General features: G+C 34.9%; 34 protein-coding genes. 12 read left to right on the forward strand and 22 right to left on the reverse strand.

The features are described 5' to 3' along the window. The 4 genes from M0P98_03325 to M0P98_03340 all read right to left on the reverse strand — a co-directional run. The coding region (locus tag M0P98_03325; protein MCK9265900.1) for a filamentous hemagglutinin N-terminal domain-containing protein at window positions 1-8180 on the reverse strand (8180 nt) is incomplete at its 3' end. A 63-nt stretch (window positions 8181-8243) separates the two neighbouring features. After that, the gene (locus M0P98_03330; GenBank protein MCK9265901.1) at window positions 8244-9914 is read right to left on the reverse strand and encodes a BamA/TamA family outer membrane protein; all 1671 of its coding nucleotides are present in this window, start codon (window positions 9912-9914) and stop codon (window positions 8244-8246) included. A 30-nt stretch (window positions 9915-9944) separates the two neighbouring features. Further along, entirely contained in the window at window positions 9945-10463 is a 519-nt protein-coding gene (locus tag M0P98_03335; GenBank protein ID MCK9265902.1) for an OmpH family outer membrane protein, read from the reverse strand. A 477-nt stretch (window positions 10464-10940) separates the two neighbouring features. Then, window positions 10941-12899 (reverse strand): polysaccharide biosynthesis protein, encoded by a 1959-nt coding sequence (locus M0P98_03340; GenBank protein MCK9265903.1) that lies wholly within the window; start codon window positions 12897-12899, stop codon window positions 10941-10943. Between the two features lie 425 nt (window positions 12900-13324). On the opposite strand from M0P98_03340, the gene M0P98_03345 reads away from it, so the two are divergent. From M0P98_03345 to M0P98_03385, 9 genes are read left to right on the forward strand one after another with little or no spacing between them, the layout of a single operon-like run. Further along, on the forward strand, window positions 13325-14170 hold the full coding sequence (locus M0P98_03345) for a glycosyltransferase (protein MCK9265904.1): 846 nt from the start codon (window positions 13325-13327) through the stop codon (window positions 14168-14170). A gap of 1 nt (window position 14171) precedes the next feature. Beyond that, on the forward strand, window positions 14172-15275 hold the full coding sequence (locus M0P98_03350; GenBank protein MCK9265905.1) for an EpsG family protein: 1104 nt from the start codon (window positions 14172-14174) through the stop codon (window positions 15273-15275). Window positions 15276-15286: 11 nt separating this feature from the next. Continuing rightward, window positions 15287-16249 carry a glycosyltransferase gene (locus M0P98_03355; GenBank protein MCK9265906.1) on the forward strand — a complete coding sequence of 321 codons (963 nt, stop codon included), beginning with the start codon at window positions 15287-15289 and terminating at the stop codon, window positions 16247-16249. 2 nt (window positions 16250-16251) lie between these two features. Next, window positions 16252-17379: a glycosyltransferase gene (locus tag M0P98_03360; GenBank protein MCK9265907.1), complete on the forward strand. Its 1128-nt coding sequence runs from the start codon at window positions 16252-16254 to the stop codon at window positions 17377-17379. Further along, complete coding sequence (locus M0P98_03365; protein MCK9265908.1) at window positions 17379-18398, forward strand: glycosyltransferase; 1020 nt, start codon at window positions 17379-17381, stop codon at window positions 18396-18398. The genes M0P98_03360 and M0P98_03365 overlap by 1 nt, the downstream gene beginning before the upstream one ends. After that, entirely contained in the window at window positions 18379-19479 is a 1101-nt protein-coding gene (locus M0P98_03370) for a polysaccharide pyruvyl transferase family protein (GenBank protein MCK9265909.1), read from the forward strand. The genes M0P98_03365 and M0P98_03370 overlap by 20 nt, the downstream gene beginning before the upstream one ends. Continuing rightward, window positions 19479-20663, forward strand: coding sequence for a hypothetical protein (locus M0P98_03375; GenBank protein ID MCK9265910.1), 1185 nt, complete (start codon window positions 19479-19481; stop codon window positions 20661-20663). The genes M0P98_03370 and M0P98_03375 overlap by 1 nt, the downstream gene beginning before the upstream one ends. Continuing rightward, on the forward strand, window positions 20660-21721 hold the full coding sequence (locus M0P98_03380; GenBank protein ID MCK9265911.1) for a glycosyltransferase: 1062 nt from the start codon (window positions 20660-20662) through the stop codon (window positions 21719-21721). The genes M0P98_03375 and M0P98_03380 overlap by 4 nt, the downstream gene beginning before the upstream one ends. Before the next feature lies 1 nt (window position 21722). Next, window positions 21723-22751, forward strand: coding sequence for a glycosyltransferase (locus M0P98_03385; GenBank protein ID MCK9265912.1), 1029 nt, complete (start codon window positions 21723-21725; stop codon window positions 22749-22751). Between the two features lie 277 nt (window positions 22752-23028). Here the strand turns inward: M0P98_03385 and M0P98_03390 are convergent, their stop codons facing one another. The 16 genes from M0P98_03390 to M0P98_03465 all read right to left on the reverse strand — a co-directional run bounded on the left by M0P98_03390 (window position 23029) and on the right by M0P98_03465 (window position 43091). After that, window positions 23029-24063, reverse strand: coding sequence for a glycosyltransferase (locus M0P98_03390; GenBank protein MCK9265913.1), 1035 nt, complete (start codon window positions 24061-24063; stop codon window positions 23029-23031). Beyond that, window positions 24039-25310 (reverse strand): ABC transporter ATP-binding protein, encoded by a 1272-nt coding sequence (locus M0P98_03395; GenBank protein ID MCK9265914.1) that lies wholly within the window; start codon window positions 25308-25310, stop codon window positions 24039-24041. Before M0P98_03395 ends, M0P98_03390 begins: the two co-directional genes overlap by 25 nt. A gap of 174 nt (window positions 25311-25484) precedes the next feature. Next, on the reverse strand, window positions 25485-26333 hold the full coding sequence (locus M0P98_03400; protein MCK9265915.1) for an ABC transporter permease: 849 nt from the start codon (window positions 26331-26333) through the stop codon (window positions 25485-25487). 224 nt (window positions 26334-26557) lie between these two features. Next, complete coding sequence (locus M0P98_03405) at window positions 26558-27682, reverse strand: glycosyltransferase family 4 protein (GenBank protein ID MCK9265916.1); 1125 nt, start codon at window positions 27680-27682, stop codon at window positions 26558-26560. Window position 27683: 1 nt separating this feature from the next. After that, window positions 27684-28790, reverse strand: coding sequence for a glycosyltransferase family 4 protein (locus M0P98_03410; protein ID MCK9265917.1), 1107 nt, complete (start codon window positions 28788-28790; stop codon window positions 27684-27686). Window position 28791: 1 nt separating this feature from the next. Continuing rightward, window positions 28792-29697 (reverse strand): hypothetical protein, encoded by a 906-nt coding sequence (locus tag M0P98_03415; protein MCK9265918.1) that lies wholly within the window; start codon window positions 29695-29697, stop codon window positions 28792-28794. Between the two features lie 93 nt (window positions 29698-29790). Then, entirely contained in the window at window positions 29791-30783 is a 993-nt protein-coding gene (locus M0P98_03420; GenBank protein MCK9265919.1) for a hypothetical protein, read from the reverse strand. Next, window positions 30780-32381: an asparagine synthase-related protein gene (locus M0P98_03425; GenBank protein ID MCK9265920.1), complete on the reverse strand. Its 1602-nt coding sequence runs from the start codon at window positions 32379-32381 to the stop codon at window positions 30780-30782. Before M0P98_03425 ends, M0P98_03420 begins: the two co-directional genes overlap by 4 nt. 294 nt (window positions 32382-32675) lie before the next feature. Next, window positions 32676-33614: a hypothetical protein gene (locus M0P98_03430; protein ID MCK9265921.1), complete on the reverse strand. Its 939-nt coding sequence runs from the start codon at window positions 33612-33614 to the stop codon at window positions 32676-32678. 222 nt (window positions 33615-33836) lie between these two features. Beyond that, a complete protein-coding gene (locus tag M0P98_03435; GenBank protein MCK9265922.1) occupies window positions 33837-34655 on the reverse strand; it encodes an HpcH/HpaI aldolase/citrate lyase family protein in 819 nt (272 codons plus the stop codon). Further along, on the reverse strand, window positions 34648-35259 hold the full coding sequence (locus M0P98_03440) for a sugar transferase (GenBank protein MCK9265923.1): 612 nt from the start codon (window positions 35257-35259) through the stop codon (window positions 34648-34650). The genes M0P98_03435 and M0P98_03440 overlap by 8 nt, the downstream gene beginning before the upstream one ends. 250 nt (window positions 35260-35509) lie before the next feature. Then, the gene (locus tag M0P98_03445) at window positions 35510-36532 is read right to left on the reverse strand and encodes a Wzz/FepE/Etk N-terminal domain-containing protein (protein ID MCK9265924.1); all 1023 of its coding nucleotides are present in this window, start codon (window positions 36530-36532) and stop codon (window positions 35510-35512) included. Between the two features lie 144 nt (window positions 36533-36676). Next, the gene (locus tag M0P98_03450) at window positions 36677-39085 is read right to left on the reverse strand and encodes an SLBB domain-containing protein (GenBank protein ID MCK9265925.1); all 2409 of its coding nucleotides are present in this window, start codon (window positions 39083-39085) and stop codon (window positions 36677-36679) included. A gap of 396 nt (window positions 39086-39481) precedes the next feature. Further along, window positions 39482-41497, reverse strand: a complete 2016-nt coding sequence (locus M0P98_03455) for a YjbH domain-containing protein (protein ID MCK9265926.1) — start codon at window positions 41495-41497, stop codon at window positions 39482-39484. Window positions 41498-41592: 95 nt separating this feature from the next. Next, complete coding sequence (locus M0P98_03460; protein MCK9265927.1) at window positions 41593-42393, reverse strand: hypothetical protein; 801 nt, start codon at window positions 42391-42393, stop codon at window positions 41593-41595. Window positions 42394-42485: 92 nt separating this feature from the next. Beyond that, the gene (locus M0P98_03465) at window positions 42486-43091 is read right to left on the reverse strand and encodes a sugar transferase (protein MCK9265928.1); all 606 of its coding nucleotides are present in this window, start codon (window positions 43089-43091) and stop codon (window positions 42486-42488) included. A gap of 349 nt (window positions 43092-43440) precedes the next feature. Here M0P98_03465 and M0P98_03470 point away from each other — a divergent pair, with 349 nt between their 5' ends. Next, complete coding sequence (locus tag M0P98_03470; protein MCK9265929.1) at window positions 43441-43755, forward strand: PqqD family protein; 315 nt, start codon at window positions 43441-43443, stop codon at window positions 43753-43755. A 16-nt stretch (window positions 43756-43771) separates the two neighbouring features. Further along, a complete protein-coding gene (locus tag M0P98_03475; GenBank protein ID MCK9265930.1) occupies window positions 43772-44293 on the forward strand; it encodes a S26 family signal peptidase in 522 nt (173 codons plus the stop codon). Here the strand turns inward: M0P98_03475 and M0P98_03480 are convergent. Beyond that, window positions 44274-45161 (reverse strand): SAM-dependent methyltransferase, encoded by an 888-nt coding sequence (locus M0P98_03480; protein ID MCK9265931.1) that lies wholly within the window; start codon window positions 45159-45161, stop codon window positions 44274-44276. The genes M0P98_03475 and M0P98_03480 overlap by 20 nt on opposite strands. Before the next feature lie 256 nt (window positions 45162-45417). Here M0P98_03480 and M0P98_03485 point away from each other — a divergent pair, with 256 nt between their 5' ends. Continuing rightward, on the forward strand, window positions 45418-46533 hold the full coding sequence (locus M0P98_03485; protein MCK9265932.1) for a radical SAM protein: 1116 nt from the start codon (window positions 45418-45420) through the stop codon (window positions 46531-46533). Between the two features lie 70 nt (window positions 46534-46603). On the opposite strand, the gene M0P98_03490 is transcribed toward M0P98_03485, so the two are convergent. Continuing rightward, the gene (locus M0P98_03490) at window positions 46604-46798 is read right to left on the reverse strand and encodes a hypothetical protein (GenBank protein MCK9265933.1); all 195 of its coding nucleotides are present in this window, start codon (window positions 46796-46798) and stop codon (window positions 46604-46606) included. Window positions 46799-47022 lie beyond the last annotated feature (224 nt).

Here is a 47022-nt window from a genome sequence, read left to right on the forward strand (position 1 = left end):
ACATTTCCACCAGCGGATGCGACTACGTCAGAGATAATAACATCATAATCAGCAGAAAGGGTTATATCGCCACCTACTGATAGGTTCTCAGAAAGCCCCATCATCTGTCTAAAAATCTCTGTACCTGTAATAGTAAGATACCCCCCACCGAAAACAGCATCCTCTGTGGCAGTTACTGATATATTACCACCAACATCTATAAACACATCTTCCAGAGTAACAACCGCTGCTTCAAGAGTTGCTGAGCCGCCAGATGCTATCTTTATCGTAGAAAGAGTGGCGTAAAGGAATGAATCATCAGTGATGATTTTAATATTACCATTGTCGCCTGCAGCTTCCAAGGAAGAACTGGAAATAAGAATCATTCCTTTCTGAGCTGAAGAGGAAATTTTAGTTTCAAGTGTGATATTACCAACACCTGTATCATCAGTATCTCTATCTGTCGTTATATATGTTCTATCGAGGAATATTCCACCACTATTATTAGAGGTTATATTTACATTTCCGTCATAAACATAAATAGCATTATTTGTAATCTCCACATCATTCTGTGAATCAATAGTTAGGTTTCCGTAGGCATCAATGTAACCATTGTTTAAAAGGATTTCTCCGCCTGTTCCCGTTGTAGTTAAAGTTACATTTGCTCCACCAATATAAGTTGCTGTACCAGATTCACCTGCAAATGCTTCTGTGAATATGTTTTTGACTGCTGTAATTTCTACATCCCCGAAATCATCATAATTATCTGTTGCAACAACCCTAGCACCAATAAGGGATATATATCCATTCGCATCAAGAGTTATTGTACCTGTGGTTGAATAAATACCTGATCTTTCACTGTAATTTCTTGTTTGAACGGTTATATCGTTACCTGCTTTTAAAGTAACAGAGCCTTCCTCTCCTACCACGTGAGAAAAATAGTCAACAACTATATCTTTTGCGGAATCAAGAAGAATAGAGTTAGCATCATAAGCATAAACATCAAGCCATCCGGATTCGTTGCCGAGAACGATATTACCACTATTTGTATAAGTTGTTTTTAAGGTTACATTACCGCCAGTCGACTCAATATCTGATTTTCCACCGCCTGTAATGCTACCCAAATTCGCAGTAAGTTCAATATCGTCATCCGCAAAAAGCCAACTTTCCATATCAATCTTAATACTTCCTGCTTCTACCTTAAAGTCGTCAACAGAGGTAAGAAAACTGCCCAGAATATTCACTTCTTGAGATGCAGTTATTTCAAGTTCAGCACCTGAAGAAATTATAGAACGATCTACAAAAATACTTTCATAAAAGGACTCAATAGATATTCCCTTATCTACAGTTTGAATGGTAGAATTATCTGCAATTGTTATAATAGACGATGCCTCAATATCAATTCTTCCATTACCAGTAGTTTCTACTGTTCCATTATTTACATTAATTGCATTAGCAGAATTAAAGTAAATATTTCCATCTACTGAGACTATATCATTGTTGATATTGATATTACTGTCTTGACCTGTATGAGAGATAAGAGATATGGCACCTGTGCCTTCTGTTGTTATTCCGTCACCAGACGCCAATACGTTTATTGTACCTTGTTGTGTTTCAAGTTTTATGTCTCCAGTATTATTGGTATCCTCCTGAGCAATCTTTACTACATCTATATCCCCAGAAAGTTGGTACACCCATATATCCCCGTCTGCAGTATTAACTGCTTCAAGTGTATCTACTTTTGTTTCTATAGCATCAAGAGCTCCAATACCGTTAGCAGCACTCATTCTAAGGTTCTTAGCAATAATATTAATATCAAAATCATTATTATCAGTTATTGAGTCACCTGCTGTAAGGGTAACCGTGTCTCCCAAAATTAGATCAAGTGATATATTTCCAACTGTTGTAATCCCAACATCTCCGGTACCCGCGTTGATGCTACTACTGAGATTTTGTGTAAGAGAATCTGCGTTTATTGTAATATTCCCATCGTTAGACACAATATCGTTGGCGCTTGTCTGTATAAGCCCTCCACCAACAATAAGGTTTATGTCACCTGTATTTGTTATACCAGAGAGGGTATTTGCACCAATAGTTACAGTTGCTACATTAAGGTCACTAGTTTCATCTAAAAGAACATCGCCAGTTGTATTTAAGATTGCTACATTGGTAACATCAGTTTCTATATAGTCGCTTGTTGCTGCGCCTGTGAGAACACCTATACCTTCTGCCGCTTCAAGTATCAGGTTACCTGCACCTGTAGTAAGTTCGCGTATGTCAGGGTCTGTATCGTTTGTATCAAGGATAGCACCTGTTTTTGCAGCAAGACGTATATTGTCCCCTAAAATAGATGAAGCAATAATAAGATCAGAATTGACAGAAATATCTATATAACCAGTACCTACATTTCGGACTGCATAACCCCATCCGTCAAGGTCAGCAAGGGTTAAGTCATCGATATTATCAATTATAAGGTTATCGTTTTCAGTTCTTGCTGAAAGTTGATTAACTTTTGTCTTTAGGTTAATTTCATTTAATGCTGTTGCAGAAAGAGTATCTGCGGTTATAAGTGCTGTTCCAGTAATACCACCTTGCACAGCAGAGAGGGTCGTCGCATTAGTAACTTCTACTGGAGCAGATATATTAATACTGCCAGCGGTCTCTGTTAAGGTAAGGGTATCGGCTGTTATTCCGTCCATTCCAAGAACAGAACCAACATTAAGGGTTCCACTTGACGCAGTAGTAGTAATATCTACTGTTGCAAAAAACGCATCAACTGTCAGAGTATCTATTTGGACATCCCCAAGAGTAACCTCAGTTCCAAAAGAGTAAATCCCAAGAGATTCAGCCCCAATCATTGCACTATTAGCATCTGTTATATTTCCAGATGCACCAAGTGCCACAATTGAGAAAGGAGCAACTATATCACCACTAACAAGAAGAGCTCCGTCTGTTTGAATAGCAGTCAAAAGACCGGTATTTGTAACGCTAGTCAGTTCCAAATCACCAACATTACCAATTTGTATAAATCCGCCACCTGCCAACGCCAAACTGCTAACACTTGTACCTACCATAATATTACCGTCAGCAGTCAAGAGAGCTTCACCGGCTGTTAGTGTGCCTGCCATATCTCCAATACTACCAGTTGTAGCAGTTATTGTTGCGGTGCCTGTGCCTGCGTTGACACCAACAATAGTTATATCGCCAGTAGCGGTAGTAAGAATTATGTTGTTATCATTTCCTGTAAAAACAGAAGTTGCGGTTATTCCTGTGCCTGACTCTACTTGTATAACCCCGTCTGTTGTTGAAACGTCAACAAGATTTACTGTGTTAAGTTCGTTTAGATAAATATCTCCATCTGGAGTACCTGTTGCTGTTGCGGTAAGGTCTCCTGCATCAATTTGAAGTGGGGTACCTGATGTGCCTATTGCAACACCTGAAAGAACCATAGTAGGTGCAGTTGCTCTACCGTTTGCTCCCTGCACAATAGAACCAGTAGAGGTTAATGTTAAAGTATCATTAGCCAGTATATTAGCACCCATATTTATATCATTACCTGCTTCAAGGGTTACGTTTCCACTGGTAGAAGTAATATCAGCAAGGTTTGATATATTAGCAGAAGCATCAGTTGCAAAGAGAGATATATCGCCAGACGCTGTTACTGAGTTATTTATACTTATATCACCGTTTGTTTCTGTTAGATTTATACCTCCACCTGTATTTTGAATACCTATACCGGGTGCGGCTGCTATTATGGTAAGACCTGCTAATCCGGGAGCGGTGTTTTCGATATCTATATTACCGCTACCGGTATTTATTGCACCAAAATCATTGATATTTGTCAGTAAAACGTCAGTATTACCTATTCCTGTTGCCCCATAAAGTAATAATTGGTTAGCAACAAGTTCGTAAGTGGCAGTATTCCCAGATGCTTTTTCAATAGCCCCACCTGATGTAGAAAGGGTTATTGCGCCATCTGTGGTATCAGCAAGAATTTGAGAAATTGTTATATCTCCGCCTACTCCAGCTGTTGATTGTATAGTTACAATACCTGTTGTTACGCTTGCATCAGTAACATCTATTAATGTACCGTCAACCATTGTATAAGAACCAGTAAGTAACGGGTCTTGGTTAAATAGGGCTGTATAACTACCGCCTTGAGTTGTTATATCACCAACTGCGGTATGAGTAATATCTTCAGTAGCGGTAAGGTAAAGATCGCCGCCATAAGTTTCTATTGGAGCGTTGATATCTATACTTGAATGAGCAGAGATTCTAACATCCCCGCCTGATATGTTTTTGATACCATTAACATCAATAACTGGGTCTGGAACGTATGCAGAACCATCAAAAATTGTTATATCACCAACATTATCAACGAATATCTCGCCACCTGCATTATATGCTGCAAGATTATATTCGCCCTCAGTTTGTACCAAAACACCTTCACTTGCTATAAGTATTAAGTTGTCAACTGTATTAAGATTTATTCTCCCGCTACTTGTAAGTTTTCCAGAACCGTCTTGGTCAAAGTCAGCCCAAAGAATAAGAGTACCATCAGAGTTGTTAAAGATTACACTATTTCCTAAATTCAAGTCGCCACCTGATGCAAGCTGAACCAAATCAGAATTAGTTGTGATAAGAGTATTTATTATTAACCCACCTGTTGAAAGAAGGTTGAGTTCATAATGTATATCAGTAAAAATATCACTATTAAGGATAAGGTCTTTTCCGTCAGAAACGCCTATTGTTAAAGAGTTTATTGAAACTCCACCATCGTTCGGGTTAATTTGACTAATATAATTTGACCGGAAATCTCCGTTAAGAAAATTTAGGTAGAAATCGCTACCATCAACACCTGTAAGGGAAATCCCCCCAGTCACAAGATTTGTTGTATCTATATCAAGGAAGCCAGGTCTTATACCAGCATCACCATCAGTTGCTCCTATATCTCCAGCACCAGTACTTAAATAAAAAGTAGAAGCAGAAAGATAAGTGGTATCAACTTCGTCATCAAGAATATTGCCTGATACAGTTTCTACATTAATAGCGCCACCAGTAACACTTGAAAGAATAATATCATAAATACCCTTAATATACACTTCTCCTATCCCTGCTGTTATAACTGCGTCAGTATGAGAACCACCCATTGTCATATCTATGCTTCTATCAGAACTATCCTTTCCATCAGCTTGAAGAAGTATATTTCCGTTTGTAGTACCTGTAGAATCAATGGTTACACCAGAACCCATCCAAATATACCCGTCATTATTATTGGCTTCAAGTTGAATATGACCACCACCAGAAATAATATCAGAGTTGACAAGTATGGGAGAGCTTGCAGTTAAAGAGATATTACCATTGTTAGATTGTATCTCATCAGTTACTGTAATAGAACCTGTGTTGGTTAGATTTATAGCACCGTTTTCTGCTCTGTTTTCTATTGAATGAGTAGCTCCTGCTCTAAGTCCAACCAATTCCAAAACACCAGTATTTTCAACATAAATACCACCAATGTTTGTATTTAAAGCATCGAGTTGACTAACTGATGTGGCTATAGGGTTGGCTGAAGTACCAATACCTGCATAAGCCTTTAAAATAAGGTCGGAAGCAGTTATATCTGTTGTTGCTGTCCCGGCAGATGTAATTGCACCCTGAGTTGCTTCTATATTCGCACTACCTGTAACATCTATATCTTTATCAATATTTATACCGCCTGAGGTCTCTGTTAAAGCAAGGGATGCACCACTTATTCCGCTGGTTGCTCCAACTGTGCCTACCGTTAGACCACCTAACTTGGCGTTGCTAATAGTTACATCTCCATCTGTGTCAACTGCTAATGTGCTGACAACAGAGGTCTTGATATCTACATCACCGCTAGCTGTTAACTCTAGACCTAACGCGTAGATAGAACCACCTGCTTGTTGCTCTATTTTTCCTACACCGCTTCCATCGTAATCAGCCGAAAGAGAGAGATTGCCTGTTGTGCTTATCTCTCCTGTTGTCTGAATAATATTAGCACCAGCATTTAAACTTATCAGCCCACCGTCAGTACTTTTAACGTTGGCAGAAATAGTTAAATGGTCGGCATCAGCACCATTGTCATTTGCTTGAAGTGTGATATTGCCGGGTCCGGAAACTTCAGAGATAACTGTCATTGGGCTGGTAGTGCTTATGTCAATATCACCGACAGCTCCCGTTATGGTAGCACCTGCAAGAGTAAGGGCACCAAGATTTTCGATAGTGATATCACCACCACTGGAAATGGCTCCAAGACGTTCAACAGCAGTTAACACATCTATATCCCCACCCGCTATAAAATGAATATAATCATCTGTTATTCTACCACCTTGGCTTAAAATGCTACCTTGAGTTTCAAGATATGTAGGATTTGCCCAAGATTGGTATCTATCCGCTCCAATATGAACATCTCCTGTAATATGAATATCACCAGTGTGTTTATTATCACCAATATAAAAACTTCTTAAATTGCCTGTCCAAACACTATCAAAGAAATCTTGAGAAAGATCCAAAGAACCGTTTGGAATTGAACCAGTTGAACCCAAAACAATATCTCTACCAGGCGTTAAAGGATTTATATGTATGTTATAAGCACCAAATGTTTTTCCTTCAGGTTCAACAACAGTTAAATTTAATGTGTTGGTATATATATAAAGATGCCCAGTATCTGAGTAAGATAACACTGGCATATCAGGCCAAGGAGATGAGTAAGGATCTCGTGAAGGTACATTTATGGTATCTGCCTTTAGGGTAATATCATCACCTACTACATAATAAATACTACCACCATTAAATGTTATGGCATTTGCGGCTTCAAGAGTAAGAGAAAAAGCGTTAACACTCCCTCCTGGGGCAATCCGACTTTCTATTGAAATGTTTCCAGCATCTCCACCGGGAGAACCAGCCAGACCAGTAGAAATGATTACATCAGTAGTAGCAAGAAGATCATTTATTGTTGTATTTGAAATTGTGTTTCCAGAATCTGTTGGCTCATAAATTCCACCTGTCCAATCTCCACCTGCATTTTCAGTGCCAATAGTAATATTATATGGGTCAAGTAGAAAAGTACCAGGGTTGCCATCGGTTACTGTAAGGTCTATATTTGAATCATCTAAATAGAACCTGTTAGCTGAAAGTTCTATAAACCCGCCATCGCCTGAGATGTCTCCACCTTTTGCTTCGACTGTTGTGTTTTCTGCAAGGAGTGCTGTCCCTCTTTCCATATCAGAAAGTATAAGGATTTCGCCACCTGAAGAGTTTTCGCCTACACCAGAAGCGCTCAATACTGCTCCCGGAACTATGGCTGATACAAGGTTAGAATCTATTATAATGCTGCCGGCATCTTGACCTGAAATGCCGTCTGCTCTAATTTCTCCTGAACTGATAACTGTGCCAGAGGCGTTACCAAGATAGGTCATACCGTTCTCTTCTACTACTGAACCGGCTTCAACCAACGCTGGAGAACTAACAACCCCTTTAACTATATCGCTTACTTGCCCTGTGGGTATAAGAACTGTGCCTGGTTCGCCTGCTGCTGGTGCACCTATTGCAAAGTTGACAAGCCCTCTCCCGTCAAAGTTGACAGTAAAACTCTCAGCGCCACCCAGAGCCACTTTCCCCATATTCGCAACAATTAGCCCTTCATTTGAGACCAGAGGAGCGACCAAAACAAGGTAACCATTGTCTTGGACAATAATCGTGCCTTTATTTACGACGTAAGCCAGAGATGCTTGCTGGTCTTGGGTAAAGGAGTAGTTGCCGGAGAGAAAATCTTGGTCAGAAAGTTGTAATGTGGTTGCAAGGAGACCAGATACGTTAACCTGTGAGTTTGCACCAAAAAGAATACCTGAAGGGTTAATAAGGAAGATTTGTCCGTTAGCAAGGAGTTGCCCTAAAATTTCTGAAGGGTTACCACCTGTAACCCTGTTCAGCGAGATAGAGCTCTCGCCAGGCTGTATATATTTAACCGTTTCGCCGGAGCCGATTGAGTACCCTCCCCAGTTGATAATAGAGCGATCTGTTGTCTGCTCAATAGTCATCTGGTCAGAGGTTTGAGAAAATGACGAACTGCCAGCTACCACTGACGGATCTGTCGGTAATGACAAAGCTTGCATCGGGAATAGAAGTCCTCCTGCCGCTAACAATAATAAAAACTTTGCCGCAATTTTGCTCCGGTTCATATAGTTCCTCCTGTAAAGGGGTTTAATGTGTAAATATTTTTTATTTTCATAGTATTATGGCTATTAAAAGTTAAGTCCAGCTTGTAACCAGTATCTTCTATCGTTTCCGTCTGAAGCGTTATCTGTTTTTGGCCAGGCAGCATCAAACCTTAAATGGAAATGGCAAGGGATATAAACTCTTACCCCTAATCCCATACCGGTCAAAGAACTCTCTTTTTCTTCACCTGGCAATATTTTTTTATAATAGGTTGTTCCGTGGTCAACAAAGAACGCCCAGTTGACATACTTATTAAGCATATTGTTACCGGGTAAGAAAGGTGTCCTTAATTCTGCTGAAACAAAATACCCGTGGTCACCAAGAAATTCTCCCGAAGGGTACCCTCTAACAGAGTCAGGACCACCTATAACAAACTGTTCACCTGTAAGAAGACAGTCGGTAGAGACCTGCCCTGAACCTTTTGTTATAAGTTGACAATTACCAAATTTTGTTATATTTGTTAAATCAAGATTAAATTTCATCCAACTGCTATCTGTAATACCTGGTCTACTTCCGCTTGTATAGTCAATATCAGACATACCTCCAAACATTTTACCTAAACTTGTAGTAGTGTTAAATGTCATATAGGTATGGTTTCTTCCTACAACCCTATCTCCTTTTAATCCAGCTTCTAATACTGCGTACTCGTCAGTTGAAGTATTGTAAAGTTTTTCAAATAAAAAGTTTTCAAATGTTTTCTTTTTCAAATCTACGTACCACTGTAAATTCTTTTCTCTTGCTCTAATTAAAGGATGACTAACCCCAAAACCAAATATCTCTGATTTTCCTTCTATACCCAAAATAGAAAGCTCTTTACCTATCTCATAGTCCATCCTTGAATAAGCAAAATCAAGTTTTGTTCCGTTATAACCTATAGGCACAGAATATCCAAGTTTCCAATATAACAACTGGTCTATATCTCCAGGGTTGGTCAACATCATTAATGAAAGTATATCCCCGTGTTTTGTTAGGTTAGCCCAATCCCAAGAAAATCCTGCCCTGTTTTGACCTGTATATCTTGAACCGAAATTATTAAAAAATAAACCGAAGTTCATTGGGTAGCAGGGTTCGTATGTATCAAGAAGTATATCTGTAGTTCCAGGTAGGTCGCCTTTGGTAAGGGTGGCCTTTACGTTTAGTTTAGGATAATCGTTAAGGAGTAAAAGACCTCTTTCAAGATCTCTGCTATCAAGAAGTTCTGTATCTAATATATAGGAAAGATGGTTACCAATAAATTTTGTAGTGTAATATCGGTTATTTTGAACATAGATTTTACCGGGTCTACCTTCAACAACTTCTATTTCAAGAATACCCCTCTCCATTTTCTGGACAGGTATATATGCAAAAGAAGTTACATACCCTTTCTCCCAATATTTCCTTGTAAGAATATCTGCAAGTTCAAGAAGTTGAGGGACTGATAATTCTTTTCCTTTATATTTGTTAATGGAAGCAAGCAACTCGTCTGTGCTTATATTGACATTACCGCTTATAAGAAATTTATCAACTTTTACCTTTTTGCTCGCCTCAAGTTTTAACTCAGGCCTTTCAGGTTTTATTATTTCTGGCATAGGCGTTACTTCAAGTTGTGGTTGGTCAGTCAATCCAGTATAAACCTTCTCTGAATTAGCTAAAAGAAAAGTTGATGAAACAAAAAAAGTAAAAGCAATAAAGCCAATTAGCTTGCTTTTCGCTCCCATTGATTACCTCCTGTTATTCGGTTTATGGGTCTATCTATTTAATGTTTTTATAATATCGGCTGTTAGGTTTAACGCATCAGAAAAAAATGGTAGAGATTTTTTGTCAACTATCATATCAAACCCATTCTTCTTTGCGTAATCTTGTATAGCCGCTGCTATCTCGTTAAGGTGTTTCTGTATAAGTTGTCTGTTTTCAGTTGTAAGCACTTCGTTAGACAACCTTGTAAATGTAATTATTTCTGTTCTTAAATCTCTTACTCTCTTTTCATAATCTTGTTTTTCTGCTTCTTTCATTTTATCTTTCTTCTTATTATATTCATCGAGCAAGACCTGGAGGTCTGTCTGTTTTTTTGCAAGTTCTATCTGTTTTGCTTCTTTTTTTGTCTGTATTTCGCCACTGGATGCTTTTGCTTTTCCGTAAGAAGAGTATATCTGTTCTACATCAACCACGCCAACTTTAAGTTCTTTTGCGTGAGAAACAAAAGCAAACATAAATAGTACTGATAATCCACAAACAAACATACAAACACGCCTACTGACTTTACTCATCTTAGTTCTCCTTAGTTTTAAAAGTTCAAATTTTATTATGGATGTAATTATACAATATTACATTATTTTGTCAAGAAAATTTTTGTGAGTATAAACACTAAATTGCAATTGTGTTACCTTTTCTGATGAGTTAAATTGAATTTTGCCTAATAACTTTATCATACATCAAAATATTTTGTCAAATTTATTTTTTCTTACAATTCTACCTCGATCTTTTTTCGCCGCAACTTGTCATCATGAACTTGTTTCAGGATCTCTTCTTTTAACTGCCGTTTTTTGGCATTGCGAGCCGTCTTGTGGCGTGGCAACCTTCGTCTTTATCATTACTATTGTTCCTCCATTCCTTTTTCGCCTTCGGCGAGATTGCCGCAGTCGTAAAACTCACTCCTTCGCAAAAACGGAATGGGGGGGGTAATAAAAACGAGATTCCGGATCAAGTCCGGAATGACATACAAGGGCAAAGGCAAAATGATGAATTCAATTTAAGGTTTTCACATACTCACAAATAATCTCTTTAATATCAAGGTCAGAAAGAGAATCATCCTTAAGAGCAACACCTAAACCTTTAAGAATCTCTTCTATTTCTATTAAAGAACACTTTCCGCTGTTACCTGCAACAAAAATCTTTTTATGCCTTGTAGCAACCTCATTAGAAGTAAGAATCTCTTCAAAAAAATTCTCTCCCGACCTAATTCCTGTAAACTCTATCTTAATATCTTCATAAGGTTTTAACCCGTGAAGATTTATCAACTCTTCAGCCAATGTAACAATTTTTACTGGTTCTCCCATATCAAGAACCATCACCTCGCCCCCTTTACCTATAACAGACGCTTGTAGAACCAGAGCTACTGCTTCTGGAATAGTCATAAAGTATCTCTTCATATCTTTATGGGTAACAGTTATAGGACCTCCTTGCTTAAGTTGTTCAAGAAAGATAGGCAAAATACTTCCTCTGCTACCAAGCACATTTCCAAATCGTACAGATATAAAAGCGGTTCGTTTACTCTTTGTTTCGTCTGTTTCACCACCATTAAATGCCATACAGATACCTTCAGCCATTCTTTTTGTCAACCCCATAACACTGGTTGGTCTAACTACTTTATCGGTAGAAATCATTATAAATTTCTCAACACCGTAATTTGCAGAAACGTTTGCAAGATTATATGTTCCAAATATGTTGACCTTAACTGCTTCTTCAGGGTTATATTCCATCATAGGAACGTGTTTATAAGCAGCCGAATGAAAAACTATCTGTGGCGAAAACTTCTTAAAAATCTTTTCCAGCCGTTCTCTATCCCTAACATCTCCTACAACAAAAGAAACCTTATTCAATATATCTACAAAAGAGATTCCTTCAATAGATTGTTTCTCTGTTTTATATTTTCTACTTATCTTCATCTCCAAACTATGTAACTCTGTTTCATCAATATCAAAAAGAATGATTTTTTTAGGACATAAAGAACATACTTGCATAATTATCTCTGAACCGATAGAACCGCCCGCGCCTGTCACAAGAACCGTCTTTCCTTTTATAAATTCCCCTATCTGTTCATAATCAACTTTTACGTCTTGACGCCCTATAAGGTCTTCTATACTAATATCTCTAAACTCTCTTATACTAATTTGAGGAGCGTGCTGGACATACATACTTGGAACAACTTTTATTGTTTTTACGCCACTATGCCTTGCCATATCATAAATTGTTCTTAATTTTTTATAGTTAAGAGATGGAATAGCTATTATAACAGCTTCCGCTTTAAGTTTTTTTACCATCTCTTTTAATTTATCTATCTCTCCAATAACTTGAACTCCGTGGATATAAGAGCCCGCCTTTTCTTTATCATCATCAAGAAAGGCAACAGGGTAGTAGTCAACAAACTTTTTTCTTATCATATCTCTAACCAGTGTTTCTCCTATATTGCCAGCTCCTATAATTATAGTTGTTAACCCTTTCTTGTACCCACCTTTGCCAAGAACCTCCAGAAAGACTCTTTTTGATATTCTAACTCCTGCCAGTAGAACAAAAGAAACAAACCCATCAATAATAAATATACTTCGAGGAAAACCAATAAAACAAGTAGAACGTATAAGACAAAACGGTTTTACGCCAACCATTATTAGAATAATAAACATTAAGATTAATTGTGCAACTAAAACTGCTCTGGCTAAATTCACAAGGTCACGTACTCCCACATACCGCCAAGTAATTCTATATAAATGGAATAGGCCAAAAATTGATAATTTTATAATAAGAAAAATTGGAAGAGCGTAATTAATCATTATTATGTAACGTCTTGCACTAAAATATTCAGTGCGAAGTTGGTAGGAAAAACGTATAAAAAAAGAAGAGTATAACGAAAGGATTATTATAAGAATATCCAGAAAGAAGAAGAATATAAATCTTTTATTGCTTGAGGGATTATATAAATTTTTCATATTATGTTCAGTCCTGTTATTTAATATCTTAATATTGTATAACCATTTTAGTAAAACGGCAATTTTATTATTAGGTCTTTTGTTTGTCATTGCGAAGGAATATCTGCCATTTTTTTACTTCCATCCGCCCACTTTACTATCCTGAACGCCCCTCTTTGTCATCTATGAAGCGGGAGTAAAAACGAGATTCCGGATCAAGTCCGGAATGACACGCAGGGAAATCTCTCATCTTTTCCCCCATTCCGTCTTTGCGAACGACTGAAGGGAGCGTGGCAATCTCGCCGAAGGCGGAAAAGAAATGGGGGTAGATAAAAGAATATAATAATTTCGCCTATTTTTTTATACTACAATTCGTATAATTGACCTATAAAAATATAAAATGTAGAATAATTGAAATATCAACACTTTTAAAAAACAAAAACTATATGATAAACGAACCGAAAGTATCTATTATAATGGGGGTACGAAACAGCCAAAATACCCTCAATGAATGTATAGAATCTATCCTAAACCAGACCTATACCAACTGGGAGTTTGTTATTTGTAATGATGCTTCAACAGATAACACTTGGCAAATCCTTGAATCCTACAAGAAAAAACATCCAGACAAATTTATACTCTTAAAGAACGATACAAACAAAAAACTTGCTTACTCTTTAAACAGGTGTCTTGAGGTTGCAACAGGAACTTTTATAGCCAGAATGGATGGAGATGATATTTCTCTTCCTGAACGACTCAAAAAACAGGTTGATTTTTTAAATTCAAACCCCGGGTATTCTTTAGTAGGTACAGGTATGATACCTTTTGATGAGGATGGAAAAAGGACTCCCAGAATAGTCAAGCCAATACCAAACAAGTATGATTTAAGGTTTGGCTCTTTTTTTTACCACGCAACAATTATGATAAGAAAAGAGGTATTTGACACCTTAAAAGGATACACTGTTTTACCAAGAACCCAAAGAGGACAGGATTACGACTTATGGTTTAGGTTTTTTGCCAAGGGGTATAAAGGATACAATCTACAAGAACCGCTATATTTAGTACGGGAGAGTATTTCAGACCATAAAAAAAGAACATTGATATCAAGAATTTACGAAGTGCAAACAAGATTCTACGGTTATAAACTATTAAATTACCCGCTAAAATATTACCTTTTTGCCTTTAAGCCAATACTTGCAGGTTTAACACCGGGCAAACTTATGTATTTTTATCATAACAGAAAGTATAACAGAAGGTTTAATAAAAAGAATACGGAAAAAAAAGGCAAGTAGGATGAGAGTTTATTATCTAACGATCTTATGGGTAGCAATAACTGCCCTATTTTCTCAGGAAGCAAAAAGAGTTGAAGTTAAGGACAAAACTTTATCTCCCAACCTTTTTGATAAAATTCCCCTTAGCTCTTTTTTTATATTCTTATCTTTTCTTGGGCTTTTCCTTGTTGCAGGTCTAAGGTGGAGAGTTGGAACTGATTATTGGCAATATGCCAGCTTATACTGGTCATACTCAAGGGTTCCAATAAATGAACTCTTTAGATTGAAATTATCAAACATTGGCTCTTTTGGAATTAGAACTATTTCTATCATATCAAGATATACATACGACGACTCTGCTACAATGTTTTTTCTGGTATCTCTGGTTACTATTGGGCTTTGCGTTTTTCATATTGCCCGAACAAGCAAAACATTTTTATATAGTATTCTTCTCTTTATATTTATAGGTTCCTGGCACGGCTCTTTTAACGGCATAAGACAATATATGGCTATGGCAGTAATATTTGCCGGAAGTGGCTTTATAATTGAAAGAAAGTTCTGGAAGTACGCAATAGTTGTCTTCCTTGCCTCTTTGTGCCACACGAGCGCTCTGGTTATGTTACCTGTATATTTTATTGTCAGGCGAAAGGTTGATTACAAACAATGGTTTCTTCTTGTTGCTATTGGGATAATTATGATTTCTTCTTATGATATTCTATTCAAAGTTTCAGCAATTATACTTGATAAACAGATGATTTCAACTAACCCATATATGACAAAAAGGGTAAATATCTTAAGAGTGGCTATATCCTGGGCGCCTTTGGCTATATACTATATGGTAAGAAGGGTTTATGGGAAAGATACTGAATCAAATTTTTATATTAATATGCTTCTCATTAATGCTATTCTGCGGGTAGGAACAATGAATAGTGCTTACCTTATGAGAATAGCCAGTTATACAGGAATTTTCTCTTCTCTGGCTATTCCAAGGTTACTTGAGTGTTTTGATAAAAAATCAGCAATATTACTGAAAATTTTAATACTTGGTTTATATATTATATTCTGGTATATTGAGGTGAGTAAAACACCCAATTTATACCATTTTAAATGGATATTTTCAAGATAGGAGTTTGATTTATGGTTAAAAAAAGTGTTTCTTTAATAAAAAAATGGAGAGATAAGGGACAATTTTTAAAGAAGAACCCTTATACATCCTTTTTAATTAATGAGAAAAAGAGAATCATCTTTTCACAAAAGATGAATAGATATACCGATAAGGAATATGTAAGCATTATATATAAAAATTCTTTTAGCAGGGAGCTCAACCTTGAAAACCCACGGCTCTTTAACGAAAAACTCCAATGGCTAAAAATCTATTACAGAGACGAAAGAATGGTTATATGTGCTGATAAGTATGCAGTAAGAGAATATGTTAAAGAAAAAGGTTATGGGGGGTTATTAAACACTTTATATGGCGTTTACGAAAACCCTTCAGATATTGATTTTAAGAAACTGCCTGATAAGTTTGTCCTCAAAGCAACCCACGGCTCAGGGTGGAATATAATATGTAAGGACAAAAATACTTACGACTGGCTTGGGTGGAAACTTGTTATGAAAAGTTGGCTCAAACAAAATCTTTATTATTATGGAAGAGAATGGGTTTATAAAGATATTAAACCTCAAATAATATGCGAGAAATATATTGAAGGAATCGAAAATCAAAACCTTATGGACTACAAGTTCTTCTGTTTTAATGGCAAACCAAAATTGATTCAAATTGATATAGATAGGTTTATCAAGCATAAAAGAGATATGTATGATACGGAGTGGAAACGATTACCTTTTATGTATAATTTCCAAAATTCAGCAAATAAAGCCATAGAATCGCCTGCTAACCTCCCAAAAATGTTGAAAATAGCAGAAGCGTTATCTATTGGCTATCCTTTTGCCAGAGTGGATTTGTATAATGTTGGTACAACGATAATATTTGGTGAAATAACCTTTTTTCCTGAGAGTGGATTTGGCAAATTCAAACCAGCAGAATACGACTTTAAATTAGGTAATTTTTTACAATTACCAGAAAAGAATTTTAATATATAAGAATGGATATAAAGAAAAAAGTTTTATTTTTACTACATTCTCTTGGTGGTGGTGGAGCAGAGAGAGTTCTTGTTAATCTTGTAAATAATATGAACTTAAAGAAGTATGATATTCATATCCAGACAATCTTCAAGGCAGGCGTAAATAAGGAGTTTTTAAATAAAAATATAAAACTTATAGAGTCAGGTTGGAAATCCTTCAAAGGTATCTCTCTTTTATTTAAACTGATACCTTCAAAAATACTATTTAAACTCTTAATAAAAGATACTGGTTATGACTTAATGGTTGCCTATCTGCACGGAGCTCCTACAAAAATAATTGCAGGATGCCCAAATAAAAATGTAAAAAAGATTGCCTGGTTACATACAGATATGAGACGTTCAAGTATAAGACGTTTCTTTTTCTCAAAAGAAGAGGTTATAAAAACCTTTAACTTATATGACAGAATAGTTGGGGTATCAAACACAGTTAGTAATTCCTTCATTGATATATATGGGTTAAAAGATAAGGTGGTTGTTAAGTATAATACCAACAATACCAGAGAGATTAACAGATTATCTAAGGAATCAATAGAAGAAGGACTCTTTTCTAAAAATATCTTAAATATTATCTCAATAGGTAGTTTAACAAGAGTAAAAGGGTACTCACGACTCTTAAGTATATGTAAAAAACTTTTTGATGAAGGGTTTGAGTTTAAACTCTATATACTCGGCAAAGGAAGTGAGGAGAAAAAACTACAAGATTTTATAAATGAAAATAACCTTTCGGAAAAGATAACCCTTTTGGGATTTAAGGTAAACCCCTATCCATATCTTAAAAAGGCAGACCTTTTTGTCTGCTCTTCTTTTTCTGAAGGGTTAAGTACTGTTATATCCGAAGCAATTATTCTTGGAGTGCCTGTTATATCTACAAGGGTATCGGGAGCGGAAGAGGTGCTTGGAAGTAATAACGAATACGGAATGATAGTAGAAAATAGTCAGGAAGCATTATATCAGGGTTTAAAAGAACTTATTAAATCACCAAAAAAAGTAGAAGGTTACAAGAAGAAAGCATCTGAGAGAGCAACCTTCTTTGATACAGACAAGAGTGTTAAAGAGGTAGAAGATATGTTTGATGAGGTGTTAAGATAATGAGACCCTTAATCTCGGTAATTGTACCAATATATAATTCTGAGAAATATCTAAAAAAATGCGTTACAAGTATTATTAATCAAACATACCGTAATCTTGAGATACTCCTTATAAATGATGGTTCAACAGACAACTCGAAAAATATATGTAACTTGTTTGCTAAGCAAGATAACAGAGTAAGAGTAATCAACAAAAATAGTGGAGGAGTATCTGACTCAAGGAATCGTGGGATAAAAGAATCTACAGGAGAGTATATAACCTTTCTTGACAGCGACGACTACTGGGAGATTGAAACACTTGAAATAGCCCTCTCTGTTATAATAAAAGAAGAAGCAGATATTCTTATTTGGGGTTACTATGCTGACTTTCTTGATTACAATGAAAAACTCTTATTTACAAAGATAGTTGCTGATAATACTGGTGTATATACAAAAAAAGATGTATTGCCTTTACATACAAATGAGAATTTCTGGCAAATTTTTGGGTATATTTGGAACAAATTATATAAGTCAGAAATAATAAAAAAAGGGAGTTTTAAATTTGATAAAAATATTTCATTAGGAGAAGACCTTTTGTTTAACGCTTCTCTTCTCTCTACATTAGAAAGTATTGCTATTATAGAAACTCCTCTTACACATTATATTCAAAGACCTAAAACAACTCTTGGAACAAAGTTTTACCATAATGTTTTTGAGTTAAAGGTTAAAAGTTCTGAGGCAAAGAAAAACTTTCTTGAAGAATGGGGATTTGATAAAAAAAATATAGATAAGTTTTACAGCCGTTCGGTATTTACCAGTATGAAGTCAAGTTTAAAATCGATTATCAATACAGATGAGTTGAGTAAGAGAGAAAAAAACAAGTATATAGATAATATTTTGCAGGATTCAAAAACTATTAATATGTTGACCTGTTTTAAACCTAAGAATATTAAAGAATCTCTCTTTTTCTTTATATTAAAGTATAAAATTTTTAGGCCCTTTTTACACAAATATTTTAAAAATGTTAAGCAAACTTATTAAAAAAATAAAAAAGTTTATACCAAATAAAATTAAGGCAGAGATACTTGCTCTCATCCAGCCCTTATATTTGGAAGAATACGGAAAGTATAAGAATAGGAAAAAAATCTTTGTATTCCTTGCTGGTTACTACCAGAACCTTGGAGATATGGCAATAACTTATTCTCAGGAACGTTTTCTTAAAGACAATTTCTCAGAATATGAGATTATTACTATCCCAAGCACTAAAACGTATTCTCTGATGAAAACAATGAAATATATTAGCACTAAAGAAGATATTATCACTATATTAGGTGGTGGTAATATGGACGATATATATACCTCGCTTGAAGATGCAAGACAGTTTGTAATAAGAAACTTTCCGCTAAACAGAATTGTTTCTTTTCCTCAAACAATGGCTTTTTCAGAAACACCTTTTGGAAGAGGAAGGTTGAAGAAGACCTCAAAAATTTATAACAGACATAAAAATCTTCATATCTTTACAAGGGAAAGAAAATCCCTTGATAAAATGAAGAGAACCTTCAAAAACAGTTATGTTGATATAGTTCCTGATATAGTGCTTTATCTTAACAAAGTTGCTCCTGAGTTGGAAAGAAAGGGCGTTTTATGCTGTTTAAGAAACGATAAAGAAAAGAAAATCTCAAGCAAACAGGAAGAAGAGATAGGGAATATTATTATAAAAAAATATAAAGACGTTACTTTTACAGATACCGTTAATATAACCCTTGAGGATTGCAAACCAGAAAACACAGAAGAAACCCTATCTAAATTTTGGGACCTTTTAAAAAGTAAAAAGGTTGTTCTTACGGACCGTCTCCACTGTATGATATTCTGTGCAATAACAAATACTCCCTGTGTGGTAATAGATAATACCAACGGAAAGATTTCCGGGGTTCATAAAGAATGGCTTAAAAATTTTCATCATATCAAAATGGTGGAAAAGTTTGAAATTGACAGAATAACAGAATATATAGACACTCTCTTAAAGATAGATACAAGAAAAATCCCGGTAAGATATTTTAATGATTGTTTTAAGCCACTTCTTATAGCCTGCACGCCAGAGCATATAAAGGAAAAAGTATAATGGCTATCAAAATAGATACTATTAAAAAAGAGGTAATCAATGGCAGAGTTCGTATAAGTTCAAATATATATATTAACAATACCCCTGACAAGATGTTTTTTGAAACAGAAGAAAAAGACGGCAAATACCTCTGCGAAGAAAACGGAGACGCCTTCTTAATGGGAATACTCCTTTGGGCTATGAAAAACCATTCTGATATATATATTAAACCACCAATATCCGAAAGATTCCTTTATGGGATAACCAAAATTTTAATGCCTGAATTAATAAAGATGAACCCGGAATTAGGCAACATCGTAATTTATCCTGAAAAAACAGTTAATAAAGACCATAAAATTATAAATGGAGTGGTTACCCCTATCTCCTGTGGAGTTGACTCTTTTTATACAGTTTTATCAAATAATGGTAACGATATACCAGAAACTATGAGGTTAACCCACTTAGTTCTCTTTAATGCCGGTGCTTATGGTGACGATACAAAGATATCAGAAAAAGAGTTTTTTCAATATATGAAATATGTTCAACCGGTATGTAAAAAACTTGAATTGCCTCTAATATGGGTAAATTCAAACCTTATGAAGTTTTTTCCTTTTTACTATGTTCAGATACATACTTTTTATAATATCTCCTGCGCCCTTGCATTACAGAAACTTATAAAATTTTTTTATTACTCATCTACATTTATGACAAGTGATTTTGAGATGAAATTCCTTAATTCATCGTATTACGAACTACTCATTGGAAGCGCTCTAAAAACAGAAGGTTTTGAAATGATCTCTTTTGGAGGAGAGATTTCAAGATTTCAAAAAGTTGAAAAACTCCATAAAAAAAAGATTTTTCAAAAACACCTTAATGTTTGTGTTAAACCAGAAGAGGAGAAGAGTGGTAAAGTTAATTGTTCTTTATGTCATAAATGTATTAGAACTATGGCAGCGTTAGATATAATTGGATGTCTTCCGGGTTACAAAGATGTGTTTGATATAGATATCTTTTATAAAAATAAAACTTTTTTTTGGGGAAGAATAAGAAACAAGGGGTGGAGAACAAATTTAGTAATTACAACTGAATTACTAGAAGCAGCAAAAAAATATAAGTACAGAGTTCCTATACTCTCTTTCTTTTGGATGTATATTATCTCTATTAAAAACCTCACCAGAAGACAATTTAAAAGAATTAAAAAATGACAAACCCTATAATTAGTATAATTGTGCCAATCTACAATACTGAAGCATATCTAAGAAAATGCCTTGATTCTCTTGTGGAACAGACATTAAAAGAGATTGAGATTATTCTTGTCAACGACGGCTCAACCGATAATAGCGGTAAAATATGTGATGAATATGCTAAAAAAGATAAAAGAATAAAAGTTATATATCATGAAAACAAAGGGGTTGCGGGGGCAAGAAACAGTGGAATGAAAGTAGCGAAAGGGGAATTTTTAACTTTTGTTGATAGCGATGACTATGTTTCAAAAGAGTATATTGGAAAAATGCTTGAATACTACAAAAAATACCCAGTAGCAGATGTAGTTATCTTCGGTCAAGTTCGAATAGTAGGCAAACGTACTACAATCTATATTCCAGAGGAAGAAGCCCTAATGGATAGAAAGAAGTTTTCGGAAAACTTTTTTGAATTTCGTAAGAAAAATTTGCTTGATGTTACAACAAATAAGTTATACAGAACATCTTTAGCTAAAACCTTAAAATTTACACCTGATATACAACCAGGAGAGGACTCTCTATTTAACTTCCAGTACTATACCCTTTGTAAAAAGATTGTCTTATCAAAAGAGTATGGATATTTTGTGATACGGAGAAACAGTTCTATAATGGGACAATTATATAGCAGATATTACCCATCTTTTGAGTTACAAAAATCCCTTGAGATGCATAAATCTTTCCGAAAAGCCTTTGCTGAGATAGGAATATTGCCTACAATTATAGAAGAAAGGTATATAAACTTATACCCAAGGTGGTTCTACTCGGTTCTATCCAATGTCATCAAAAAAGAAACCCCTTACACTACTATCGAACAGATAAAAAAAATAAGAAAAATAATGGATTACCACAAAAAAGAGGGCATTAAGAAGGAAAATTTAAAAAAAGGAAGTTTAAGCAGGTTTCTTCAGTTATGTTATCTTTTGAAACACCCATTACTTATATGGATATTCTTAAAAGTATTCTCCTTTTACTCAAAATTGAAAAGCAAACTTAAAAAAGCAATTAAACTTATAATAAATTAAAATGGACACAAAACAGACAAGTCCTTATGTTAGTATTATAGTGCCAGTATATAATAATGAAAAATATATTAGCGAGTGCCTTAATTCCCTTATAAACCAAGAATTAAAAGAGATAGAGATTATTTTAATTAACGATGGTTCTACTGATAGAAGCCCTAATATCATTAAGGAATATGCGTTTAAAGACCCTCGTATAAAAATAATCAATCAGGATAATAGAGGACCCAATACTGCAAGGAATAAAGGCATTAAGGTCTCAAAAGGAGAATATATAGGATTTGTTGATTCTGACGATGCTATTTCAAAAGATATGTATAAGAAAATGTACAATACAGCAAAGGAACATAATGCAGATATTGTAACAAGCGGATACCATACTTGTGATGAAAATTTAAATATTATTTCAACCCATTACCCGCTTTTCAGATATAATGTTATCTTTTCAAAAGAAGATAAGATCAAAATGATAGAGGGAATATATAAGAATAAGTTCTCTTTCTTTGCTGTACGAAACCTATATAAGAATGATATGATATTGAAACAAAATTATTTTTTTGATGAGGATATACGGATAGGGACAGAAATACTCTTTAATTTTTTCTATTTTTATAACGCAAACCGTATTATTGCCTTAAAAGAGGCCTTCTATTTTTACAGGGCTTCCCCTACAAGTATCACAAGAAGCAGATATAAACCGCACCTTGAAAAGAGTTTACAATTACAACACGAGAAGATGGTTCAATTCTATAAAGAGTATGGTATCTTTGAAAATTACTCAATAGGATTCTATAAAAGGATAGCAGAGACTTTTCTCCCTATGTTATTAACAAATATGTTTGCGAAAGATAATGTAAAAAGCGCTTCTTTCAAAGAAATAAGAAGAATATTAAACCTTCCTATGATTAAAGAATCCTTAAAGCATACTCCTCTTATAAATAAGGGGTTACCAACAGGGAAACAGATTATTATAATACTCTCGAAATTAAAACTCTACAGGTTGCTCTGGTTATATTATAAAGTTAAAAGGTAATATCCCCTTGTAAGCAATTAAATATGTCCCTGTCTTATCATTCCGGCCTTGATCCGAAATCTCGTTTTTACTACTCCCCCATTCCGTCTTTGCGAAGGAATGGGTTTTACGACTGCGGCAATCCCGCCGTAGGCGAAAAAGGAATGGGGGTGAGCATAATAATGATAACAACGAGGGTTGCCACGCCACAATACGGCTCGCAATGCCAAAAAACGGCAGTTAAAAGAAGAGAGCCTGAAACAAGTTCAGGATAACAGCATGGAGGGGGTAGAAAGAATTAAGGCAGAATACTCTTAATAAAAAACTTTACTTTCTGTTTTGGGGATATTCTTATACTCTTTGAGATCTTATTTGAAAAATAAATGGTAAAAATAAGGGGCACTCTACGGCTAGACCTATAACATAAGGAGAACCACCTTTTAGCAAGAAGAATAGATAAAGCGGATTCTGAACAAAGTTTAGAATTCTTATTTGCTTCTACAAGTTTATTTAGCCAAAGAGAAACATCCTTAACCTCACTTCTACTAACAGCAATTCCTTTTTTTAATAAGGAGTGCAATCTTAACTCCTCGGTGGTAGGTTCAACTCCAAGTTTCTTTAACAAAATAATTAAAGAGTTTTGAGCATTCTCTTTCTGAAGGTTTCTCTTTGTGGTACTAATATTTGCACTATGAAATCTATAATTTAATAATACTTCTTGAATATTGGCAAATCTTACACAGCATATCCCAAGGCGTACCCAGAAATTATAGTCCCCCGCTGCCCTATGCTCTTCACTGTAAAGTGCTTTTAAATCCAACAGAACAGATTTACGCATAATAACAGTCGGATGTCCGAACATACTTCCAAAGAGTAGTCCAACAAATATATCGTTATGCTGAGGTATTGTTTTCCATACATAAATTTTATTTCCAAAAAACTCAAGCCAACTTCCACAAACACCTATTTCTGGATGAGAATCCATAAAAGAGACCTGTTTTTCAAGGCGTTGAGGCAAACTAATATCGTCACTATCCATTATTGCTACGTACTCTCCTTTTGCCTCTCTTAAACCTCTATTTAAAGAAAAACAAACACCCTTATTTGTTTCGTTTTGAAGTAACTTTACCCTTGCATCTTCTTTAAGATATTTTTTTAATATTTCTCCGGTCTTGTCAGTTGAGCAGTCATTAATTACAATATATTCAAAATCACTAAATGTTTGGTTTAATATACTCTGGATAGCTTCATCAAGGTATTTCTCTCCGTTATATACGGGAGTTATTACTGTAACTTTAGGCATTTTTATTATTTCAGTTCTCTTTTGTGCCATTCTGGAGTTAAGAAAACAATCCCTTGTCCTTTAGGTAACCGCCTTGAGGTCATAACCCCGCCGTCAACAATATCAAAACTCAAACAATCAGCCACATTGTCATACTGCCTAACCGTAGAGCGATCCTGTATTTTAAGGGAGATATAATAGGTGTCAGGGTAGAACCTTATATCTTTAAGAGAAACAGCAAAAGTTGTCTTTCCATTTACAACTCCTGTTTCATATTTTGAATCAGTATTTATCATATTGGTTACAGGAGTTCCTTCTGAGGTTCGTATGGAAATAGTTATTCTAACAGGCCGTTCAATCCCCTTTTTAGGAGTTATAGAAAAAACTATAGAAAAATCGTCCCCAAGTGAAAACTTGGAGTTTGGTTCACCAGTAGAATCTTCTATTTGAGCATATTCAAAACGAAATTCGCCCGACCCGCTTCGGGGATAATCGGTCAGATCTACGTAACAATGCTGAGCGTCTACTTCTGAAAGATATTTATTTATAACCTCACCTGTTTCCCCTATTGCTTTAATATTACCTTTTTCTATAAGAACTGTTTTTGCACATAATTGACGTATAGCCGCAAGGTTATGACTTACAAACATAATAGTTCGTCCCTCTTCTTTGCTAACTGAATCCATCTTACCCAGGCATTTTTTTTGAAATTCAGCATCCCCAACTGCAAGAACTTCGTCAACAAGAAGTATTTCTGGCTCAAGATGAGCCGCTACTGCAAAAGCCAGTCGAACGTTCATGCCGCTCGAGTACCGTTTAACAGGAGTATCAAGAAACTTTTCTACACCAGAAAAGTCAACTATCTCATCAAATTTTTTATCTATCTCGACTTTTTTCATACCCAAGATAGCCCCGTTCATATAAATGTTTTCTCTTCCTGTAAGTTCAAGATGAAACCCAGTTCCCACCTCCAACAAACTTGAGATCCTCCCTTTTATTCTTGCAGAACCTTCTGTAGGTTCAGTTATACGGCTAAGAATTTTAAAGAGAGTTGTTTTTCCAGAACCATTTTTACCTATTATTCCAATTTTTTCACCCTGCTTTACATCAAAGGTAACATTTCTCAAAGCCCAAATCTCCTCTTTTTTCTGAAGAGAAGCAGACATTGAAGAACGTCTAAAAAGAGTTTTCACTTTCTCAGTCACAGTTTCGCGAAAATTTGTATAATTTCTAAATTTCCCCAAACCGTGAGTAATATAATATCTTTTTCCTAAATCAAAAATCTGTATAATTTCCATTTTTTATAGTGTTAAAAAAATCCTTATGTAATTTTGGACTCCGATTTGGAATCTCGTTTTTTTCTCCTACGTTTGTTCAAATACGAGATCCTGAATCAAGTTCTGCCTCTCTCCTATCCCCTAAGGGTAGAAGGCAAAAGCAGGGGCGCTCAGGATAACAGGGAAAAACACCTGTTAAATAAAATCAGCAAAGGTCTTTTCTGTCTTCCTAAAATAGAATAACCCGCCAACAAACATTGCTCCTATTAATATAATAGATGCAATAAACCCTGGCATATAAAGTTTTACCTCACCACCAAGTATCGCCCACCTAAAACCATCTATTACACCCACCATAGGATTTAATGAGTATATAAACCGTAAATGGGGCCATTTTTTGGCTATAACACTACTTGAAAACCCTACCGGTGAGATATATAGCCCCAATTGAACCACAAAAGGGATAGCGTGCCTAAAATCCCTATACTTTACGTTTAAGGCAGCAAAAAACAAACTAAACCCGTAAGCAGCTACAAATGCAATAAAGAGAAATACTGGTAATAAGAATATTCTTGCCGAAGGAGTAAACCTGTAAAAAAGCATTAACACCAACAGAATAACAAAAGAGACAAGAAAGTCTACAAAACCAACAACAACTTTACTTGCAGGTATAATTAAACGAGGCATATATATTTTTGATATCAAACTAACATTGCCTACAACAGAGTTACTGGCAGCACTTAATGATTGAGAAAAAAACTGCCAGGGTAAAAGGGCTGCATATACCATTATAGGGTAGGGAACACCTGTTTCGGAAGGTAAGTTTGCAATTTTTCCAAAAATAACAGAAAATATAACCATTGAAAGCAAAGGTTGTATAATAACCCAAGCAATACCAATAACGGTCTGTTTATACCTTACTTTTATATCTCTCAAAGCAAGGAAATAGAAGAGTTCTCTATAATTCCAAATATCTATCCAATATTGTTTATCAAGCCACCCCGGCTTAATTACTGTTTCATTTTGAGTTAAATTGTTATCCATAATAGAGAGTATTATAACATAAATATAATATTAGTGGTGCTAATTATATTCTCTTGCATCTTTGTTCTTCACGCTTTCTTTTTACCTGCTTTCCCTCCCCTCCTTCCTTTTCCGCCTTGTTTGTCATTGCGAGCCGTGTTTTGGCGTGGCAATTCCCCTCACAAATACTATGGGACAAGACCCCAAGGGTAGAGGGCAAAGACGGAATGGGAGGGGCTCTTTCTTTATTTAAAGTTGTATATTAACTCAAGTTCTCTTTTTACATTATCAAAAACATATAACTCAACAGATTTTTCACCTAATTCTCCCATTTTTTTGGCAAGATCAGCATCTTTTTTTAAAGTAAGTATTCTATCTGCAAAACCCAAAATATCCTTTGTAAAGAGTAGAAAACCTGTCTTACCCTCTTTTACAAGTTCTTTATGTCCTCTATTTATGGAAGAAACAACAGGCTTACCACAAAGCATTGCTTCTATAATATTCAAGCCAAGTCCTTCACGAAAACTTGCAGAGACCACTATATCAGATATTTTAACGTATTTATCAAGATCTGTTCTGTATCCAAGAAATTCTACATTTTTATCAATTCCAAGTTCTTTAACTAATTCTTTTAACTCTTTTTCCATAGGACCATTGCCAGCAAGTAACAACTTAACATCAAAGTTGGTCTTTATAACTTCTGCAACCGCTTTTATTACTGTTGATTGGTTTTTGTTTTTATTAAGTTCTCCTGTGCAAAGAATAATAAAATATTTTTGTGAGTATCCCCTATCCTGCCTCATCATCTCTTTATCTTCTTCAGAGACAGGAAAATATCTTAACGGGTCAACACCTACCCCGTGTATACGAAAAATTTTGGTATTTAGTTTTCTGGAAGCCATTAAATAATCTTCCTCTGTTATAGTAATTATTTTATCAGTATGTCGAGCAAGGTACTTCTCTACTGGATAATATAGAAGCCAATTTATAATAGGTGCACCTTTATAAAAATGGAACCCGTGGGCTGTATAAAACACTTTAACGCCTTTTTTCCTGACCACTCTTGCCGCAAGACGTGTAAGGACTCCGCCCATAGGGGTATTGCAGTGAATTATATCATATCTATTTTCAGCAATTATCTTTTTAAGTTGTTTATAGGCGTCTATATTTTTTTTGCTAAATGGGGAACGGTCAAACGGAATATTGTAAATCTTATCAGGAGAATCAAGTTTTAAGCCGTTCTTTTCTCCCAGATTATCCCTCGCTGCTACGTGAACTTCATATCCGTGTTTATGTAGAATATCTATCAAAGGCTTATGAAACTGAGCTATATGGCTTTGAACTGTTGCTGTTATGAGTACTTTTTTCATTTTAGATTAGGTTAAGGAGTTTCAACATTTCTTTGTTTACTTTTTCTACATCATATTTTTCTTTACATATATTATAACTTGCCTCTCCCATCTCTTTTATTTTTTCAGAGTTGTTGATAAACCATTCCATCTTTTCTGCAAGCGCATTAATATCTTTTACAGGTACAAGAAAACCATTGATACCATTAACTACCGTCTGACGGCAACCGGGAACATTTGTCGTAATTACTGGTCTTCCGCAAGCCATTGCTTCAAGAACTGTTCTTGGAGTACCTTCTCTGTAAGATGGTAAAACAAAAACAGAAGATTGTGCAAGATAGGGTCTTACATCTCTTGTTTCTTTGTAATATTCTATACTTGTATCATCTATGTATGGTCTTATATCATCATATTTTAACGAATCCTGTAATTTTTCAATAGCACCAAGTAGAACAAATTTTATATCTGGATATTTATTTTTTAGTTTTCTTGCAGCTTCAAGGTATTCCACCACTCCTTTATTTCTCAACACTCTGGCTATCATTAAAAATGTAAGTGTTTTAGGTAAAGGTGTCGGTGTGAACTTGTTCATATTGACCCCCGAACCGTTCACAAGTGAGGTCTTATTTTTTGAAACATATCCTGCCTGTAAAAAATCATTCATATCATCTTCATTTTGAAAAATAACCTTATGAGAGCAGGCAAAACCTAATCTATAAAGAAGACCTACTATAAGCGTTAAAATCTTTGTTTTAAAGTTTTTTGTAGTAAAAACATACCCTAACCCTGTAATCATAGAATACCTTTCTTTTACACTTGCAAGTTTTGCAGAAATGGAACCGTATATAACCGGTTTTATAGCATAACTAAATAAAACATCTGGTTTTTCTATTTTAAAAATTTTTAATAAATTTTTCATATAAGTTAAGTCATGCAAAATACCAACGCTGGTTTTCTGCATAGGAAGGTGTATAAAACGAGCACCAAAACTTTTTATTTCTTCTTCAAATCCTTTCTCTGGTCCAATAGCAACAACCTGATGACCTCTCGATGTCATCTCCTTAATCAAATCACCTCTAAAATTTACTATAGTATGGGTGGTAGGACCAATAATCAAGATTTTTTTCATTTTATATTTTATTTTTCCTTTCACTTTTTAAGATTTTATAGATTGGTTCGTAAAGTCCTTTTTGATTAGTCATTTGAAACGAAATACCGCTTTTCCAATTGACTTCTACCAATTCAACTCCTTCGTCAAGAATTGCAATATCCCAACCCAAATACCTGTAATTAGGCATTAATAAATGAGCTTTTTTTACTGTCTTTATAACATTCTCCCAATTAGGAATCTTAAATCCTATTATCTGAACTCCTGTTAAGGGGTGTATAAGATGCTCCTCAATTCTTTTGGTTACTCCTGGTGTATATACTACTCCCGTTTTTATATCTACAGTAGCTACCATTCCTCCGAGTGATATATTATCAACCGGCAGGTTAGATATGCCCACTCTCACATAACAACCGATTATTTCAACCTCTTCTTTACTCAAAAAAGCAACTACTCGGATAGTGTTAACAGAAGAAGGGTTAAGTGACTCCATTGCCCTATTCTGCTTTATAACCTCTTCAATAAGAAATCCTTTCATCTGAGCATATATGCCTTCTAAATCGTCTCCTTCTTTGTAAGAATATTTAGAAATATCTACTCCTTCTGCGCCAATTGAAGGTTTAAAAATAACCTCTTTCTCCTGAATAATAAATCTGCGGAATTCTTCATAATAAGATTTTTTTGTATCAAGCCATTTACGGCTGATAAATTCTGAAAATATTTTATATATTTCTCCTTTATCAAAAGGTCCATCAGTATAATTTTTAGCATTAAATCTCTTTACTATTCCATTCCATCTTCTTCTGGTTAAAAACTTATTTTTTTCCCAGTTACTCTTTTTATAAAACTCAAAGCGTAAATATTCACCAGGCCTGCAACCAAAACGGATAATACTCCATATTAAATCACACCAAAAATAGAGATACATACCCTTTCTAAATGTCTTTATTTCTTGGTTAAATTTAGAGAGAGACTTATAACTATTCCTGCATGCTCGTATTACCTTTTTCATCTTAGTATTTTAATTTTTCCTTTCATTTTTTAAGATTTTACAAATTGGTTCATAAAGCCCTCGTTGATTAGTCATTTGAAACGAAATACCACTTCTCCAATTAACTTCTACCAATTCAACTCCTTCGCCAAGAATTGCAATATCCCAACCCAAATATCTGCAATTAGACATTAATAAATGAGCTTTTTTTACTGTCTTTATAACATTCTCCCAATTAGGGATTTTAAATCCTATTATCTGAACTCCTGTTAAGGGATGTATTAGATATTTTTCAAGATTTTTTGTAATCCCTGGTGTATATACTACCCCAGTTTTTATATCTACAGCAGCTACCATTCCTCCGAGTGATATGTTATCAACCGACAGGTTAGATATGCCCATTCTCACATAACAACCGATTATTTCGACCTCTCCTTTACTCAAAAAAGCAACTACTCGGATAGTGTTAACAGAAGAAGGGTGAAGTAACTCCATCACCTTATTCTGTTTTATAACCTCTTCAATAAGAAATCCTTTAATCTGTGTATATATGCCTTTTAAATCATCTCCTTCTTTATAAGAATATTTAGAAATATTTACTCCTTCTGCGCCAATTGAAGGTTTAAAAAAAACCTCTTTCTCCTGAATAATAAATCTGCGGAATTCTTCATAACCAGATTTTCTTGTATCAAGCCATTTACGGCTGATAAATTCTGAAAATATTTTATATATTTCTCCTTTATCAAAATACTCACCAGTATGATTTTTGGTATTAAAATTTTTTACTATTCCATCTACCCTTCTGGCTGTAAGAAACTTGTCCCTCTCCGAATGACTCTTTTTATAAAACTCAAAACGCAAATATTCGTCTGGTGTACAGCCAAAACGGGAAATACTCCATATCAGATCATACCAAAAGTAAAAGCATAGACCCTTCCCAAATACTTTTTCCTTCTTATTAAATTTATAGAGAGTCTTATAACTATTTCTACATATTCTATAAATTCGTATTATCTTTTTCATTTTTTTCTGTAAAATAAAAAGGTGTATTTATAATAGAGTTTTTCCAGTAAAATACGCTTATTGCTCAAATATGGGCTACGTATGTTTATCTCAAGTGTACTTATTAAACTATTTGCACGTTTGGTAATTTCTTTATGTAACATATCACTTTTCCTATATTCTTTCGGGAACCAGAGGAACATATCTATCAATTTTCTGTTGTTAAATGGCATCGTAACTGTACGTCTGAAGATATTCTGTCCGACTATTACAGTAGAACCCCAGAAAGTTGAGTAGATTTCCCAAAAATGAAGATCTATATGTTTATAATTATATAAAGGCATATCAAGATTTATCTCTTTGAGGTAATTTGCATAACAATTGTCTGCTTTGCGCATCAAGAAAGGTGAAAAAACGTATTTTGCCTGAAGAACGCTGAAATGTCGGGGGGTCAAAATATCAGGAAAAATAACACCACCCCTCTGTTCCCGGGACACTCTCCCTATTTCCGATACATTAGATTTAAGTTCTACATCAAAATCCTCTTTTCTGTAAAAATATATATATTTTCTAACTTCATTTTCTTTAAGTATGCTACTATATGACAAATTATGAGTGATTACTTGCTTTAATAAAGAATAATCTTTTACCTCTAAATTGTTATTCTGAATAGGATATATTTTGTGGTCAATACCGAGTTCTTTACATATTATGTAGGCAGCATTTGCATCTATAACTTCTGATGGTTTGCTATGAAAAGTAAAGCATTTTAATTTATCATAAAGCCCGTTAGCACAGGCAAGTGTTGTTTTACTATCCACTCCACCTGTTAAGGAAATGGCTGTTTTTTTCCATCTCTGTACACACAATTGTATATTCTTATTTAGCAAGGATATTATTGAGTCAACAGTCTTTTCATATTCTTCAGGTTTAAGTTCAGGATGTGGTTTTACAGGGAAAAACCTGTTAATATTAAATGATTCTTTATATTCAAGATAAATATTTGGACCAAGATTTTTTAATTCTTTGTAAGGAGTTAAGTTCCCAGGCAGATGGTTATTACTGTATTTGTAGAACCATTTACCTGTTAGTTTTTTAATAAAAGGGTCCATATCTAAGTTGCATATATCAGCAACCAATTGAGGATGTGAAGTAATATAAACATCTTTTTTAAGTAAACCATAACAGCACGCCTGCCTACCTGAACAATCTTGAACAGCAATTAATTTTCCGTTATCATTCAAGATAATTAGATGAATGCCGGTTAGCTCGCTTATCTTGTCAAAAAATGCTTCCAAACTCTGAGTATAAGCCATTAAACAATCTTTAAGGATTTCTTCTTCTTTATGCTTCATATCAAAAGGGTTGTAAGCGTGCCCTATGAGAGAGATTTTTAATCCGTTTTTTTCGTATATATAGCAGTTTTGCCATTTATGGCAGAATATATTTAATTCAAAATCATTATTTAAACTACCAAAGGGACACTTCTTCCATTGGTCATAAAAAGGATATGAGGATAGGTTAACTTTGCTATTAGTTATAAGATAACCTCTACAGAATAATGTTTCTCTGTAATGTGGGTGATTATCCAGGATTTCTTTTATTTTATTTTTTTTCATTTATTATCCTTTTATTATACTTGACCAAGACGAAGGTCGGCCCTACACAAAAACGCCGAGGTAACAACCTTCATCACTCGCAAACAGACAAAAGACCCCGATGAGAGATTCCGGATCAAGTCCGGAATGACTGGCAAGGGGAGTATCCTGTTTTATCGTTACGTTTTACTTTTTCCCTCAACCTGCTAACTCCCCCTCACCCTTTTCCGCCTTCGGCGAGAGTGCCACGTTACGAAACACTCGCAAAGTCGGAATGGGGGACCAAAATATAAATCTCTACCTTTTTCTCTTTATTCACCTATTTTTGCCATAACCGTGTTTTATAATCTCTCTTTTAAGATTTAAATATATTAGTTCAAACAACCTTTTGTTTATCATATCAGAAACAAAAGAGTTGTGAGGGGTTATTATAACATTTTTCATATTCCAAAGGGGACTTTCTTGAGGTAATGGTTCTTTTTGAAATACATCAAGAGCAGCCCCATATATAATGCCAGCATCAAGTGCTTCTAAAAGGGCTTTTTCGTCAAGAAGTTTTCCTCTTGCGGGGTTTACTATTATACTGCCTTTTTTCATATCAAAAATTCGGTCTCTATTTATAATGTTTCGAGTTTCTGCTGTGAAAGGAAGAGTTAAAATAAGAATATCTATTGATTTAAGAATATTATCTATTTCAACAGGCGTGCAAACTTTGTCAACAAGATTTTCTTCTTCTGGCTTAAGTTTTCTCTTATCCATAGCAACTATATAAACTCCAAAAGGTTTAAGCCGTCTGGCTATCTCTTGTCCGATATTTCCGAAACCTGCTATAAGAACCTTTTTATCAGTTAGTTCCAGAAGTGTTCTATCTTTCTCCCATATTTTACTATTCTGTTGTTCAAAAAACTTTCTGCTTGACTTGTAAATCTCCAAAATTTTAAGAATTACCCATTCAGAAATAGGTATAGCATAGGTTTTTCCAGCATTTAACACAAGTATATTATGTTTTTTTGTATATTCAAGAGGCACTCTTTCCAAGCCAACGCTTGTAAGTTGTATAAATTTGAGGTTCTTGAATTTGGAGATGTCATTGTATAGAAAAAGTTGGTTACAGACTACAATATCTATTAAGGATACATCTATTTTAAGCGGAATACGCTCGTCTGAAACAGAAGTTATATTAAAACCGAGGGAGTTAATTTTGTTTAGTTGTTCTTCTGTATATTTAAAAGCGCTTGTAAGTAGTATGTTCATAGTATTGTTTTTTTATGTTGTAATTAAAAACATAAATACCCCCCTCACCCCAACCCTCTCCCCATAGGGTAGAGGGAGAAATCGGAGGGAGTGTTTCCCTTTTCGCCTTCGGCGAGAGATACCTCGCAAAGATAAAACACCCCCCTGATGAGAGATGCCAGATCAAGTCCCTCGGGAGTACTCGGGATAAATCCGGAATGACAAACAGGGGCAAAAGTACTGTTATTTTATGTTAGAAATTATTTCTTCCACTTTTTTAACCAACTCTATACGGTTCTTTTCAAAAAACTTATCATCTCTTTTTTGTATCTCTGCCTCATATTCTCTGAAACGTTTGAGTTCTATTTTAAATAAATTTTCAATCTCATTTAAATCAGTTATCACACCTGTATTACAAAAACTTCTTGACAATATCACCATACTTGAACCGAGCCGATAATGTTCAGGTATTATCTTTTCTGCTGGCAAAAATCCTTTACCAAGGGAGGCTACTCCCCCAAACCCATAAGGAATTCCTTTTGATTTAAATTTGCTACATAATTTTTCTACTGTTCCGTTAGCAAGAGGTTCAAATAAAAATTTCATTCTATAACTTAAATGTAGATCATTTAACCCAATATAGATTGAGTCTATACCTTCTAATTCAACTATTTCGTCTATCTTTTCTACTGCAGAAGCAGTTTCAACAAGAAGACAGGTTTTAATTCTTTTATCTACATATTCAAGGAAAGTTTCTACTTCTTCAACTGTTTTAAAGTAAGGTAGCATAATAATATCTGCCCCATTATTTATAACTTTATCAATTTCTCTCTTTGAAGATATGTTTATAGGATTAACTCTAACAATCAACTTGGAACTGGTAAGAACTTTCTTGATTTTTATTATATCCTCAAAATGGTGTTTTGAAATAACTGTATCTCTACCCTTCTGTCTTTTCTCTTTACCTTTTATTTCAAGGTCAATAAAAATTAAATCAACACCATTGTTTTCTGCTATTATTGCAATCTCTTCTTGGTTTGTTATATATATAAGTTTAAGCATTTGTTTTTTTGGTTACCGTCTCTTTAATATTCAAATTATCTTTCATAGCTGCTACTTTTAAAACAGATTTTAACAGAATCTTTATATCAAACTGGAGTGATATTTTATCTGCATACTCAATATCGTACTCTATTCTTTTATGCCATTCTACATCTTTCCTACCATTGACCTGTGCCCATCCGGTAACACCAGGTCTTACATTAAAACGTTTACGTTGTTCAATAGAATACTCCTCAAAAGGCCAGGGGTGGTAGGTTAAGACAGGGCGAGGACCTATCATAGACATATCACCTTTAATAATATTTATAAATTGAGGAAGTTCATCAAGGCCTGTTTTTCTTATAATTTTACCTGTACTTGTGACCCTTTTATCTCCCTTTGTCTCATAGACACCTTTCTGTTCTGAACCAAGATACATTGAACGGAATTTATACATATTAAAGACCTTTCCGTTTAACCCAAGGCGCTCTTGTTTATATATTACAGGTCCTTCTGATTCTAATTTTACCGCAACACCTATAAGAATCATAACAGGTGACATAATTACCAGCCCCATTGATGAAACAAAGATATCTATGCTTCTTTTGATTTCAGAGTATTTCATTAGGTTTTCCTTTAAAAGCCCCTCTCGATGAGAGATTCCGGATCAAGTCCGGAATGACATATAAGGGGGAGTCTCATCTTTTATCGTTACGCCTTTCATTTTTCCTTAGCCTGCTAACTGCACCCCTCATCCTACGCCAAGGTATACCTACCGAAGCTTGTATTTTAGCGTAGGTTGGCTTCGGCAGACAAGCCTTCGCAATGACAAACAGAGGCAAAGGTTGAATAGGGGGTGGAGGGAGAAAAAAATGTTATGCTTTTTTTTCATATAAAACTTTTCTCTGTGTAGCAACGTAATCAAGCAGAAAAGCAAGGAATATCCCTAAAAAGAACGATAAAAAAGTAGCAATAAATATATTTCTTTTGATGTTTGGTCCATCTTTCACCTTTGGAACGACAGCCCAGTCCAGCACTTGCACAGTTGGAAGGTCTCTTACTTCCTCTACTTTAATCTGTTCAAACTGCTCAGTTAAAACCCTGTACAAGTTTTCCTGTTGCCTTAAATCTCTCATAAGTTCTGCCTTTTCAGTTTCCATAGACGGTATTTTAGCAACAGTTTTTTCTAACTCAGATATCTCTCTTTTTAACCTTATTACTTCCGGATTATTTGATGTTGTATATTGTAGTTTTGAATCCAATTCAAATTTTTTGGCTATAAGCTGGCTCTCCAAACTACTTGCTGATGCCATAGTGGAAGAGTCTCTGCTTCCAGAAAGTCCGTGCCTTACATTATAAGATTCAAGACGCATCTCTGCTGTTCTGAGGGATTTTTCTACCTCTTCAAGACGTTTTTCAATAAACTGCCTTTTATGGCCTGCATCCTTTTTGCTAAATGTAGCATAAAATTTGTCAAGATTAGTAACATATAGGTTGGCTATCACGGCTGCTCTTTCTGGGTTAGCGTCTGTAATACTTATTTTTATGATATTTTCGTCAGAAAGACCTATCTCTGGAACTGGTACAAAAACTTCTTTATCTGTTTCTGAGATTTGTATCAGTTCTTTCCTAACTTCCTCTCTTAATGTTCTACTCTTTAAGAAAGATGTAAATATATCGCTACTGCTCATACCCCCGTAATATGCCATTGAACGATAGGAGTAGCCTTCGCCTGCACCGGTAGAAGGAAGTATGCTTGCGGTTGCTCTATAAACATCGGGCTTCCTTGAGGTATAAATAAAAGCTGCTATTACCAGAACGACCATAATACCTATAATAAGCAATTTGTATTTCCAGATTGTTCGCCAGTAATCCAGAAGGGTTACTTCTTCTTTCATTTTTTTGCTCCCTCAATTTGTTAAATTTAAGTGAACTTTTTTTGTTTCCTTCCATTCCTTTCCGCTTACAACAAGATTGCCGCAGTCGTAAAAAACATTCCTTCGCAAAGACGGAATAAGGGTAGAGGACAAAAAAACACAAAATTAGAAAATTTTTGTAGTAACTGCCACTACCATAGCCGCTTTATACATAATATCTATTATATCTCTCATTTCTCGACGGACAGAAACTATCTCTATCTTCTCAGGAGCAACTATAGCATCTCCCGGTTCAAGTATATAACCCATACCTGGCTTAACAATAGTTCCATCAACTTTAATTATATATAATTCTCTTTTATTTGCAGCAGGAGTAAAACCACCAGCCATTTTTAAATACTTGCTATAAGGCATTTTCTCTCCATAAACAAATGTTGTAGGATTATAAACAGCTCCCATTATACTAACTACGCCAGGATTTTTTGGTATGGTTAAAGAATCCCCATCTTCCAACTCCATATCATACATCTTTTCACCAGGTTTGGTAGCAAGAGAGATGACAATCCTGCCGTCTGGTTCAATTGTTTTAAGTTTTTCTACAAGTGCCTGTTTTTTTATTAGTTCGTCTTCCTGTTTGGATATATCAGTAGAAGTCAAAGTTCCAAGTGTGCTAATCGGAGAAAGAAGTTCCAACTCAAGTTGGTTAATCATCTTATCCATCTGCTTTCGCTGAGTCTGACGTATCTCTTCTCTGGTAAAAACAGCTCCTCTTATATAAGCGTCCTCAGTCAACCCACCTGCTCTTGCAATAATAGAAGTTATCGTCTCACCTTTCTTTATAGTGTAACTGCCGGGAAATCTCACTTCTCCACCTATAGATACTGTTTGGTATAATTGCCAGTCAGGAATCGACCTTATAAAGAGATAGTCGTCATAAAGAAGGGTAAGGTTGTGGGCAGGATCGTTCTCCATTACTTTATCAAGGTTTATGTAGTACCTAAAGTTTTCTACTCCAGTTGAGTTTGGCACAGCTCTTGCAAGTTCGGCTTCTTGTTTGTAGGCATATTTTCTTAATCCACCAGCAAGTTTTATTAAATCAGATACTTTCATTTCTTCTCTGTAAATATAATCTCCAGGTGAAGGGACAGCCCCAACAATTTTTACTTTAGGTTGTTCTTCGTACTGCCACTTTGAATATATTTCTATTGTATCATAAGGTTTTAGAAGTTTGTCTTCTTCTTTATCTTTATTTAAAATAGCATTTTTCGGATTAAAAAATATAAGTTCTCTCTCATAAGATGGGATTCTTACTCTTTCTATCATACCATAATCAAGGTTTGTCTCAGGAAGAAGGTCTTTCTCTACGTCAACAAGAATATCACTTACTCTAATACCTTCACGCCATTGATAAATACCTGGTCTAACAACATTACCTTTTAAAGTAATAGCGTTGGTCAACCTTTCTGAAATAGAATATATTATTACTACATCTCCATTGATAAGTTTTATGTTATCTTTGCTGCTATCCAGATCTGATAGATTACTATCAACAACAATTTTTGATTCGTTCTGTGATATTCTTTCTACTTGCACCCTTTTAATATACCCTGTAGCACTAACCCCGCCAGCCATTGATACAAGGTCAGAGATAGTGGAGTCTTCGCGTATTTCGTATATTGCCGGGTTAACAACATTTCCAATAATAGCAACAAGTGGACCAACAGAAGGGACAAATATAACATCTTCAGGTTGAAGTTTTATATCTTTTGATTTGTCTCCTTTGAGAAGAAATTCATACATATCAAAACTTGTTATGGTTTTACCCTCTCTTTTAAGATGAATATCCCTCATAGTGCCGGTAATAGAAGGGCCTCCAGAGACAAAAAGAGCGTTGACTAAGGTTGATAGAGAAGAGACCGTATAATTACCAGGTTTTTTAACGTTCCCAACAAGATAAACAGGTATACTTCTAAGTTGCCCCAAACTAACATTTAATTGAAACTCTCTATAAAATTTTGAGATTTCTTTCTTTAAAAACGATTCTAAGTTTCCATAGGTAAGCCCTACCACGCTAACAGTACCTATTGAAGGCATTGTTATATTACCATCTCTATCAACCTCAAGGTTCCAGACCCCTTCTACCATACCCCATATATTAATCCTTATTTCATCACCGGGACCAATTACATAAGCGTTATTAACCGGCACAGATTGTACTGGTGTAAATGTCTCTGGGGGAACAGTAAAAAAGTTGTAACCAAAATGTTCAACCTCTCGAGATATAGAGGTACTTGTTTTATCAAGAAGGTATTTTTGGAACGCAGAATACTCTTTTACTTCTTCTGCGAGTGGTAGAGAAATATCCTCAGATAGAGGTGATTTGAGTAATACTTCTTCTCCTTTAGTTGGGAGAGCATTAGATACAGGAGCAATAGGCACAGTATTACGAATACCTGTAGAAGGAGCAAGTTTTTGAGGCAATATATTTGGAACTGTTGTCTGCCCAAAAACTTCATAAGCAAAAATAATAGAAAGAAGAATTGTAAAATTAAAAATTACTCTTTTAAAATTCATTATACCTCCATATAAAGTATTAAATTATCAAAAAATTGTATATCTTATAATACGCCAATCCTCATTCCTTTTCACCAAAATTGTTAACCTGAACTTGTTTCATAATCTCTAACCTAACCCGTGTAACGGGAGTCGTAAAAGCGAGATTCCGGATCAAGTCCGGAATGACATACTAGGAGTACCTCATTCTTTATCATTACGTCTTTCGTTTTTGGTTAAGTTTCTAACTGCCTCCCTCGGAGGTGCTCGGGATAAACCTCGCAAAGACGGAATGGGGGGCTGTTAACAAAAGGTTCAAGCCTTTTGTTCCCCTACTCTGAGCCTGTTAAGCCCCTCGGGGGTACTCGGGATAGATCCAGAATGACAAACAGGGGCGACAACCAATTGACGATTAAACTATTCTGCCAATTGGTTCAAATAATTACGTATATATATAGGTGTATACTCTCTTATAAAATTATACAAACTAAGTTGTTTCACAGGTTGTCCTGTATCTCTTGACCAAGGAGCAATTGAAGTAGAGTAGTAACCTCTCGAATCCGAAGACCAGAGGGCTCTTACAGGCAAGGCAAACCCTACACCTTTATCAGAATAATTTCTGTTGGGACCAGTAAATCCTTTAGTATCAGTTTTTGAGTACCACATAAATACCTTGCCGCCTCTTACATCTCTTGAAATATCTAACCTTACACCTTTATCACCACCAAGAAACTTGCCAACTTTTGCACTAACAGTTGTTTCAAGTTTAGGAAAATATGAGTACAAATTAATAAATTTAGTAGTTGCAGAATCGTCTCCAAGTCCAAAAAGAGAATCTGGTTCTCTTTTATTTGCCCAGGTTATTTCATTTCCCAAAGCAACTCTTCCTTGAAGGAAAGTTCTTAAATATTCCACACCAATGCCTGCGTATTGTAGTTCAAGGTATCCTGCCGTTAACCTAAAATAATTATTTTCACTAACTTTCAAAAACTGGTTAACATAAAGATTATCAACAGATAGACCTGTACTATCAAGATATTTAGATATATCGCTTCTAACTGGTTTATTTGATGATGGCTTATTTCTTGTAGAAACATTGCTATATAACGGCATTTTCAGAGAACTCACTACACTTAATCCATTATTAATATCTTTGGCAAGAGAAAGGGCAGGTCCAACTCTATACTTAAAAAATCCGGAAGGATCATTCCAATAACTTTCCAGTTTTATCGGTTCAAAATGGTAGTATATAGGATTATGTTTATCAATCATATTGACATATTCCTCGTTCCACCATACTGATTTTTCTGATATTTTATTGCTAACCTTTATCTTTTGAGAAAGCTCTTTTTCGCTAATTTTTTGGTTAAGATAATCTATATAGTCAGCCCTTGAGACAGCAACCTCTACCATTGGTACATCAATCTGTTTTAACACTATACAGAGTGTTTCAATATCAGAAGGCATCATAACCGAAGCTACTCTTAAAGCACGCCCTATTGCTTTGGTATGAAAAAGGTACTTTCGGTTCTCAATCTCTATATAAAAGGTTTTCATATCTGAAGATAAAGCCACCTGCACATTTTTAAGGTCTTCATCAGAGAGCATATTTTGTATTGAAAGAAGTTTTTGAGGGAGGGTTTGAGCTACAAGTTGTTCTGGTAAAGGAGCCCAATCAACAGGTCCATAAAAAGGTGGATCGTCTCTTTGAGGTACTATTGTTGAGCCAAAAGGATATGTTAAAGCAACAAAAACACTATGTTTATCTCCCCTCTGATATGAATATCCACAAGATAACCAATCTTTAGGGTACCAACGGACTCCATAATTGTAAGGTGAAGAAATAGTACCTCTACCAAGAGCAAGTTTTTCCGTAGGGTCATACTCAAAGATTAAAGATATATTATCTCTTGCTTTCCATTCCACCCCGCCAAAAAGACCGTCAAGTTCCCTCTTTTTTTTATTATTCTTATTAAAAATAGTACCAAAAAAATCGTCCCCGTATCCAAGAGTAAAGTCAAAATCACCAATCTGTTTACTTGCAGCAATATATTCAGTAAAAAAAAGTTGGGTTCCGTGAAAATCATTCACACCAACAGAGATAGATGGTAGAAAGGCGTTCTCTTCAAAAAGTTGAACTTTAAAATCAGCAATTTTATCCTTATAATACCCATACCCAGACCAGCCGCCCCCTGTAAATTTTTTATCTCTTAACTCCATTATCCTTCCGTTTACTTCAAGGAAGGGGAAAAAACCAAAAGTTACAGAATAATTTCTGTAAGGGTAGCAATCAGAAAAGGTGAACCTAACGTCTCCATCATTTATAACTCGACCGTTAGGAACTCTTAAAAGTCCTGTGCCACCCCAATCAGTTGTTCCACTATAAAGAAGAGTTGGTAGAAGTAAAAAAAGAATGAATTTAAGTTTTGACATTATTTACAAAGTTCCTTTTCTCATATAAAAGCAAAGGGGATAACTCAAATTAAATGAGTTAGCCCCTATTATCATAACTATTCACCTTTATTAAACTAATGATGGTCCGCTGCATGGTGGTCAGTTGCTGAATGACCTTGGGTCGGATGAAAATTTTTACTCGCCTCAAAAAGTTTCTTCTTGGGCGTACTGCTTGTTGCTGTCACAGTAGGAGTACCAGAGGTATGGTGTTCTGCAGCATGATGATCAGTTGTTGAGTGGACATTGGTCGGATGAAAGTTTTTGCTCTCCTCAAGCATCTTCTTCTTGGGTGCATTTTTTGCTACAGAAGGAGAATCAGGGGTATGGTGTTCTGCAGCATGGTGATCAGTTGTTGAATGGACATTGGTCGGATAAAAACCTTTGCTCTCCTCAAAAAATTTTTTCTTGGCTCTGTTTTTATTCTCATCATTAGCAGAGGTGCGATCATACATCTGCGAAGTTAAAGGTTTTGATGTTCCTGTTGCCGCAGATATTATTAGCCCTAATATTATAGGGGCTGCACCTATTGCCATTTTTGAGGCATAACCAGAAACTGCTGATTCTGTTAATCCTACTGAAACACCAGCAGAATTAAATGCTTCTGCTATTTCTTTTGGCGTACCAACAAAGTATCCCCCCCCAAGTTGTTGAGGAACAAGAACACCAATCTGTTCTTTAGATAGATTTTCTGGCAGTTCTTGGTAGAAAACAATATTTGGTTGCTCATTTAAAAGTTTCAATTGTCCTTCAGTAATACTATAGGGTTTGATACTTCTAACTTTTGTAGGTGCCAGTTTTCCTGCTGAATGCAGGTTTACAGGTACTGTTGAAATAAGTAGCCCTACAATCATAGTAAAACTCAAAATTCTTTTCATTGTGCCCCCTTTATGAATTTATAGTTTGATACTACTATTTTACATATACTTTTAATTCTGTCAAGCATAATATATTTAAACCATTGTTTTGCTTATCTGCCTTGCATATTGAAAATACTTTTTATTGTTTTAATCACAATTATTAAGTCACTTAAAAAAGAAGATTTTTTTAGATAAATTAAGTCGTAGTAAAGTTTAATTTTGTTGTCTTGCATATTAGATGCATACTTATGGTTTACCTGTGCCCAACCAGTAATACCGGGTTTTAAAATAAACCTTGAATTGTATAAAGGAATTTGTTTTTCAAGTAGATTAACAAAATACTCTCTTTCAGGTCTTGGTCCCACTATACTCATTTCACCTTTAAGAACATTTATAAATTGTGGCCACTCGTCTATTCTCGTTTTCCTCAAAAATAGACCTATGTTAGTTATTCTTGTGTCATTTTCCTCTGCCCATAAAGGTTTGTCTGTTTCTGCTTCTGATACCATTGTTCTAAATTTAATAATATGAAATTTCTTTTTATTTTTTCCCAATCTTTCTTGTAAATAAAAAACAGAACCTTTGGACGTAAGTTTTATTAGAAGAGGAATAATAATGTAGAGAGGCAAAGAAACTAATATGCCGATTATTGAACCAAAAATATCAACCCCTCTTTTTAGAGAGGAGTTATAATAATCTTCTGATTTTTTTCTCATAATTTAACTCTATTATCTTTATTAAAGAACCAATCAATTATAACATATTGCAGTTATGTGGCAATACTGATATAATATGAAGATGACAAAAAAGTATGTGGTGTTATTTACTCTCTCTGGGACTACGACGCATACACCTTCCCCTTTTTGCCTTCTACCCTTTGGGAGAAGGAGCAAGGATAAGGGGTTTATCCCGACAGTTTTTCTGAGGGAGGCTGTTTGCTTTATGCTTTTGTTTTTATACGTTACCCCCCATTCCGTCTTTGCGAGTTTAAGGACATAAAAGAGAAGAACAATAGTGAGGTTATTCATTAAATTGGCAGAATATTATAAACAGTAAGGAGGAAAAATGGCAGATAAAGAGAATACAATAGATATAAACTCAATCTATGTTCCCTCAGAAAATATTGTTTCAAGAGAAATTGAAGACACAATCGTTATTATTCCTTTAACCTCAGGTGTGGGAGATATGGAAGATGAACTTTACACTTTAAATGAAACGGGGAAAGCTATCTGGAAAAAACTTGATGGCAATAGAAATATCAAAGCCCTTGCGAAAGAACTATCTTCCACTTTTGAGGCACCAATTGAGACTATTGAAGAGGATATTGTGGGATTATTACAAGAACTTATGAATAGAAATATGGTCGTTGAAAAAAAGTAGTGGTTAATCTTTTCCAATGGAATATAAGAAAAAGCCTGCCCTCTACCATAAAAAACAATCTGAAATTCTGCTCTCCTCAGAACTCTTTCTTTCTATAGCCCAAGACGTCTTGAATAAAGGCTTGCCTTTCAGATTTAGAGCCACTGGGTTTAGTATGTTACCATTCATAAAAAACAGTGATGTAATAACAATTTTACCTGTAAAAAATTGTACAATTTTTATTGGAGATGTTGTAATTGTTGCAGACCAATACAACAAAAAGGTAGTAGTCCATAGAGTTGTAAATAGAAGTAAAGATTCTTATCTAATTAAAGGAGATAACTGTTTTAAATTTGATGGGTTTGCCTCTCTTAATGAGATATTAGGAAAAGTAGTAAAAATCGAAAGAAAAGGAAAAATTACACGTCTTGGTATTGGAGGTGAAAAGAGAGTGATTGCTTTCTTATCAAGAAATCGAGTATGTATATACTTATCCTTCCTTTGCAGAAAGGCACTTATTTTTATAAAAAACGACTTGTTTAAAAAACCATCTCTGTAGCTCTTCCCAGAATATGGTGGTGCCCCTCTTTAAAATATTTTAGCAATACAAAACCTGATTCTAAGAGTTCGTTTTCAATCTCTTTGACAGTAAAAAAATGAACAAAACCTCTCGAATCAAGAGAGTCTCCTTCTTCAACAAGAGTTCTTCTTAAAACTCTCCTTATAGCATTTGCAACAAAAAATATATGTTTAAGTTTCTCTGTGCTGGTGTCTGATTTAGACCAGAAAGAAATAAGTATTGGAGCCCCTATTTTGACCTGCCCTCTCATATCTTTAAGAAAATTTATGCGTGCTTTTTTTCCTTGTATATGCATATAAGCACACCATCCTATTATCAACCCATCGTAACCCAAGCCTCTTTTAAGACATTTGTCAGGAGGCACATAAAAAATAGAAGGTTTTATTCCTTCTTCTATAAATATCTTTTCAGAAAAGGTGACCATATCAGGATTACATTCAAACCCATAAGCATCATAACCATTTTTTTTTAGGGCTAACACTTCTCTACCTGCTCCAGCACCAGCAACCAACAAAGTTTTTTTATCAGCAAAATATTTTTCAAGAGCTTGTTTCTCCCATTCCCATAACCCGCTTTTATTATATTTTTTATTAAAATAGAGAGTAGAACGAGAATAGTTAAAAGTGTCTATCTGATGAATATCTGTTTTGGTAAGAAGACCCAGCCAGAATCCATAAAAAATTCCAGAAAATTTATAGGTCAAAAAAGTCGGTACCTTTTCCCAGAATTTTGAAATAAAGACGTATAATATTACTATTGGTCTGTATCTTTTAAATATTTTTACTTTAAGTTTCATTATGATTATTAAAACATTTACCAATTTCAATGTCAAAAAGTAGGTTGCCACGTTGAGAAACCCCTCCTACGCCAAGGTATACCTGCCGAAGCTTGTATTTTAGCGTAGGTTGGCTTCGGCGGGTAAAGCTCGCAAGACAAACTACAAAAGACGGAATGGGGGGAGAAGCAAGAAGAAAAGTGTTTTTCTTTAATTCAAGTTATACCATAAAAAACTAAAAATTTTTTATTACTGAGAAATGTAATATAATGATTTATTATACTTAATTTGAACTTATAAAGTATTAAAATATTAAGGAACCAAAATAATGAAAAAAGGAAGAGTCATAAAAAAAGAGTTGTCAGAGTTTTCCTTGTGGGAAAAAATATATAGAAATAATATGTTGATAGATATTGAACTTGAATTGACTGCTAGATGCAACAATAACTGCAGGCACTGTTATATAAACCTTCCACCTGGCGATGAGAAAACAAAAGAGGAAGAATTAACGTTTGAAGAGATATTAAAGTTTACAGATGAAGCCGTTTCTTTGGGAGCAATGGGTTGTCTTATAACAGGCGGAGAACCTCTATTAAGGAAAGATTTTTTTGATATCTATATTGCTCTTAAGAAGAAAGGATTACTACTCTCTGTATTTACCAATGCAACCCTTATAACAGAAAAGCATATAGAACTTTTTAAAAAATACCCGCCAAGAGAGCTTGAAGTATCTGTCTACGGAGTTACCCCGGAAACATACGGGCGAGTAACAAGGAATCCCAGTTCCTTCAACTCTTTTCTGAAAGGAGTTGACCTGCTTATAAAAAACAATATTAAAACAACATTTAAGGCGATGGCTTTACGTTCTAACGTTCACGAATTGCCTCTAATATCTAAGTTTTCTAATATAAGAACAGCCGGTTCTTTTAGGTATGACTACCTTTTACATCTTCGTTTTGACGGGAATGAAAAACGTAATAGAGAAATAGTAAAAGAACGCCTCATCCCAGAAGAGATAGTCAAACTTGAAAAAAGTGACCCTAAGAGGTTTTCAGCAATGAAAAGAGAATGCTCTGATATTCTGATTGATGGGGAACCTAATGATGAAATTAAAGACGTACTGTTCAGGTGTGGAGCAGGTGTTGGTACCTGCACAATAGGTTACAACGGAACATTACGATTGTGCTCTTCTTTGTGGCACCCAGACTGTATCTATGACCTTAGAAAAGGCTCTCTTACAGATGCTTATAATAATTTTATTCCAAAAGTAAGAAATATGAGGAGTACTAATAAAAATTATTTTAAGAAGTGTGGTAGATGTGAAATTATAAATCTTTGCTTATGGTGCCCTGCTCACGCACATCTGGAAACAGGTTTTTTAGATGAACCGTCAGACAGTTTTTGTGAAGTTGCTAAAGCAAGAGTAGAAATGTTTAATAAGTAGACATAAATAAGTGGGGGTTAACCCCCCCACTTAAAGTTGTAGTATAACGGTTAGATTTTATGGTCAGTTATTATGTAAAAGCTCTTTTGTGACAATCAACATAGGTAGCGCTTTCTCTCACAAGACATCTGCGATCAACTTTTTTGTCCCCAGGTCCAGTTTCTGTAAAACCTGATACCATTTTACAAGCCTTTAAAACAGATTCTTCTGGTTGACCTTTTGTTAAAATTACCAATTCAGGTTTTTCCCATTTCATCTTATTCATCCTACTCTCCTTTTTCTTATTTATAAATTAATAAAGTTATAAATTAATAAAGTTTTAATCAATACTATACATTATAATTAATCATTTTATTTTGTCAAGTCTTAGTCTTTTATAATACAAAATGAGCCTGAAAGAGGGCTCGGTTTCAAATACAGATTGAGCCTAAAGAAAAAATGGGTCATAATATAAGGTTATGACACTAAACATGAAAGACACGGCTATAA

This window comes from bacterium, assembly GCA_023230585.1.
Classification (GTDB): Bacteria; Ratteibacteria; UBA8468; order B48-G9; family JAFGKM01; genus JALNXB01.

What these genes read in the sequence shown, in the direction of transcription:
- M0P98_03360 (MCK9265907.1), top strand. Translation starts at nt 16,252, where the DNA reads ATGGATATAAAGAAAAAAGTTTTATTTTTACTACATTCTCTTGGTGGT.
- M0P98_03410 (MCK9265917.1), bottom strand. Translation starts at nt 28,790, where the DNA reads ATGAAAAAAATCTTGATTATTGGTCCTACCACCCATACTATAGTAAAT.
- M0P98_03470 (MCK9265929.1), top strand. Translation starts at nt 43,441, where the DNA reads ATGGCAGATAAAGAGAATACAATAGATATAAACTCAATCTATGTTCCC.
- M0P98_03425 (MCK9265920.1), bottom strand. Translation starts at nt 32,381, where the DNA reads ATGAAAAAAAATAAAATAAAAGAAATCCTGGATAATCACCCACATTAC.
- M0P98_03390 (MCK9265913.1), bottom strand. Translation starts at nt 24,063, where the DNA reads ATGGCACAAAAGAGAACTGAAATAATAAAAATGCCTAAAGTTACAGTA.
- M0P98_03415 (MCK9265918.1), bottom strand. Translation starts at nt 29,697, where the DNA reads ATGTATCTCTATTTTTGGTGTGATTTAATATGGAGTATTATCCGTTTT.
- M0P98_03385 (MCK9265912.1), top strand. Translation starts at nt 21,723, where the DNA reads ATGGACACAAAACAGACAAGTCCTTATGTTAGTATTATAGTGCCAGTA.
- M0P98_03465 (MCK9265928.1), bottom strand. Translation starts at nt 43,091, where the DNA reads ATGAGAAAAAAATCAGAAGATTATTATAACTCCTCTCTAAAAAGAGGG.
- M0P98_03335 (MCK9265902.1), bottom strand. Translation starts at nt 10,463, where the DNA reads ATGAGTAAAGTCAGTAGGCGTGTTTGTATGTTTGTTTGTGGATTATCA.
- M0P98_03475 (MCK9265930.1), top strand. Translation starts at nt 43,772, where the DNA reads ATGGAATATAAGAAAAAGCCTGCCCTCTACCATAAAAAACAATCTGAA.
- M0P98_03420 (MCK9265919.1), bottom strand. Translation starts at nt 30,783, where the DNA reads ATGAAAAAGATAATACGAATTTATAGAATATGTAGAAATAGTTATAAG.
- M0P98_03330 (MCK9265901.1), bottom strand. Translation starts at nt 9,914, where the DNA reads ATGGGAGCGAAAAGCAAGCTAATTGGCTTTATTGCTTTTACTTTTTTT.
- M0P98_03370 (MCK9265909.1), top strand. Translation starts at nt 18,379, where the DNA reads ATGTTAAGCAAACTTATTAAAAAAATAAAAAAGTTTATACCAAATAAA.
- M0P98_03355 (MCK9265906.1), top strand. Translation starts at nt 15,287, where the DNA reads ATGGTTAAAAAAAGTGTTTCTTTAATAAAAAAATGGAGAGATAAGGGA.
- M0P98_03350 (MCK9265905.1), top strand. Translation starts at nt 14,172, where the DNA reads ATGAGAGTTTATTATCTAACGATCTTATGGGTAGCAATAACTGCCCTA.
- M0P98_03490 (MCK9265933.1), bottom strand. Translation starts at nt 46,798, where the DNA reads ATGAATAAGATGAAATGGGAAAAACCTGAATTGGTAATTTTAACAAAA.
- M0P98_03375 (MCK9265910.1), top strand. Translation starts at nt 19,479, where the DNA reads ATGGCTATCAAAATAGATACTATTAAAAAAGAGGTAATCAATGGCAGA.
- M0P98_03380 (MCK9265911.1), top strand. Translation starts at nt 20,660, where the DNA reads ATGACAAACCCTATAATTAGTATAATTGTGCCAATCTACAATACTGAA.
- M0P98_03395 (MCK9265914.1), bottom strand. Translation starts at nt 25,310, where the DNA reads ATGGAAATTATACAGATTTTTGATTTAGGAAAAAGATATTATATTACT.
- M0P98_03440 (MCK9265923.1), bottom strand. Translation starts at nt 35,259, where the DNA reads ATGAAATACTCTGAAATCAAAAGAAGCATAGATATCTTTGTTTCATCA.
- M0P98_03400 (MCK9265915.1), bottom strand. Translation starts at nt 26,333, where the DNA reads ATGGATAACAATTTAACTCAAAATGAAACAGTAATTAAGCCGGGGTGG.
- M0P98_03485 (MCK9265932.1), top strand. Translation starts at nt 45,418, where the DNA reads ATGAAAAAAGGAAGAGTCATAAAAAAAGAGTTGTCAGAGTTTTCCTTG.
- M0P98_03405 (MCK9265916.1), bottom strand. Translation starts at nt 27,682, where the DNA reads ATGAAAAAAGTACTCATAACAGCAACAGTTCAAAGCCATATAGCTCAG.
- M0P98_03460 (MCK9265927.1), bottom strand. Translation starts at nt 42,393, where the DNA reads ATGAAAAGAATTTTGAGTTTTACTATGATTGTAGGGCTACTTATTTCA.
- M0P98_03430 (MCK9265921.1), bottom strand. Translation starts at nt 33,614, where the DNA reads ATGAACATACTACTTACAAGCGCTTTTAAATATACAGAAGAACAACTA.
- M0P98_03455 (MCK9265926.1), bottom strand. Translation starts at nt 41,497, where the DNA reads ATGTCAAAACTTAAATTCATTCTTTTTTTACTTCTACCAACTCTTCTT.
- M0P98_03345 (MCK9265904.1), top strand. Translation starts at nt 13,325, where the DNA reads ATGATAAACGAACCGAAAGTATCTATTATAATGGGGGTACGAAACAGC.
- M0P98_03435 (MCK9265922.1), bottom strand. Translation starts at nt 34,655, where the DNA reads ATGCTTAAACTTATATATATAACAAACCAAGAAGAGATTGCAATAATA.
- M0P98_03340 (MCK9265903.1), bottom strand. Translation starts at nt 12,899, where the DNA reads ATGAAAAATTTATATAATCCCTCAAGCAATAAAAGATTTATATTCTTC.
- M0P98_03445 (MCK9265924.1), bottom strand. Translation starts at nt 36,532, where the DNA reads ATGAAAGAAGAAGTAACCCTTCTGGATTACTGGCGAACAATCTGGAAA.
- M0P98_03365 (MCK9265908.1), top strand. Translation starts at nt 17,379, where the DNA reads ATGAGACCCTTAATCTCGGTAATTGTACCAATATATAATTCTGAGAAA.
- M0P98_03450 (MCK9265925.1), bottom strand. Translation starts at nt 39,085, where the DNA reads ATGAATTTTAAAAGAGTAATTTTTAATTTTACAATTCTTCTTTCTATT.